Genomic DNA, 55621 nt, shown 5'->3' on the forward strand with positions numbered 1-55621 from the left:
GGCGGGGGGGGGGGGGGGGGGGCGCGGGGGGTCGCAGTGTGGCTCCGGGGGTCCCGGCCCCCCGGCCGGTGAGTTGGGGCGGGGGTGCGCTGCTGGCGGTGGCGTTTGGGGGCGGTGGGGGGGTTGGGGGGGGGGGGGGGGGGCCCCCCCCCGCCACGCGCTCACGACATGGCCGATTCGACGAAGGTGACGGTGTTGCCGTCCGGGTCGCACACCGGGGCGAACCGCACGTAATGGGTGGCCAGTTGCGGCGCAGGTACATCGATATGACGATCCTGCAGCGTGTGCAGGATCTCGTCGAGGTTATCGACCATGATGCCGACCGAGGTCGCGCCGGCACGGCACGACGACGCCGCCATCAGCTCATTTCTGGACAGCAACTGGATGCGCGTGCGCCGCGCGATCTGCCATTCGGCGCAAGACGCGTTCGGAGTGTTGTCGGGGTCCCGACCGAACAGGCGGGCATACCAGGCGCTGGATGCAGCGAAATCGCTCACGGCAACGGTGGCGAGAACCTGGTGGGCAGTCATGACATGTCTCCGCGAGTGATGGAGCTACATTTAGCGCCTTGCCCATGTCGACAACGTGAAGGGGCGCTTCATGCCCGTATACTCGCGGCCCGATTGAACGCGAGAGGATCGCCCCATGTCCGCCATTCCCGCCTGCCCGTCGTGCGCGATGGAGAACACCTACCCCGACGGCGGCCACTATATCTGCGCCGATTGCGGCCACGAATGGCCGATCGTCGCTGCGGAAGGCGATGGGGTCGAGGCGCTGCAGGTTCGCGACGTCAACGGCAACGTGCTGAACAGCGGCGACACGGTGACCGTGATCAAGGATCTCAAGGTGAGGGGCTCATCCATCCCGCTGAAGCAAGGCACGGTCATCCGCAACATTCGCCTGGTCGACGGTGACCACGAGCACATCGAAGGCAACTCGGACAAGATCAAGGAGTTGGTATTGAAGGCCTGCTTTCTGAAGAAGGCCTGAGGCCGGCAGCATGCGCGGGTCTGTACGCGCGGCACTCAGTATCAGGCCATGCCGGCGTTGAAGCGTTGCACGAACTCGCCGGCAGGCTCCGGCCTGCCCAGATGGTAGCCCTGGCCGAAGTCGCAACCCATGCCGGCCAGCAGGTCTTCGGTGGCCTGGCTCTCGATGCCTTCGGCGATCGTGGTGAGCTCCAGATGATGGGCCATGTTGATGATGGCGCTGACCAGTCGCGTCGTGTGCGGATCGTCGTGCATGCCGGCGACCAGCGACTGGTCGATCTTCAGCTCGGTGGCAGGGAAGCGGCGCAAGTAGGAGATCGAGGCATAGCCGGTACCGAAATCGTCGATGGCGATGCGTACACCCATGTCGCGCAGTCGGCGCAGGACCAGCACGCTCGACTCCAGATCGTTGGCCAGGGCGGTTTCGGTGACTTCCGCGATCACCGAGGTCGGCGCGACGCCCCAGATGTCGAGCGCACCCTTGAACTGTTCGACCATGCCGGGGTGCGAGAAAGCCTGCGGCGAAAGGTTGATGGCGAAGCTCAGTTCGCCGCTCGCGCAGAGCGGCGCGGCATGGCGCAGGGTGGCGTTGATGCTCCAGCGGGTCAACGCTGAAATCAAATCACTCTGTTCGGAAAACGGCACGAAACTGGCCGGCGATACCGCACCGTGGCGTGGACTGGTCCAGCGTGCCAGCGACTCGACCGCCACGATGCGCCTGGCCTGCAGGTCGCATACCGGCTGGAAGAACACCTGCAGCCGGTTTGCCTCGATCGCCTCGCGCAGTTCGTCGTAGAAAATCTCCACCTGGGTATCGTGCGGCTGATAGATATCGCACGGTTCGCTTCGGCGTTGTGCCTCGTCCAGCGCCATCGCGGCGCGTCGACACAACAGGTCGGCATCCACGCCGTGTTCCGGATACAGCGCAACGCCCATCACCGCGCGCAACTGCCACGGCGATTCCATCCCGTGCAGCGGCTGCTCGAACGCCTGGCCGAGCCGCGCGCTGGCCAGCAGCACATGATTGCGGCTGAGCATGTCGGGCAGCACCACGGCATAGCTGTCGTCGCCGGCGCGGAACACCTGGTCGACCGGGCGCAGCGATTGCCCGATCAGCGCATGAGCCTGTTCGCCAGCCTGTTCGCCTTGCGCGTAGCCGAAACGCAGCGCGATCTGGCGCAGCCCGCGGGCACGAAGCATCAATACGGCGAAACGGCCACCGCGGTCGGCACAGGCGGCGATCTGCTGATCGATCGCGGCGAACAGGGATTCTCGATTCAGCATGTCGGCATCGAGCCCGGGCAGGAAGGAGGCGTGCAGGTCAGGCGCATCATTTCAGGAACAGGTCGGCGGCGTCGATGCCGTAGTCGCCAGCCACCAGGCTGCGCACGATGTCCACCCCACCATCGTTGCCCTGTTGCAGCATCAGGTCGATCTGGCGGAATTCCTCCAGCGGCTGCTTGTTCGGCCGGGTCAGCACCACGACTTTCGGGCGCAGGCGACGCACCTGGTTCTGCGCCATCACCACGGCGACCTCGCCGCTGCTCAGTTCGACCAGCGATCCGGTCGGGTAGACGCCCAGGCAGACCTGGAAGCGCTCGATCATCTCGGCCTGGAACAGTGTGCCGCGGGCGGCGTAGATCTGCCGCAAGGCGTGGTGGCGCGAAATGGGGGGGCGATAGGGGCGCGGACTGATCATCGCGTCGTAGGTGTCGATGATGCCGAGCATGCGGCCGGTGATCGGAATCATGTTGCCAGCCAGGCCTGCGGGATAGCCGCTGCCATCGTGGCGCTCATGGTGGGTGCGCAGGATGTCCAGCACGTCCTGGTCGGTGATGTCCGATTCGCCGACGATCGCCAGTCCGGCGACGACGTGCGAGCGCACCACGTCCACCTCGGTGGGCGATAGTGAACCCGGATAGCGCAACAGGTTTTCCGGAACGCGGGTCTTGCCCACGTCCATCAGCAAACCGCCAGCGGCCAGGCTGAGGATGGTCTCCTCGGCGAAGCCCATGTGCCGGCCGAACGCGGCGGCCAGCGCGCTGCAGCCGATCGAGTGGCTGTAGGAATAATTGTCGTGCCGGCGCAGCCCCTCGACCAGGAAGAAGGCATCGGCGCTGCGCAGCACGCTGGCCACCAGCGGGCGTACCGCCTGTTCCACGCGCTCCACCGAGAGTTCGCGGCCGCTGGCGATGTCCTCGTAGATCCGGTCGACCATCTGGCCGGCGTTGTCCAGCGCCGCATGCGCGCGCGGTGCTTCCTCCTCGACCGGAATCTTGTCGGCGTAGTGGACGGTGTCCTTGAAGCGGGTTCCGGAGAGGCTGGTGCGGGTCAGCGCCGGCCGCGGCGTGATCGCCACCTGGCGACGGAGGTCGACGTACACATACCGGCAAATCGCGCGAATCGCCGCGAGGTCCTCGGGGCTGGCCAGCCCCACACCTTGCAGCGGATAGGAGGTTTCCTCCCACGGCCGATCGAGCCGGCACACGTACATGCCGAGCCGAAGATCGGTGACGTCCATGCGCTGTTCTTCGATCTCAAAAGCCACGCATTGTCCCGATGGGCCGGCTGGAACGGAGCGGGCCTTCCAGCTGGCGGCGGCCAGCTTCGCCTTGGTGGTCCGCAACAAGCAGCAGCCTATCAGCAGACTGCGTGCGCATGCCAATGAAGAATGCTGCTCACGGCGCCCGCTGGGCCTTGGCCCGACAACGCGCGCGCCCCGGCGGCAAACCGATGTCGACCTGTCGCTGGCGATTGGCATGATGGATGGCGCCGACTACAGTGCAGCACCGCTCAAGCACAAGGTTGCCCCGTGTCGCCCACTCATCGACTTCTGCGCATGCTCCGCTCGATCCATCTCCATCTCGGCGTATTCACCGCTCCGATGCTGCTGTTCTTCGCGGTCACCGGTGGGCTGCAGACGTTCGGCCTGCATGAGACCACGCGTGGCGGCAGTTACGCGCCGCCGGCGTGGCTGGCCAGCGCAGCGCAACTGCACAAGAAGCAGACACTGACGACGCCGCAGCGGCGGCGCCCGCCGCTGCAGGCAGCTGATGACAAATTGCCGCCGGCGCCGGAACGGCGTGCGCGCGAAGAGCCGGTGCGGGCCGCGCAACAGAACCTGCTGCCGATGAAGGCCTTCTTCGCGCTGGTGGCGCTGGGGTTGCTGGTGTCGGTGCTCAGCGGGCTGTACATGGCCTGGCGGTTTACCCGTCGGCCGGGCGTCTTCGGCGCGGTGTTCGGCGCCGGCATCCTGGTGCCGCTGTTGCTGTTGTTGTTCTGATCGCTCCATCGCACGCCCGGACACGACGCCAGTGCGTCCTGTCCGGGCGTGCTGCGCTCAGGCAACGGTCAGGGTGACGTCGATGTTGTTGCGGGTGGCGTTGGAGTAGGGGCACACGATATGCGCCTTCTGCACCAGCGCCTCGGCGTCGGCGCGGGGCAGGCCGGGGATCGAGATGGTCAGCTCGACCTCGATGCCGAAGCCGGTCGGAATCTGGCCGATGCCGACCTGTCCGGTGACCTGGGTGTCGGCCGGCAACTGCAGCTTCTGCTGGGCCGCGACGAACTTCATTGCACCGAGGAAGCACGCCGAATAGCCGGCAGCAAACAGCTGTTCCGGGTTGGTGCCGTCACCGCCGGCGCCGCCGAGTTCCTTCGGCGTGGTCAGCTTGATGTCGAGCACCTGGTCGGACGAGGTGGCGCGACCGTCACGACCGCCGGTGGCAGTGGCCTTGGAGCGATAAAGCACTTTTTCGATGGACATGATGTCTTTCCTGAGTGGTGGGTTCGAGTTGATAAAATGCGCTATTTGATAGCGCGCTATGCAATTGAGAAAACGAAAACCGGCGATCAACTGTCGGTGGACAACTTGCTGCGCAATTCCTGCAATTCCTGTTTCAGATGCATCAGGTACTCCGGTGCGCAGCGGGTGGCACAGAGCACGGATTCCTGTACCTGGCTCGCCCTGGTTTGCAGTGCCTTGCCCCGCGTGGTGAGGGAGATCACGACATGGCGTTCGTCGTCGCGGGAGCGCAGCCGCGTCACCAGCCCGGCCGCTTCCAGCCGCTTGAGCAGGGGAGTCAGGGTGGCGGAGTCGAGGAACAGGCGCTCGCCGATTTCCGAGACGCTGAGGCTCTCGTCCTCCCACAACACCATCATCACCAGGTACTGCGGGTAGGTGATGTCGAGCGCCTTGAGCAACTTGCGATAGACCTTGTTCATCGCCAGCCCGGCCGAATACAGCGCAAAGCACACCTGCGCATCGAGCCGGGGTGCGGCGTTGGCGACGGGCTTTGACATGGCACGGGCGGCGTTCATGGCTGCGCATATTACATAGCGTACTATTTATTTGCAAGCTATTTGCTTCATGCCTTCCGGCACGTGCCGGAAATCGGGTGGTGGCCTATGGTGGCGCGATCGACACGAGGAGGGCAGGTGATGCTGAAGACGGTCTGGGTGTTGCTCCTCATCGGCATCGGCTTGCCCGCGATGGCATCGGTGCCCGCGCCGTCCGTGCCGCCGGCCCGGGTGGCAGTCCTGGTGACCTTGCATCAATTGCACACCACCACGCCGGGCTACTCGTTCGATGCCCTCGGCCGCGCCATCGAGCAATTGCAGCCGGATGTCTTGTGTGTCGAACTCCAGCCCGACGATCTGAAGCGGCGCCCCACCGAGCCGACCAAGCAGGAATACCCTGCGGTGATCTATCCGCTGATCGATCGGCATCACTATCGGGTCTATGCGCTGGAGCCGGCCGAGCCGGTCTATGGCGAAATCCTCAAGCCGTATATCCAGGCCGGCCAGGACTTCAGCGTGGGCAAGCCTGAGCAGGCCGAAGCGTTCTCGCGCTACAGCGATGGCGTCTACGCCGGTTTGCAGAGCTACTGGACATCGCCGGCGCGGGTCAATGACGAGGTCACCGATGCGGTGCTGCGTGCCAAGCATGAGCTGCAGCAGGCCATGGTCGGCGAGGGCGAACGCGTCGGCTGGGAGCGTTGGAACCATCATTTCCTCGATGTCATTCTGACGGCGGCGAAGGAGAATCCCGGCAAGCGCATCGTGGTGACGGTGGGGGCCGAACATGGTTACTGGTTGCGCGGACAGCTCGCTCGCGCGGCGGGAGTCCGGCTGCTGGACGCATCGGTCTTGCTGGGGAGTGCAGCCCCGCAGCAAGCGCCACTCCGGAACTGAAGGCGAGGCAACGACAAAGGGGGTTTTGCATGGACTTTCGAATCACCCGCATGGCGGCGCTGGCCGTTGCTGCGTGCCTGGTGCTGAACAGCGCCAGCGCGCAAGCGAAAAGCGCGGATGACGCAGCCCGGCGTGAGGCGCTGGACACGGTGAACGCGTTGTTTGCCGCGATGGCCAGACATGATGTCGAAGCTTCGCGTCGGTTGATTCTGCCCGGCGCCAACTTCGTCGTGCTGCCGAGCGATGGCAAGGTGCGGATCGAGCCCGATGGCGGCTATCTCGACACCCTGGCCACACGCAAGGAAGCGTTTCTCGAGCGGATCTGGGACGCGCAGGTTACGGTGCAGGGCAACCTCGCCCAGGTCTGGGCGCCCTACGATTTCCACCTCGACGGAAAGTTGTCCCATTGCGGTATCGACAGCTTCAGCCTGATGCGCACGGTCGAAGGCTGGCGCGTGGCCGGAATCAGCTACACCGTGCAGAAAACCGGTTGCCCACCCAGTCCGCTCGGTGCCGTGAGCCCATCGGCCGCCGCCATCGTCATTCCAGCGGCGCGGTGATGATCAACTGGTCGACGTCGTAGCCGCGCTGGCGCGAGCGCTCTTTCAGAGTGTCGAACAGCACGCGTTCCATGCCGGGCTGGCGCGACAGAAACCACAGGTGCTTGCGGCCGGGACTGCCGATCACCGCCCACTGGTAATGGGTGTCCACTTCGATCACCCAGTAATCGGCCCAGGCGGCCGGCAGCCAGCTCAGCCAGCCGGGTGCGAAACGCACCTCCAGCGCGCCGCTGCGACCGTCCTTGATGCGTGCCACGCCGGTGATCGACATCCTGCCCTTGCGGGTCTGGCAGCTGTTTTCCACGCGTATGGTGCCGTCGGTGTTCGGCGAGTAGTTGGCGGTTACGCCATTCAGGCACTTGCGCTCGAAGTACATCGGCAGCCGCGCCACCTCGTGCCACTGGCCGGCATAGTGGTGCATGTCCAGCGATGTCACCGGTTCGTTGGGCAGGCTGGTTGCCGTCGCCGGTGCAGCGAAAAACAGCGCGGCAAGCAGCAGAAGAAGCAGTATTGGCATGCCTGGCACCTGTCTGGTTCGGTTACCCATGCTACGTCCCCGATGTCCGAATGGATGCAGGCCGGATGCTGCAGAGCGATGGTGCTCGACCATCCGCGAACCGGTCAGCCTGCGCGCTGAATCCGGTCGAACGAGAACAGCGAGGCCAGGCGATGGCTGCGCCGCTCAATCAGCGAGCGGACCAGGTCCGCTCCGAGCATGCTGTAGGTGATGCCGTTGCCGCCATAGGCCATCGCGAACTGGACGCGTGGTCCATATTGCGGATGCGCGCCGAAAAACGGCAGGCCGTCGTCGGTTTCGGCAAAGGTTCCGCCCCAGGCGAACGCGGGTGTCAGCTGCAGGCTCGGCATGGCCTTGGCCACTTTCGCGACCAGCTTGTGCGCCTTGCGGTCGACCCGCGCGTCGCGCAGGGCCGGCACGTCGATGGCGTCGTCTTCGCCGCCGACCAGCAGACGGTTGTCGCTGGTGGTGCGCATGTAGAGGTAGGGTCGCGCACTTTCCCACACCATGGTGTCGGCCAGGCCATGCAATGCTTCGCGGTCGAGCGGATCGGTGACGAAGGCGTAACTGCTGCGGTTCTTCGCTACTGGCTGTTCAAGCCATTGCTGGCTGGCGTATCCGGCGGCGACCACCACATGCCCCGCATGCAGAACCACGCCATCGGCGCTGCGCAGGGTGACGGCGCGGCTTGTCGGCGCGATCGAAGCGATCTGGGTGCGATCGAATACCGCGGTGCCCGAACGCTCCATGCGGATGAACAGGCGATTGGCCATCCGGTAGGGATCCAGGCTGGCGGCGAGCGGCGTGAAGATGGCGCCCGGTGCCTCGATGCCGAAGTCGGCACGAAGTTCTTCGCCGGACAGCCACGAGGCCGGCAAGCCATGTTTGCAGCGCAATGCGAGTTCGCCCCGCATTCCCGCGACATGACGGCGCCGGCTGGCGTAATACAGGCTGCGCTTCGGTGCGTAGCCCACGTCGCGCACCTCGCGCGCCAGTGCACCCAACCGCGGGATCGCCTCGGCGCAGGCGGTGTAGGCCAGCGCGGCATCGGCTTCGCCCAGGCGCCCGGCCAGTTCGGTCATCGGCGTGTCGATTTCGTATTGCAGCAGCGCGGTGCTTGCCGCTGAACTGCCCCAGCCGATATCGCGCTGTTCCACCACGATCACGTCATGTCCGCCACTGACCAGTTCATTGGCGATCAGCGCACCGGTGATGCCGCCGCCGATCACCACCACGTCGCAACGCATGTCCCGTGACAACGGCGGGAAGGCGTGCATCAAGCCGTTGCTGATCGCCCAGAACGGGTAGCCGCTTTTCAGGTCCATGGCTCCTGCACCATTGCTGTCGATTCGATAGGGTCAGCGTCGATGGTCGCGTGTCTGCGCGTCGTGAGGAGCCCGCCTGGAGAGCTTGTCGCGTGACTGGCCGGCGGGCGATGACAGGCTTACCATGCATGTCCCCCAATCGTTGCCAGGAAGTCCGCGTGCCGCCGATCATCGCCGTGCAACAACTCAGCAAGACCTACGCATCCGGTTTCAAGGCACTGAAGAACATCGACCTGGAGATTCGGCAAGGCGAGATTTTCGCCCTGCTCGGTCCGAACGGCGCCGGCAAGACCACCCTGATCAGCATCGTCTGCGGCATCGTCAACCCCGGCGAAGGCAGGGTGCTGGCCGATGGCCACGACGTGGTGCGCGACTATCGCGCCGCGCGCAGCAAGATCGGCCTGGTGCCGCAGGAGCTCACCACCGACGCCTTCGAAACGGTATGGAACACGGTCAGTTTCAGTCGGGGGTTGTTCGGTCGCGCGCCCGATCCGGCGCACATCGAGAAGGTACTGAGGGACCTCTCGCTGTGGGACAAGAAGGACAACAAGCTGATCACGCTGTCTGGCGGCATGAAGCGCCGGGTGATGATCGCCAAGGCGTTGTCGCACGAGCCGCGCATCCTGTTCCTGGACGAGCCCAGCGCGGGTGTCGACGTGGAACTGCGCCGCGACATGTGGGCGATGGTGCGCGCGCTGCGCGACACCGGCGTCACCATCATCCTGACCACCCATTACATCGAGGAAGCCGAGGAGATGGCCGACCGCATCGGGGTGATCAGCAAGGGTGAATTGATCCTGGTCGAGGAGAAGGTCGCCTTGATGAACAAGCTGGGGCGCAAACGGCTGACCCTGCAACTGCAGAATCCGCTCGAAAGCATTCCGTCGTCGCTGGCCGGCCATGCGCTTGAACTGTCTGCCGACGGCCAGCAACTGGTCTACACCTTTGACGCGCAGAGCGAGCACACCGGCATCGATGGCCTGCTGCGGCGACTGGCCGAGGCCGGCATCGACTTCAAGGACCTGAAGACCAGCCAGAGCTCGCTGGAAGACATCTTCGTAGATCTGGTGAGGGCGCGCGCATGAACATCCACGGCATTCGCGCGATCTATCGTTTCGAGATGGCGCGCACCTGGCGCACCCTGCTGCAGAGCATCATCTCGCCGGTGATCTCGACCTCGCTGTATTTCGTGGTGTTCGGCGCGGCGATCGGTTCGCACATGGCCGGCATCGACGGGGTCAGCTACGGCGCCTTCATCGTGCCCGGCCTGGTGATGCTGTCGCTGCTGACGCAGAGCATCTCCAATGCGTCGTTCGGCATCTACTTCCCGAAGTTCGTCGGCACCATCTACGAGATCCTGTCGGCACCGGTGTCGCCGTTCGAGATCGTGGCCGGCTATGTCGGCGCCGCGGCAAGCAAGTCGATCATCCTGGGCGCGATCATCCTGGTCACCGCGCGGCTGTTCGTCACCTTCGAGATCGAACATCCGCTGTGGATGCTGGCGTTTCTGCTGCTGACCGCGGTGACCTTCAGCCTGTTCGGTTTCATCATCGGCATCTGGGCGGACAATTTCGAGAAGCTGCAACTGGTGCCGCTGCTGATCGTGACGCCGCTGACTTTCCTCGGTGGCAGTTTCTATTCGATCCACATGCTGCCGCCGTTCTGGCAGAAGGTCACCTTGTTCAATCCGGTGGTCTACCTGATCAGCGGTTTCCGCTGGAGCTTCTACGGCGTGGCCGACGTCAGCATCGGCGTCAGCCTCGGCATGACCATGGTGTTCCTGGCGGTCTGCCTGGCGCTGGTGTGGTGGATCTTCCGCAGCGGCTATCGCCTGAAGGCCTGAGCGCATTCGCAGCCAGTGACATGAACGATTCAACGCCCGGTGAGTCCAAGGCGGGGTATTCGCCGACCGAACGGGAGCAGGCATGAGCAGACAGACTTCGACAGGCAACTGGATCGCGGCGGCCGTGCTGGTGGTGGCCATCGCGGCGGGCGGCGTGTATCTGGCGCGCAAGGCGACGCATGTGGGCGAGACGACGTCCGCCGTGCCAACGGTGTCCACCGCGACGCCGTCCGGCGGCGCGCCGGGCGAACCTGCCATCCAGCATCCCATCGAGCAGGCGCAGACGGCTCCGGCCAGCGCTTCGACCGCACCGCTGCCGGCGCTGGATGGCAGCGACGAAAGCGTGGCCGATGCGCTGGCCGGGCTCGCCGGCAGCAGCGACCTGTCCGCGCTGCTGGTTCGCCAGCGCGTCGTCGAGCGCATCGTCGCGACACTGGATGCGCTGCCACGTCACGAGGCGCTTGGTTCCTTCACCCTGCCGGCGCGTACGCCCAAGGGTGCGGTCGTCGTCGACGATGCCGCCGGCTCCATGCGACTGGCCGCGGGAAACAGCGGGCGCTACGCACCGTATCTGCGGGTCGTCGATGCCACCGATCCGACGGCGCTGGTGCGCTGGTACGTGCACGCCTATCCGCTGTTCCAGCAGGCCTACCGCCAACTGGGCTATCCCAAGGGCTATTTCAACGACCGCCTGATCGTGGTCATCGATGACCTGCTGGCGGCGCCGCAACCGGAACAGGCACCGCTGTTGCTGCGTTCGAAGTCGTACTACGTCTACGCCGATCCGGCTCTGGAATCGCTGTCGACCGGGCAGAAGCTGATGATCCGGGTCGGGCCCGACGGTGAGGCCAGGATCAAGGCGAAGCTGCGTGCGATCCGGGCGCAACTGGTCGGCCGGGACATGGGCAGCGCAGCGCCGAACGGCGCCGGCTGGCAGCCGGCGCCCAGCCCGCGTTCAACATGATGGCCGTTCGATGACCGCTTCCGATCACGTGCAGTCCGATCTTTTCGGTGCCACCGCAGGCCGCCCGGCCGCCGTGCATCGACTGTTCTTCGCGCTGCTGCCGGACGCCGCCACCCGCGCGTGGCTGGCGCAGGCTGCGCAGTCGGTCAGGGCGGCGCACCCCGCGCTGCGCGCGCGCTGGGTCGCGCCACAGCGCTATCACGCCACCCTGCATTTTCTGGGCGAGCATTCGTCGTTGCGGCAGGATGTGGTTGCTGCAGCCGTTGCAGCGGCAGATCGCCTTGCCGCCGAGCCGTTCGAGTGGGTATTGAACGAAGCGGCCAGTTTCCACGCCAGCCAGCCGCCGTGGATCCTGCGCAGTGCCGGGTTTCCCGCGCCATTGCAGGCCTTGTGGCAGGGTTTGCGCGGTGCCCTGATCCTGGCGGGGCAGGGGCGTCACCTGGAACGCCAGTTGACTCCCCATGTGACGATTGCCTATGGCGACGGCCACGCGCTGGCGCCGGCCGCGATCGAGCCGCTGGCATGGCGGGTGGAGCGGTTCGGGTTGTTGCACAGTGTGAGCGGCAGGGCGGACTACCACCGGCTTGCCGAATGGTCGCTGCAACCCGGTGGCGTGCAGCGGGTTCAGGCGTAGGGCGTGCCGTCCTTGTGCAAGTAGTGCTCCACGCCGGGCGCCAGATCCAGGTCGATGTCGGAGTAGTGGCAGGCATCGTCATCGCAGCGGCTGCCGATATCCAGATAGACGGCCGTTTCTCCACTGCGGTTGACCAGATGGTGGCCATCGTCCACGTTGCGGGGAAACGCGGCGGCGTCGCCGGCACGCAGCATTTGTTCGCCGGCGTTGCTGATCAGGGTGACTTCACCGGACAGCACATAGACGAATTCCTCCTCCCGCGTGTGCCAGTGGCGCTGGCTCGACCACGCGCCCGCCGGCAGCTGGACCAGATTGACGCCCAGATCCACCAGCCCGCCGGCGCGGCCCAGCGCCTTGCGCATGCGCTGGCTGACAGCTTGATCGTAGGGCGCGGGATAGTCCGAACCCTGGCGGGTCGTGACGCTGGCGATGTCGATCTTCGGCATGGACGGTTTCCCTCGGCAGTTGTCGGATGATGGCCGCATTGTGCCTGCCGCCGGCGTTTCCGCATCGCGCACGTGTGACCGTTTGTGAACAAGCGAGCGGGTACAGTGACGGCCTGGCCCTGGATCTCTGGCGGAGGTTGGCGTAATGAGACGTAGCTGGTGGCGGATGGGCATCATCGCGCTTGCTGCCATCCTGAGCTGCGCGACCTGGGCGGCGGACCCTTCCTCGGCCGGACCGGAACCCGCCCAGCAGCCCACGGGCAGGATGGTGGCGCAGATCACGCTGGACGGACCGATCGGTCCTGCGGCTGCCGAGTATTTCGAGGATGCCTCGCAGCGCGCCGAGCACGATGGCGCGCAAGCCATCGTGCTGCAGCTGGATACGCCCGGCGGTCTGTCCGAGTCGATGCGGCAGATCATCTCGCGCATGCTGGCCAGCGAGATCCCGGTGCTGGTCTATGTTGCGCCCGCTGGCGCCCGTGCCGCCTCGGCGGGCACCTATATCCTGTACGCCGGCCAGATCGCCGCGATGGCGCCAGCGACACACCTCGGTGCGGCGACGCCGGTAGCGCTGGGCGGCAGTACGCCGCTGCCGTCACCCACGGCGGATGACCAACCCGCGTCCACCGGTTCTGCGCCAGCCGATGCGGGCGAAAGGAACGGCGGCGAAGATGCCGAATCAAACAAGGTCAGCCATGACGCGATTGCCTACATCCGCTCGCTGGCGCAGCTGCGCGGGCGCAATGCCCAGTGGGCCGAGCAGGCAGTGCGCGGCGCCGCGACACTGACCGCCAGCGAGGCGGCGCAACAACACGTGATCGACTTCGTGGCCAGCGACGTGAGCGACTTGCTGGCCAGGTCAAACGGCCGCACCGTGACGCTGGGCCAGCGCACGGTCACGCTGGATCTGCGGGGCGCCACGGTGCGCGCCTATGCGCCGGGTGCGCGCACCCGCTTCCTGGCGATCATCACCCACCCGACCATCGCCTACCTGTTGTTGCTCGGCGGCATCTTCGGGCTCGGCCTGGAAGCGTTGCATCCGGGAGCCATGTTGCCCGGCATCGTGGGCGCGATCAGCCTGCTGGTCGGCATGTATGCGCTGCAGCTGTTGCCGGTGAATTACGCCGGCCTGGCGTTGATGGCGCTCGGCATCGGCCTGCTGGCAGCCGAGGCGGTGAACCCCGGCGTGGGTGCGTTCGGCGTGGGCGGGCTGGTGGCGTTCGTGACCGGTTCGGTGATGCTGATGAACAGCGATGTGCCCGGCTACGCGGTCAACCTCGGCGTGATTGCGGGCCTCGCCGTGGGCGCGGCCGGCCTGCTCGGCCTGATCGCGTGGCTGGTGCTCCGCTCGCGGCGAACCCGTCTGTTCAGTGGCGACGCGTTGATGCTGGGTGATACCGGCGAGCTGCTGCAGGCCGTTGCGGGTGACGGCGAAAGCTGGATGATGTTGCATGGCGAGCGCTGGCGCGTGCATTGCGCCAGCGCCTTGCCGGCCGGTGCGCGGGTGCGCGTGCTGGCGCGGCAAGGGTTGCTGTTGCAGGTTGAGCCGGCGCAAGCCGAACCGGAAATTTCATGAATGGCGGGAGATAGGCATGTTCGGATTTGTCGGTGTACTGATCATTCTCGGCGTGATGCTGCTGTTCGCCACGGTCAAGATCCTGCCGGAGTTCCAGCGTGGCGTGGTGTTGACCCTGGGCCGCTACACCGGCACCAAGGGCCCCGGCCTGGTGCTGCTGATTCCGCTGGTGCAGACGATGATCCGGGTCGACCTGCGCGTCACCGTGATGGACGTGCCGCCGCAGGACGTGATCTCGCGCGACAACGTGTCGGTGCGGGTCAACGCGGTGGTCTATTTCCGCGTGGTCGAGCCTGAAAAATCCGTGTTGCAGGTGGAGAACTTCCTGCAGGCCACCAGCCAGCTGGCGCAGACCCGCTTGCGCTCGGTGCTGGGTCAGCATGAGCTGGACGAGATCCTGTCCCAGCGCGACTCGATCAACCACACCTTGCAGGTGACCCTGGACGAAGCGACCGATCCGTGGGGCATCAAGATCATGAACGTCGAGATCAAGGACGTGGACCTCAACGAGACCATGGTGCGCGCGATTGCCCGCCAGGCCGAGGCCGAGCGCGAACGCCGGGCCAAGGTGATCCACGCCGAGGGCGAAATGCAGGCGGCGGAGAAACTGCGCGATGCCGCCGCGATGCTGTCGCAGCAGCCGCAGGCGCTGCAGTTGCGCTACCTGCAGACGCTGTCGGACATGTCCAACAACGGCAAATCCTCGACCATCGTGTTCCCGCTGCCGCTGGATCTGATCAAGCCGCTGCTGGAGGCGTTCCCGTCCAAGCGGGATTCGGGTACAACGGACTGATTCATTCCACTCGGGCAAGCAACATGGATGCACCATCCGCGGCCGGAAGCCTGGTCTGCGTCGGCCTGGGCATGACCCTGGGCGCCCACTTGGGTCCGCTGGCGCGCAGCCACATCGAACAGGCCGAGGTGGTGTTTGGCGCGCTGTCCGACGGCATCGTGGAATTGTGGCTGCAGCGCATGCATCCCGATGTGCGCAGCCTGCAGCCGTTCTACCAGGAAGGCAGCTCGCGCATGGACACCTACTGGCAGATGGTCGAGGCCATGCTGGTCGAGGTGCGCGCCGGCAAGCGGGTATGCGGGGTGTTCTACGGACACCCCGGCGTGTTCGCCTGGGTGCCGCACAAGGCGATCGAGCTGGCGCGGGAAGAAGGCTTCCGCGCGCACATGGAGCCGGGCATCTCGGCCGAGGACTGCCTGTATGCCGATCTCGGCATCGACCCCGGTGCTTACGGTTGCCAGCATTACGAAGCCAGCCAGCTGCTGTTCTACCAGCGCCGCGTCGATCCCACCGCGTATCTGATCCTGTGGCAGGTCGGCGTGGTCGGCGACCAGTCGATGGCGCGCTTTTCCACCAACGCGGCCTATCGCCAGGTGCTGGTCGACGTGCTGGCCCGCGACTATCCACTGGATCACGAGGTGATCATCTATCGCGCCGCGACCTTGCCGATCCAGTCGCCGCGCATCGAACGGCGATGGCTGGGCACACTGGCGCAGGCAACGGTGGAAATGGCCGACACCGTGGTCCTGCCGCCGGCACGTCCGCTGCAGCCCGATCGGGAAATCCTGGCGCGCTTCGATGCGCTGGACCAGGCGCTCTCCGCCGCATCCTGAGCGCGGGGGAGTGCGCTGGCGGTGCGGCAGCGGGGGCGCTATGCTGCCGAGCGCGTCCACGGGGAGGTATGCGGACGCGCTGCGGCAGGGGAGCAGGTGATTTTTTCGATGGGCCGGCTGGACACAGAGGCAGCGCGCATGGTCGTTATCGACAGCGTCCGGCCGCAGGTCTGAACGCCTGTCATGGCATTGCGATCGGGTTCAAGGGGGAATCTTGTCAGACATTATCGATTTCATGGAAAGGATGGGCGGCGACGCGCAGTTGTCGCAGGCTTCGGTGGAGGAGTTAGGTGCGTCCTTGTCGGCTACCGACATGGCACCTGAGCTGCGGTCGGCGATACTCGCGAAAGATGCGCAGCGTCTGGGAATGTTGTTGGGAACCGCCCCAGAGTGCCTTTTGCTTGCGCCACCGGGTCCCCCGGGTACCGGGCCTAGTCCCATGCAGCCGGCGGTACCGCCGCCGCCGCCGGATGAAGCCGAGGAAGTCGAAGAAACCAAAGATCTCTCCCGGCATGACGAGGTCGCCGTAAGCCCTGAACACCGGCGCGAATCGCCGCGGGCCTAGCTGATGCCCAGCCTCGGCGCTTGGTGTCGACCGATGCTGATCAGCATGATCAGCATCGCCGCCCTGCTTGCCGGCGTGGTCCACGCGACCGCGCCTGCGAGTAGCGATGAAGGGGCTTCTCTGCTGCAGCAGGCTGAAACGGAAGTCTGCGTCACCTCGCTTTCCGAGCAATGCGTAAGACTGTTGCACCGGGTGGAACAGGTGGCCAGTCAGTTGACGGTGGAACAGCTGCAGCACCTGCATTACCTGCAGGCGTGGCAGGCCGCCTTTGGCGGTGATTATCAGAAATCGGACGCGCTGATCGATGACGTTCTGGATAAATCGCGGGATGTGAATCTGCGCCTCAAGGCGGCGATATTCCGGGTGGACTCGCTGTCGGAGCAGTCTCGCTTCGAAGAAGCCTTTCGCGAGCTGAGCCAGTTGGTTGTTTCATTGCAGGATGGCACGGGTATTACTCCGCGCATGCGGGAACACGGCTTTGTGGTGGCATCCTCTCTGTACGCGGGAGCCGGGCAGTACGAGCTGGCTTCCTATTACGCCAGCGAGATCTTCAAGCAGGGTCTGGCTAGCGACGGCTACACCTGTGTAGACGACCACGCGCGCATCGCGGCGCAGTACGGCGGCGGCAACTGGCAGGGCATGGACCCGCTGATCGCGCAGGGCATCGAGGTCTGCATCAAGGAGCGCAACAGCCTCTACGCCAATGGCATCCGCTATTTTGCGGCCAAACTCGATATCAGTCGTGGCCATCCGGAACGCGCCATCGCCCTGTTGTGGAAGAATTACCCTGCGGCGGAACGCGACGGTTATGCGCCGCAGCTCGCGCAGTTCAATGCCTTGCTGGCCACGGCCTACAGCGAAACCGGACAACTGCAACTGGCGCGCGAGTCGGCGCTGGCGGCGATCACGCATGGCACGCACAACCATTACGCCGAAGCCATCAGTACCGCCTACCGGATCCTGTACGTGGGTGCGAAGCAGCAGGGTGATATCCCTGCTGCACTGGCTTACCACGAAAAATACATGATCGCCGACAAGGGCTATCTGGACGAACTCAGCGCCAAGGCGCTCGCGTTCCAGACGGTGCAGCAGCAAGTGGTGGCGAAGAAGCTGCAGATCGACACGCTGAACAAGCAGAACAAGATCCTGCAGTTGCAGCAGTCGCTCGACCAGAGCGCGTCGCAAACCAATCGCCTGTACCTGATCCTGTTGCTGACGGTGCTGGCCTTCATCGGGTTCTGGACCTACCGCATCAAGCGCTCGCAACTGCGCTTCATGAAGCTGGCCCGGCGCGATGGGCTCACCGGCATCTTCAACCGCCAGCACTTCGTCAGCTCGGCCGAGCAGCAGCTGCAGTATTGTCGGAAGTCGTCGCGCGAGGCGTGCCTGGTGCTGATCGACCTTGATCATTTCAAGGTCGTCAACGACACCCACGGGCATGCGGTCGGCGACCGCGTGCTGAAGCGTGCCGTGTCTGCCTGCCAGCAGCATCTGCGGTCCACCGACATTTTTGGTCGGCTTGGCGGTGAGGAATTCGGCATCGTGCTGCCCGAATGCACGCTGGAACAGGCGCTCGGCCGTGCCGAGCAGATCCGCGTGGCGATCGCCACCGCGGCCAGCGGCGAAGAGGCCACCGGCGTGCCGATCTCGGCCAGCTTCGGCGTGGCGACGATCAGGCGCTCGGGTTACGACTTGCGCAAGCTGCTGATCGATGCGGACGATGGCCTGTATCGCGCCAAGCGCGAAGGTCGCAACCGGGTCAGGGTTTGCGACGACGCGCAGCCGCGCGAGCGCGTCGCCGGCGTGGCCACCGAAAACGCGTAGATCGATTGCAGGAGCGCACCCTGTGCGCGATGCTCTTCGGCAGGCCACACACACCACGCAAGAGCCATCGCGCACAGGGTGCGCTCCTACAACAACATCAGGGTTGTCCGGTGCGGCTCAAGGTGACGCCGCGTCCTGCGGTTTTGTCGACGGCGCATCCAGCTTGTCGAAATTGACGATGGCGTTGAATACCAGCGGGTAGCTGCCGATGGTTTCGCCGCGCCAGATCGGGTTGCTGGCAAACAGCAGCACGTGGCCCTTGCCGTAGCGCGCATCAACCACGGCGGCGCGTTCGGCCATCTCGTCGCCGCCGTCGAGCAGGCCGGAAATCAGCAGGTTCTTCGCCTCGGCATAGCGCAGGATCACCTGCGGACGCTGGCCGGCCGGAATCACCCACGGGTTGTTGCGTAGCTGCTCGGCATTCAGCGGCATCGGCTGCCACGGCTTGACGTCGGGCAGGGCCGGCGCGGCGGTGGCGACGCGACCTTCCGGCGTGTCGGTGTCGTGCGGACCGCCGCGACCGGTCGGGCGCTGGAAGGTCTTCGCGCTGGGCAGGCCGTGGTCGCCGGTGAGCAGGTTGGACACGCTGAACGACTGGCCGGCCGCGCTGTACAGCGCCAGCTCGTCGCGGCGGTAGCTGGCGGCGATCGGGCTGCGGCGGTCGATGAATTTCGCCTGCAGCACGCTGCCGACAACTTTCAGCTTGTTGCCCGGGGTGACGAACACCCCGGGCGCCAGGCCGCTGTCGATCGCGAACCTGGCGGTGTCCTCGGCGGTGACCAGCAGGCCGCCGTCATGCACGAACTGCTTGAGCCTGGCCAGGCCAGCCTGACCAAGGCCGGGCCGGATGTCGTCGGTGGCGTCGATGTGGCCGATGTTCGGCGTCAGCGCGGTGGTCTTCCACGGCAGCGGGTTGCCCCACATCGGCATGCCGTCGATGATCTGCTGCGTGCTGGCGTCGCCGATCGGCGCGAACAGGATGACGTCGTACTTCGCGCGCAGGTTGCCGCCCTTCGCCACGTCCTGGGTGTTGATGTAGTCGTACGGAATGTGCAGGTTGTCCAGCGCGATGCGCCACCAGCCTTCGGTCTGGGTGCCCAGCCAGCTGTGCATCAGCGCGATGCGTGGCAGCTTGCTGTTCGGAACATCGATCGCTGCCAGTCCCGCTGGCACGCTGACCGCCTGGCCGATCGCGCTCATCGGCGCCTGCAGGATCGCCGGGTCGGTGACCCGTGCCAGCTGCACGTCGAACAAATCGCCCATCGACCAGCCGGTGTCGTCGTAGGGATGTTGCTGCGGGTCCTTCGGCGACCAGTACTGGCGGTCCAGCAGGGTATCGGCGATGCGCGAGTAGGGCTGGTCCATGCGCACCACGTAGCTGCCGGCGGGGAAGGTCTGCGTCGACGGCTTCTTCTGCCCATCGCCCGACGCGGCCAGTGTCACGCTGACCGGCGCGCTGGTGCGGTTGATCTCCACATGCTGGCGTTGCAGCACGCGCAGCAACTGGGCGCGCGAGCCGGGGCGTGGATCGCTGGCAGGAAACACGTAGGCGGCCGGGCCGGCCTGCTGCGGCTTCTCGATCGAGCGCCTGGCCTTCAGGTAGAAATTCTTCAGGAACTGCTGGCCGTTGGCGGAGAAGTAATTCAGCGCGGTGAGCAGGCCGGTCTGCTGGTAGTTGTTGTTGTTGCGCTGCGACCACAGCACGGTCGGCAGCGGCGGATTGGGCCGGTACCAGGTGCGTTCGTATTCGGACGGCTCGAGGATCCGCTGCACGGTGTCGGCGCCGCCGTTGCCGAAGGTTTCGTAGAGCCGGCTGATGCCGTTGTGCATGGCGGCGATGAACATCAGATAGCCCGGGCTCCAGGTGTCGAAGTCGCCGTGGGTGAACACGCCGGGCATGCCCAGCCTGGTCATCTGCTGCACGTTGTCCCAGCCCAGCTGCTGCCACTCGCCGGTGAGGATCGGGTCGATCCACGCGTTGTACGGGCCGTCGCCCACCGTGTTGTCGTACAGGAACGGCACCGACTCGTGCAGGTCGTGCAGCACCTGCGCGTGCCAGCCGACGAAGGTGTCGGCGACATGGCGGGTGAGCGCCAGCGACATGCCCATCGCGTCGCGGTTGTTGTCGTGCGCCACGTAGTGGCCCCAGTACATCAGCTGCGGATAGTCCTGACCGGGATGCGCGAGATGCCAGTTGTACACATCGACCATGCGGTCGCGGCCGTCGACCTCGACCACCGGGGTGATCAGGGTGATCACATGCGAGCGGATGTGGCGGATGTACGGCGCCTCGTCCACCGCCAGGCGATAGGCCAGCTCCATCAGGGCGGTGGGCGAGCCCGTCTCGGTGGCGTGGATGGCGCCGGTGATGTAATAGACCGGCGTCGATTGCGCGACCAGCTGGTCGGCCTTCGCATCGTCCATGCCGATCGTGCGCGGGTCGGCCAACTGCGCCAGTCGCGCCTGGTTTGCGTCGAGGTCGGCCAGCAGGCTTTCGTCGGCAATCGCCACCGCGATCATCTCGCGGCCTTCCTCGCTCTTGCCGATGCTGAACACCTTGACTCGCGGACTGGCGGCGGCCAGCGCGCGGAAATAGCGATGCACGTCGGCGGTGTATGGCAGGTAGTCCGGTGCGCCGGCGATGTGGCCCAGCACTTTCTCCGGCGTGGGCACGCTGGACGAGGCGGGCAGGTAGTCGGTCAACGGCGTGTTGAACGACGGGTCGGTGGTGAACTTCCGGATTTGCGCGGTGTAAGCCTGGTCGACCGGCTGCCCGGGCGCGCGGGCGTAGTCGGTGGCCACGCCGGTGCTGGCGGCCTGGGCGGCGAACACGCCCAGCGTGAGCAGCATTCCGCATGAGAACCGGAAGGTCGTGTGCATGATCAGCTTCCCCGTGGCCATGGCCGGCCGATCCCGTCACTTTGCCAGAGCATGCCCGAGTGCGGATAGGCCATCAGTCAGGCAGGGATCTGGCCCGCTCGTACCGTGCCGGTCGGCACAGGTTCGCATCAACATTCCGGCGCACAATCGCCGGCACCCCTTGCCGTGGAGAAGCGCCATGCGACCGACCGTGCTTGCAACCCTGCTTTGTCTTGCCCTTCCCGCCGCTGTCGCGGCGCATGCCCCGAACGCTCATTCGGTCGCGCAAAAGGCTGCCGTGCAGAAGGCGCTGAACGATCCGGCGCGTGCCAGCGACAAGGCTGACGACAACCGCCGCAAGATCGAGCAGGTGATGGAATTCGCCCAGGTCAAGCCGGGCCAGAGCGTGCTCGAACTGGTGCCCGGCAGTGGCTACTGGACCCGCGTGTTCAGCGCCATCGTGGGACCGCAAGGCCATGTCTACACCGTGTGGCCGAACGAGATGGGCAAGTTCGATACCGAAAGCCTGGCCAACTGGCAGAAGCTGGTGGCCACGCCGCACTACGCCAACGTCAGCATCCTGCAGCAGCCGGCGGCGAAGCTGCAGGCGCCGGCGCCGGTGGACCTGGTGTTCACCGCGCAGAACTACCACGATTTCCACGACCCGTTCATGGGCCCGATGGACATCGCCGCGTTCAACCACCAGGTGTTCGATGCACTCAAGCCCGGCGGCCTGTTCGTGGTGATCGACCATGTTGCGCCCGCCAGTTCCGGGCTGGCCGACACCAATACCCTGCATCGCATCGACCCGGCTTCGGTCAAGCAGGAGGTGGAAGCGGCCGGCTTCGTCTTCGACGGCGAGAGCAAGGTGCTGCACAACGCTGCCGATCCGCACGACATCAAGGTGTTCGACAAGTCGATACGCGGTCACACCGACCAGTTCATCTACCGCTTCCGCAAGCCGGCAAAGTGATCGACGCCACGCGACCTGCTTGAGTTGCGGTGCTGCTTCGCGGCACCATCGGAACACACCTTTCCGATGATGCCGGCAGGAGCGCCGTGAATTCCGATGATCGCACGGTACCGGCGGCTGATCCCGACGATCCGCCACCGGTACGTCCGTCCGAACCCGATGCTGCCGATTGCTGCGGCGAAGGTTGCGTGCGCTGCGTCTACGATGTGTACGAGGAAGCGCTCGAGCGCTACGAGACGGCTTCGGCGGCATGGCGCCTACGCCATCCGCCACACGGCAGGGAAGAACAGGCATGTGGGTAGCCATCACGCGTGAAGTCAGCCCGGCACTGGGCGACTGCGAGCTGTCGTTCGTCGAGCGCGCCGCGATCGATGTGGCGCAGGCCAGCGCGCAGCATCACGCCTACCAGCGTGCGCTGGAAACGCTGGGTTGCCGGGTGATCGCGCTGCCGGCCGAGGCTGAGCTGGCCGACTCGGTCTTCGTCGAGGACACCGCGATCGTGCTGGACGAGGTGGCCGTGCTGACCCGCCCCGGTGCGCCTTCCCGTCGCGGCGAGGTGGCCAGCATCGCTGCTGCGCTGCGCGACTGGCGCCCGCTGCTGGCGATCGATGCGCCGGGCACCATTGACGGCGGCGACGTGCTGCGCCTGGGCCGCACGCTGTACGTCGGCGAGTCCGCGCGCAGCAACGCCGCAGGCATCGCGCAGCTGCGCGAATTGCTGGCCGGCCACGGCTACGCCGTCGAAGGCGTGCCGACCCAGGGCTGCCTGCACCTGAAATCCGCCGTGACCCAGCTCGACGATCACACGGTGTTGTTGCAACCGGCCTGGGTGGAGCGCGCGCGCTTCGCCGGTTTTGAGGTGATCGAGGTCGACCCGGCCGAGCCGCACGCCGCCAACGTGGTGCGCATCGGCGACGCCTTGCTGATGCCGGCCAGCTTCCCGCGCACGCAGCAACGTTTGCTCGATGCCGGTTTCGCCGTGACCGCCGTCGATGTCTCCGAATTGCAGAAGGCCGAAGGCGCCGTCACCTGCTGCAGCCTGGTCTTTCGCGCAGCGGGCTGAACCATGGTCATTCGTTACCGGCTTGCCCGTCCGCAGGATGCCCGTGCGATCGGCGTGCTGGCACGCCGGGTGACGCGGCGCTGGATTCTGCCGGAGCAACCGGCCAGTGCCGCCGCGGCGTTGCTCTACGGCATGGGTGCGCGCGTGATCCGGCGCAAGATCCTCGCCGGCCAGCGCTTTCAGCTGGCCTGGCTGGATGGCGAACGGCTGGTCGGCGTGGCGGCGATGCGCGAAGACTCGCACCTGTTCCAGTTCTTCGTCAGCACGCGCATGCACGGCCACGGCATTGCCCGCCGGCTGTGGCAACGCGCCATGGATGACGCATTTAGCCGCGCCGGCACGCGCCGCTTCACCTTGAATTCGTCGGCGATGGCCGTGCCGGTGTATCGACGTCTTGGTTTCGTGTGCAGCGGTCCACTGCAGATCAGCGACAACGGCCTGGTGACCCAGCCGATGCATCTGGACCGGCCCTGAGCCAAACGGGGCGTGCGGGATATCCGACGAGCACCCTCCCTTCGTGCTTTTGCGATTGCCGTCATGGCAACTACGAATTTTGGTCATACCACGGCAAGCGCCGGTCGCTTATAAATCGCGCCGGGGGAATCCTTGCCAACGCGTAGGGATTTGACAATGTCATGGAAAAACAAGATCGCCCGCAGCCTGGTGCTGGCGGGATGCGTGGCCTGTTGGCCGACGCTGGCGGCTCCGCTGCTGCCGGACCATCAGGAGTTCGATGCCGCACTGCAGGTGCCGTTCCAGGCGGCAGCAGGACGGGACATCGTGATGCACTTCGAGTACCCCGGGGCCCATCCGGGCACGCCGGTGGCGTGGCAGATCGCGCTGCTCGATCGCGACGGCCGGCTGCTGCGCGAATGGGACGGCGGTTCCGTGCTGCATACGCGGCAGGCGCAGGCCGGCATCCACTGGGATGGCCTGGATGCACGCCACAAGCCATTGCCGGCCGGTTACTACAACCTGCGCCTGCGCGCGATCGCGCTGGACGATGACAATGCACACCGGATCGGCAGCGGCCTGGCCAATCACGCGCTGGTGCTGGCAGAACGCCTCGCGCCCCAGGCGATCACCGAGCAGCGCCAGGAAATCCAGGTAGGCCAGGTGCCGGCGGCAGTCATGCCGCACTTCACCGCGCTGGCGCGACACGCCGGCCAGCGTTCGCTCGCGAGCACCACGGGCGGGCTTCCCTACACCATCTGGTATGGCGACCTGCACAGCCAGACCAACCACAGCGACGGTGGCGGCGCACTGGCCACCTGCCATGGCGAACAGAGTCCGCAGAGCAGCGCCTACGGCCCGGCCGACGCCTACCAGTACGCGATGGACCACGGCCTGGACATGCTGATGACGTCCGAGCACAACCACATGTACGACGGTTCCACCGGCACCAATACCTCGGCCAATCCGGCCACCGCGCACAACCTGTTCGCGTCGGGCCTGCAGGCCGCCGCCGCGTTCCGTGCCGCGCATCCGAATTTCCTGGCGATCTACGGCCAGGAATGGGGCGTGATCAGCAACGGTGGGCACATGAACATCTTCAACGCCGACGGCCTGATCGAGTGGGAGAAGAACAGCGCCGGCCAGCTGATCGGCGATTACGAGATCGCCAAGGGCGATTACGCGTCGCTGTACACGCTGATGCGCAGCAAGGGCTGGATCGGCCAGTTCAATCACCCGGCGCAGAGCGGCCAGTTCAAGGTCAACGGCAGCGACTTCGGCTACACCGCCGATGGCGACCAGGTGATGGTGCTGGCCGAAGTGTTGAACAGCTCGGCGTTCTCGGTGAACACCACCGAATCGGAAACCGTGCGCCCCAACTACGAGATCGCCTTCAACACCATCCTCGAACGCGGCTTCCATGTGGCGCCGGGTTCGGATCAGGACAACCATTGCGCGAACTGGGGCGCCAGCTTCCGCAACCGCACCGGCGTGCTGATACCGACCGGTACCGCGCTGAGCCTGCAAAGCTTCCTCGATGCGCTGCGCGCGCGCCGCGTGTTCGCCACCGAGGACAAGACCGCGCAGATCGTGCTGACCGCGAACGGCCACGTGATGGGCGAGCGTTTCGACAACAGCGGGCCGCTGACGCTCGGCGTCAACTACGCCAGTTCTTCCGGCCAGAGCGCCCAGCGCGTGGAGGTGTTCGAGGGCGTGCCGGGCAGCAATGGCAGCGTCACCAGCCTGTCCGAAACGGCCACGACCACGTTCACCCCGGCCACCGGCGAGCATTTCTACTACGCCAGGATCACCCAGGCCAACGGCCTGCGTCTGTGGTCGGCGCCGGTGTGGGTCAGCGAGGGCAGTGGCGGTGGTGACACCACGGCACCGACGGCCAGTGCCAGCGAGAGCGGCAGCAGCGGCAGCATCACCTTCGATGCCACCGCCAGCGACAACGTCGGTGTGACGCGGGTGGAGTTCTACGTGGACGGTGCGTTGACGGCGACCGACGCCAGTTCGCCATACAGCGCCACGCTGGACTCGACCACGCTGGCCGACGGCGCGCATGTGCTGGTCGCCAGGGCGTACGATGCGGCCGGCAACGTCGGCAGCAGCAGTTCGGTCAGCTTCAGCGTGTCCAACGGCAGCGGTGGTGGCGACACCACGGCACCCACGGTGAGCGCCTCTGCAAGCGGCAGCAGCGGCAGCATCGCGTTCAATGCCACGGCCAGCGACAACGTCGGCGTGACGCGGGTGGAGTTCTACGTGGACGGTGTGCTGAAGGCCACCGACGCCAGCGCGCCATACAGCGCCTCGCTGGATTCGACCACGCTGACTGACGGCACGCATGCGCTGGTCGCCAAGGCGTATGACGCGGCCGGCAATGTCGGTACCAGCGGAGCGGCCAGCTTCAGCGTCTCCAATGGCGGTGGCACGACCCAGCTGATCAGCAATGGCAACTTCGAGAGCGGTTCGGCGAGCTGGACGCAAACCAGCGGGGTGATCACCAGCGACAGCAGCGAGCCGGCGCATGCGGGCAACTGGAAGGCGTGGCTGGACGGGTATGGTACGAAGCATGTCGACTACGTGCGGCAGAAGATCAGCATTCCGGCGGGCGTGGCCAGCGCGACCCTGGACTTCTTCATGCACGTGGACACGGCCGAGCCGACGACCACCGCTTACGACAACCTGCAGGTACAGGTGATCACGTCCACCGGCAAGGTGCTTACCCTGGCCACCTTTTCCAACAAGGACGCGGCCGCCGGGTATCAGGAAAACACGCTTAGCCTGAATGCCTACAAGGGCCAGACCCTGCAGATCAATTTCCACGGTGTGGAAGACAGCACCGGGCAGACCTCGTTCGTGATCGACGACGTCTGCGTCAAGACGCAATTGACCGGCGGGCGGGCGGCGTGTCGACGCCGCCCGCCGCGCTGCATGCAAGGCGATCCATGCAACACCGGGATCGTGCGGCCCGGGTCACCGGGCCCGGGGAAGGGCGGGCTACACTGCGTCGACCATTGACTGCCAGAGAACCACCCGTGACCGATGCCATGTACGCCAGTTCCATTCCCGTATTCAAGCAGATGCTCGGCGGCCTCGCCGCCATCCTGGCCAAGGCCGAAGCGCATGTGGTGGAGAAGCATATCGAGCCGACCGCGTTGACCCAGGCGCGGCTGTTTCCGGACATGTTCCCGCTGGGCCGGCAGGTGCAGATCGCCTGCGACTTCGCGCGCGGCGTGTCGGCGCGGCTGGCCGGCGCCGACGTGCCGAAGTACGACGACAACGAGCAGAGCTTTGCGCAACTGCGCGACCTGATTACGCGCACCCTCGGCTTCATCGACGGCTTTGCGCCAGCGCAGTTCGACGGCAGTGCGCAGCGCGAGATCGTCATCCGGCCGGGCACGCCAAAGGAGCGCCGGTTCGACGGTCAGGCGTATTTGCTGAGCTATGGCCTGCCGCAATTCTTCTTCCACGTCACCACCGCGTACGCGCTGCTGCGCCACAACGGCATCGAGATCGGCAAGCGCGATTACATGGGGCAGTACTGACAGCCGTCGGCGAAGGAACCCGCGCATGAGCAACAACAGCGATGCGTCAGTCACGGTCGCGATGATCCGCTTTACTCACTTGCGCTGGCTGGTGCGCATCATGCGACACCCTTCGGCGGTGCTGCTGATCGTGCAGCTGGCCGGGTTGCTGCTGTATCCGTTCATCGAACAGACGCGTCCGGCGCGTGCGCTGCTGGGCGCCTTCGGCATCCTGGTGCTGGGGTTGGCGATCTCGATGGTACGGCGCACGCCCGGGCGGGCCTGGATCAGCTTCGGCATCGCGGTGCCGGCGGTCGTCTTCAACGTGCTCGACCTGACCATGGACATGCCGCAACTGCGTCCCTGGTGGGCGGCACTGGAAGCGGTGTTCTACTTTTATGCGGCGGGTTGCCTGATCGCCTACATGCTGGCGGATCGGCGCGCGACCCGGGATGAATTGTTCGCCGCCGGCGCCACCTTCACCCTGCTGGTCTGGGCGTTCACCTTCGTCTACGTGGTGTGCCAGACGCTGCAGCCGGGCTGCTTCTCCGCGGCGGTGAACCCGCAGGCGCCGCGAACCTGGACCGAGCTGCTGTTCCTCAGTTTTGCCTTGCTGTCCAGCACCGGCATCGGCGACGTCATTCCGATCACCGTGCATGCCCGCGCGGTGGCCAGCCTGGAGATGTTCGTCGGGGTGATGTACATCGCGCTGGTGGTGTCGCGACTTATCGGCCTGACCCTGCTGCGCAAGGGCGAGTAGTTCCCGCGTGGGTTGCCCGCACCGCGGGAAACGGCAAGGCTCGCTGCCTCGCCGTTTCGCCGGGTTGCCGATGCACTTACTTGTTCTTCTTCTTTTCCTGCTTGGCGGCCTTTTTCTCCTTCATGGTCTTGGCCGGTTTCTTCTTCTCGTCCTTCTTTGAATCCATGCCCTTGCTCATATGTTGCTCTCCGCGATGTGGATGAATGGCTGTGACGCATGGACAAGTCTAAGCGGTTCTGCCGGTCTGGGGCAGGGTGCTCAGATGCGGTCGGTGGGTGCCAGGTAGCGCCACTGCCCGGGCGGCAGTTTCGCCAGCGGGATGCGCCCCACGCGCAGGCATTTCATCGCCAGCACCTCAAGGCCGACGGCTTTGCACATCGGCTCGATCTGGCTCGACGACATCCGCTTGAACGCGAAGCGCAGGCGCTGTTCGCTCTGCCAGCTGACCTTGATCGGCGGCATCGCGTAGTTGTTGAAGCTCAGCCCGTGGTTGAGCAGGGCCAGCCCGTTGGGGATCAGCTCGCCGCGGACCTCGACCACGAACTCCTGCTCGATGCGGTCGATGTCTTCGCCGAGCTTGCGGCTGACCCGCCAGTCCTGGGTAAAAAGCAGCAGTCCGCTGGCGCTGGTCGGCAAGGCCAGCGGCGCGGTCAGGCCGTGCATGTGCCGGTGCAGTGGTCGCACGCCGGACGCGTCGTCGGGCGATCGCGTGGCGGGCGTGACCAGCGCACTGGCCGGGTTCGGACCGTTGCCGGCGTCGTAGCCGGCCGGTTTGTGCAGCACCAGGGTGACTGCCTCCAGCGGTGCCAGCCGCGCGGCGGGGTCAATCTCGATGAGCTGGTCCCCGACCATGAACTGGGGCTCTTCCACCACCGCGCCGTCGACGCGGACCCAGCCGCCCTCGATGTATTGCTCGGCCTCGCGGCGTGAACACTGGGCCAGCGCGACAATGCGTTTGGCAAGGCGGACGGGTTCGGTCATGGGGGTGCCACAGAGTAAGGGTGGGCCATTGTAGGTGCTGCAGACGGTGGCAATTGCCCGGTGCGGCCCCACATCGTGGGCTCAACCTTTCTGGCAAGGGCGCGACATGATTCCGTTTTCCATTCTCGATCTGGCCCCGGTGACCGAGGGCAGCGATCCGACCGAAGCCTTCCGCAACACGCTGGACCTGGCCCGATGGGGTGAGCGGCTGGGCTACCGGCGCTACTGGCTGGCCGAACACCACAACATGCCGGGCATCGCCAGCGCGGCCACGGCGGTGCTGATCGGCCATGTGGCCGGCGGCACGTCGAGCATCCGCGTGGGCGCCGGCGGCATCATGCTGCCGAACCATTCGCCGCTGCAGGTGGCCGAGGCATTCGGCACGCTGGCCTCGTTGTATCCAGGCCGGATCGACCTGGGGCTGGGCCGTGCGCCGGGCACCGACCAGGCCACCGCGCGTGCCTTGCGCCGCTATTTCGACGGCGCCGACAGCTTCCCGCAGGATGTGCTGGAACTGCTCGGCTACTTCGAGCCGGCGCGGCCCGGCCAGCCGGTGCGTGCGGTGCCGGGTGCCGGCGTCGAGGTGCCGGTGTGGCTGCTCGGCTCCAGCCTGTTCAGCGCGCAACTGTCGGCGCAGCTCGGCCTGCCGTTCGCCTTTGCCTCGCACTTCGCACCGGATGCGATGGACGAGGCGCTGGCGCTGTACCGGCGCGATTTCATCCCGTCGGCGCGGCTGCAGCAGCCGTACGCGATGCTCGGCCTCAACGTGGTCGCCGCCGACAGCGATGCCGCGGCGCGGCGGCTGTTCACCACCCAGCAGCAGAGCTTCATCAATCTGCGTCGCGGTCGCCCGGGCCTGATCCCGCCGCCGATCGACGATATCGAGGCGTACTGGACCCCGCCGGAGAAGCTCATGGTGGAGCGGGCGCTGGCCTGCGCCGTGGTCGGTGACGTCGGCACGGTGACCGCAGGCGTGGCTGCCTTCATGGCGCGACATCGGCCGGACGAACTGCTGATTACCGCCAACGTGTTCGAGCACGCCGCGCGCCGGCATTCCTTCGAAATCGCCGCCGCGGCACGGGATCGCCTGCAGGCGGCATGAGTCACCACCACTGCTTCGGGCCGCCAATCGGCCATAATGGGCGTTGTTCTCCCATCTCGAAGCTCGCTGACGCATGAAAACCCCCAAGGGCCTGCAGGACCTGATCGACGAAGGCGTGATCGATCAGGTGCTGCGACCGCTGAAAAGCGGCAAGGAAGCCTCCGTCTACGTCGTCCGTTCGGGCGAGGATATCCGCTGTGCCAAGGTCTACAAGGACATGGCGCAACGCAGTTTCCAGGCGCGCGTGCAATACCAGGAAGGCCGCAAGGTGCGCGGCAGCCGGCAGGCGCGCGCGATGGGCAAGGCGACCAAGTTCGGCCGCAAGGAAGCCGAGGCGGCGTGGAAGAATGCCGAGGTCGACGCGCTGTACCAGCTGACCGCCGCCGGCGTGCGCGTGCCGAAACCGTACGGCTATTTCAGCGGCGTGCTGGTGATGGAGCTGGTCACCGATGCGAACGGCTACTCCGCGCCGCGGCTGGGCGAGGTGGAACTTTCCGCCGACACCGCCCGCGCATACCACCGCTTCCTGATGCAGCAGGTGGCACGGATGCTGTGCGTGGGGCTGATCCATGGCGACCTGTCCGAGTACAACGTGCTGGTCGGGCCGGACGGTCCGGTGATCATCGACCTGCCGCAGGCGGTCAGCGCCTCGGGCAACAACAACGCGCGGATGATGCTGCGGCGTGACGTGGGCAACATCAGCATCAGCCTGTCGCGCTTCGCGCCGGAGCTGCTGGACACCCATTACGGCGAGGAGATGTGGGCGCTGTACGAACTGGGCGAACTGCACCCGGACAGCGAGCTCACCGGCCAGTTCGAGTTCGACGAAACGATTGCCGACGTGGACAGCGTGATGCAGTCGATCATCGACGCGCGCGAGGAGGCGATCATCCGCCAGCAGGGGCGTGAAGCCGCGGCGCAGGAAGACTGATCCCCGATCTGTAGGAGCGCACAGGGTGCGCTCCTACAGGTCTTGCCGAGGCCGGTGGAAAGGGTCTTCAGTGCGTGCTGACGTCGACCAGTTCCACGTCGAACACCAGCGAGGCGTTCGGCGGGATATCGCCGCCGGCACCTTTCGCGCCATAGCCCAGCTCGGCAGGAATCAGCAGGGTGCGCTTGCCGCCCACCTTCATGCCGGCCACGCCCTGGTCCCAGCCGTCGATCACGCGACCGGCGCCCAGCGGGAAGTTGAACGGCGCGCCGTGGTCGTACGAGCTGTCGAACTTGGCGCCGTGCTTGTCCTTGGCGCTGTCGTCGTAGAGCCATCCGGTGTATTGCACCAGCACGTCCATGCCGGGCTTCGCTTCGGCGCCGGTGCCGACCCTGGTGTCGATGATGGTGAGCTTGTCGACCTTGCCGCTGGCGTGTGCCGCGGGCGGGGTACTGCAGGCGGCGAGGGCGAATACGGTGAGCAGGGGCAGCAACCAGCGCATGGGTGACTCCGTGGAAACATGGGCGAAGCGGCGATTATCCGGCAAACGGCGCGCGCCGTCCCGGTCGAGCCGACTCAGGCATGCGGATTGGCGATAGCCCGATGCTCACTGCGCGCCGTCTGCCAGACCTCGCGCGCCGCATCGGCATTCATCAACATGATGCCCGCGCCGACGATCATGTCGGGCCAGACCGCATGCGTCATCGCGGTGGTCGCGCCGGCGATCACGATGGCGATATTCGCGAAGACGTCATTGCGCGCCGACAGGAACGCGGCGCGAGTCAGGCTGCCACCGTGATGGCGGTAGCGCATCAACAGCATCGCGCAGCCAAAATTGACCAGCATCGCGCCTAAGCCGGTGACCGTCAGCGGCAGTGGTGCTGGCGGCGCGGGCAGCTGGAACTTGCCCCACAGCGCCCACAGCGTGGCGAGCGCCGGCACCAGCAGGATGCCGGCCAACGCCATGCCCACGCGTGCCCGCGCCTTCAGGCTCCAGCCGAGCGCGAGCAGGATCAGCAGGTTCACCGAAGCGTCTTCCAGAAAATCGACGCTGTCGGCGAACAGAGAGACCGAACCGATCGCCAGTGCCACCGCGAACTCGACGCCAAAGTAGCCCAGGTTGAGCAACGCCACGATACCCACGATGCGACGCAGCGCGGTGTCATGCGTGGTCATCGGTGCACTCAACTCAGTTCACCGTTTCGGCGGGCGCCATGCGTTTGGCCGGCTCGACGGCCACTGCATCCACATCGTTCATCAGCTGCAACTGGCCGTCCTGGATCAGCGCCTGCAGGCGCATGCCACGCTGCAGCAGCGCGACCAGCCCGGCCACGGTATCCAACGGGATGTCGAGCACGGTGAGGTTCTTGTTGCGCGCCAGCGCGCTGGCGTTCTTGTTCCACCAGATCTCCGCCGCGTTGCCGCCGTAGTTGATCACCACCACCTGGCGCGAGCGGCCGCAGGCCTTGCGAATGCGGGTCTCGTCCGGCTGGCCCACCTCGATCCACAACTCGATCTCGTCGGTATAGGCCTTGCGCCACAGCGCCGGTTCGTCCTCATCGCTGATGCCCTTGCCGAATTCCAGCCGATCCTCGGCGTACAGCGCGAACGCCAGCAGGCGCACCATCAGCCGTTCTTCGGTTTCCGACGGATGCCGCGCCAGAGTCAGTGCATGGGTGGCGTAGTAATGCCGATCCATGTCGCTGATCTGCAGTTCGACCTTGTAGATGGTGGAGTTGAGTGCCATGGGTATGCCTTGAGACAACAAGCCGACCATTCTACGCGCCGGGCAGCACTTACACTGGCCTGACATGAGCCCGCCGACGCCATCCTTCATCCGCGATGCCCGCGCCAGCACTGTGCACCTGCCGGCCGGCAACTGGGCGACGGTGCTCGATGGCCTGTGCGCGCACTTCGCCGCGATCAGTCGCGCGCAATGGCTGGACCGCATCGAACGCGGTCGCGTGCTGGATGGACACGGCGGCCCGATCACGCCGCACACGCCGTATCGGGCGGGCCTGCGCATCCATTACTACCGCGAGGTGGCGGACGAGCCGGTGATCCCGTTCACCGAGACCGTGCTGCATGTCGACGAGCATCTGCTGGTGGTCGACAAGCCGCACTTCCTGCCGGTGACCCCGGCCGGCGGTTTCGTCGAACAGACCCTGCTGCGGCGGCTGATCCGGCGACGGGGCAACCCGCAGCTGGTACCGCTGCACCGGATCGACCGGCTCACCGCGGGGCTGGTGCTGTTCTCGGTCAATCCGGCCAGCCGTGCTGCGTATCAGGCACTGTTCCGCGAGCGACGGATCGACAAGCGCTACGAGGCGCTGGCCCCGGCACTGCCGCAGCTGACCTTTCCGCTGGTGCGTCATTCGCGCATCGTGGCGGGCGAGCCGTTCTTCCGCATGCGGGAAGTGGCTGGCGAGCCGAACAGCCAGACGCGGATCGAGCTGCTGGAAGACGCCGACAACGTCTGGCGCTACGCGCTGTTCCCGGTCACCGGCCGCAAGCACCAGCTGCGCGTGCAGATGGCCGCGATGGGCGCGCCGATCATCAACGACACGCTGTATCCGGCGCTGACCGGGAAGGCCGACGACGATCATCAGCGGCCGCTGAAACTGCTGGCGCACAGCCTGGCGTTCATCGATCCGCTGACCGGCCAGTCGCGGCGATTCACGAGTCGGTTGAGGCTGTGAGGCGCGGCCGGGCGGCATTCAGCGGCCCGGGTCAACGGCGTCGAAATACCCCTCGACAGCCATTCCACGCTATCTTCCACTGCAGCATCCATCCGGGGGAGAGCCACAAGTGAGTGCACAACCAGTTTCCATCAGTTCGCCACGTACCGAGTTGACCGTACGCGGCCTGATCATCGGCATCGTGATCACCCTGGTGTTCACCGCAGCCAACGTGTTCTTCGGCCTCAAGGCCGGGCTGACCTTCGCCACCTCGATTCCGGCGGCGGTGATCTCGATGGCGATCCTGCGCAACTTCAGGAACTCGACCATCCAGGAAAACAACATCGTGCAGACGATCGCCTCGTCGGCGGGCACGCTGTCGGCGATCATCTTCGTGCTGCCCGGCCTGGTGATGGTCGGCTGGTGGACCGGCTTTCCGTTCTGGATCACCTTCGGCATCTGCGCCACCGGCGGCATTCTCGGGGTGATGTACACGATCCCGTTGCGCCGCGCACTGGTCACCGATTCGGACCTGCCTTATCCCGAGGGCGTGGCCTGCGCCGAGGTGCTGAAGGTCGGCGGTGGCGACGATTCGGAATCCACCGCCGAGGAAGGCAGCCGCGCCGGCTTGCTCGCGGTGCTGGGCGGCTCGGTGGTGTCGGCATTGTTCGCCATCGTGGTGGCCACCCGCGTTTTCGGCAGTGACGTGGCGCAGTATTTCCGCCTGGGCGAGCGCGGCTCGGCGACCGGTTACGACTTCAATCTCTCCTTCGCGCTGCTGGCGGTCGGTCACCTGGTGGGCTTGTGGGTGGGCCTGGCCATGCTGTTCGGGGCGGTGATCGCCTGGGGCTGGGCCGTGCCGCACTACACCGCACTGGTTGGCGCAGCCGGTGCCGCTGCCGACATGGCGCAGGCAGCGTGGAGCACCAAGGTGCGCTTCATCGGCGCCGGCACCATCGGTGTGGCGGCGATCTGGACGCTGGCCAAGCTGGTCAAGCCGGTGATCGGCGGACTGTCCGCCGCGATGGCCTCGTCGCGCGCGCGCAAATCCGGCCAGGGTGCCAGCCTGCCGCGTACCGAGCTGGACATGCCGATCGGCATCGTCGGCCTGATCAGCCTGTTGTGCCTGGTGCCGATCGCCTGGTTGCTCGGCGACTTCGCGCGCAGCACGGGGCTGGGCGAGCACATGGGCCTGCTGCTGGTCGGCGGCCTGGTGTTCGTGGTGGTGATGGGTTTCCTGGTGTCGGCGGTGTGCGGCTACATGGCCGGCCTGATCGGCTCGTCCAACAGCCCGTTGTCGGGCGTGGGCATCCTGGTGGTGATCGTTGCCGCCTTGCTGCTGGTTGCCGGCGTGCAGTCGCAGTTGCCGGTCAGTGCGGGCAAGGGACTGGTCGCGTTCGCGCTGTTCGCCACCTCGATCGTGTTTTCGGTGGCGACCATCGCCAACAACAACCTGCAGGACCTGAAGACCGGCCAGCTGGTCGATGCCACGCCGTGGAAGCAGCAGGTGGCCCTGGTCGCCGGCGTGCTGGTGGGCGCGGCGGTGATTCCGCCGGTGCTGGATCTGGTCAATCAGGCGTATGGCTTTGCCGGCATGCCAGGTGCCACCGCGCGCGCGCTGGCGGCGCCGCAGGCCGGACTGATCTCCGCGCTGGCGCAGGGGGTGATCCAGGGCAATATCGACTGGAACCTGATCATCATCGGCGGCGCGATCGGCGTGGTGCTGATCATCCTCGACGTGATCCTTCGTGGCAGCAGCAAGTCCGCCTCGCTGCCGCCGCTGGCCGTGGGTCTGGGCATCTACCTGCCGACCTCGACCACGCTGATGGTGGTGGTGGGCGCGATCGTCGGCTGGTACTTCGACAAGCGTGCCGAGCATGCGCACGATCCGGAAGCCACCAAGCAGCTGGGCGTGCTGCTGGCCTCGGGCATGATCGTGGGAGAGAGCATCATCGGCGTGGTGATCGCGGCGATCGTGGTGTTCTCGGGCAAGGATTCGCCGCTGGCCCTGGTCGGACCCGGCTTCGGCACCGCCGCGATCTGGCTGGGCGGCATCGCCTTCGTGCTGGTCAACGCCGGCCTGTACCTGTGGGTGGCGCGCCTGGGTCGTCGCCCGGTCAACGCCTGAGCCAACCGGCGGCAGCAGCCACGTACAATATCGCCTTCGTTGATTGACTGAAGACATGACGTGACTGCTGCCGGCGTATTCGCGGCCGCGCCCGATGCGGCGCTGGCCGCCCTGTTTGTTCCTTTCCAGACCCACGAACTGATCCTGCCGGCCGATGGCAGCGTGCTGTTCCTGCGCGCCCGCGCAGGCGTCAGCCTGCGCGAGATGGCGCAAGCGGGCTGGCTGTGCGAGCAGAGTTTCCTGCCGTTCGCCGACGAGCTGGGTCGCAACGGCCTGCGCGTGGGCGAGCCGGCCATCGATGAAAAATTTTCGCTGGTGCTGCTGTTGCCGCCGCGCCAGCGCGACGAGGCGCGCGCCTTGTTTGCCCGCGCACTGATGCACCTGAAGCCCGGCGGCTGCGTGCTGGCGGCGATGCCGAATGCCGAGGGTGCGAAGTCCGGCGAGGCGGATCTGGCCAAGCTGGCCGAGCCCGTGCAGCACCTGTCCAAGCACAAGTGCCGGGTGTTCTGGAGCACGCCGCAGGCGGGCGGCATCGATCAGGGCCTGCTCGCACAGTGGCGGGCGCTGGATGCGCCACGGCAGATTGTCGACGGCTACGTCAGCCGACCGGGCCTGTTTGCCTGGGACCGCATCGATCGCGCCTCGGCCTTGCTGGCGCAGCATCTGCCAGCGGACTTGCATGGCAGCGTGGCCGATCTCGGCGCCGGCTACGGTTATCTGGCCTGCCAGGTCGCGGCGCGCTGCCCGCGCGTGCAAGCGCTGGATCTTTATGAAGCCGAGGCGCGTGCACTGGAGCCGGCGCGAATCAACCTGGCGCGGGCGAAGCGCGAGTCAGGACGCGAGCTGGCGGTGACGGTGTATTGGTGCGACGTCAGCCGCGGCCTGGCGCAACGCTACGACGCCATCGTCAGCAACCCGCCGTTCCACCAGGGGCGCGCCGACCTGCCCGAACTGGGCCGGGCATTCATCGTCAGTGCGGCGGAGGCTTTGCAGCCAGGCGGCCGGCTGTTGCTGGTGGCCAATCGGCATCTGCCCTACGAAGCGGTGCTCGCCGCGCGTTTTCATGAAGTACGCACGCTGGTCGTGCAGGAAGGATTCAAGGTGATCGAAGCCATCGGAGTGCGTGGATGAAACTGGTCAAGATGATCGCGAACCTGGGTTACGGCAGTCGCAAGGACGTCACCCAGCTGTTCCGCTCCGGACGCATCACCGATGTCGATGGCGAGGTGCTGTACGCCGACGACGAGGTGGCCTACGAGACGATCCGGGTCGACGACGAGCCGCTGGATCCGCCGCCAGGCCTGGTGCTGATGATGAACAAGCCGCTCGGCGTCACCTGCTCGCGCAAGGACCCGGGCCGGGTCGTCTACGACTTGCTGCCACCGCGCTACAGCGTGCGTTCCCCCGCGCTTTCCACCGTGGGTCGGCTCGACCGCGATACCTCGGGCATGTTGCTGTTTACCGACGACGGCGCCTTGCTGCACCGGATCATCTCGCCGAAAGCGCAGGTGACCAAGGTCTACGAGACAACCCTGGCGCAGGACCTGCGCGGCGACGAGGGCGAGCTGTTCGCCAGCGGCACGATGATGCTGGAATCGGAAAAGGAGCCGCTGGCACCGGCGACGCTTGAGGTGCTTGGCCCACGGCAAGCGCGGGTCAGCGTCACCGAAGGCCGCTATCACCAGGTGCGCCGGATGTTTGCCGCCAGCGGCAACCATGTCGAGACCCTGCAGCGGATTGCGGTCGGCGGGCTGGTGCTGGGTGAGTTGCCGCTGGGCGAATGGCGTGCGCTCGAGGCCGATGAAGTGGCGCTGATCTTCGCCTGACGTCGTCGGCGCGCCTACAGCATGTGCACGGCGGTGGGAATGCTCGCGCCAAACCATCGGTGCCGCTCGTCACGGCAGCTTGGGCTGCCCATCGCGAACTTGCGGCAGATGACCGGACGGTCTTCGTAGATGGTGCAGCCGGAGGTGTTCGGGTCCACCGCGGCGCACCAGCCGTCCTCACCCTTGGCCAGCGTTTCCATGCCGCCCTCGTCGCGGGCAATCAGCCAGGTGGGGACGTGGTCTTCGGGCATCAGCACCACGGTGAGGCGGCAGCAGACGGCCTCGCAGGTGTTGCAATGCACGCCGGGGTCGACGCTTTCGGCGTACAGGTCGCTGTCGTCAAGGCTGGGCTGATTCATGCGTCAGCATGTCACCGCAGCGATGAACGGGATGTTGAGGTGCGGATCAGTCCGCCTGCTCGTCCCACAACGCCTGCCAGCCATCCCGGCCCAGCCGGCGCAGGGTTTCGACGTTGCGCCGGTAGATCGCGTCGGTGTCGCTCATCTGCTCCATCGCGCGCTCCACGCTCGCCTCGCGCAGCAGATGCAGGGTCGGGTAGGGCGAGCGGTTGCTGAAATTCTCGACGTCGTCCGGCGCGCTGTCGGCAAACTGATAGTGCGGGTGGAAGCTGGCCACCTGCCATTCGCCTTCCAGCCCCAGTGTCTGCACGGCGGCGTCGGCCACGTCGAGGAAGTCGTTGTAGTCGAGGAAGTCGCCGAGCACGAACGGGTGGATCAGCAGGCCGGTTTCGCATTCGTCCGGGGTCAGCGCATGGAGCGACTGCAGTTCGCCGCACAGGTCGTCCAGCAACGCATCGGTGTCGCGCGCGTGGCTCACCCGCATGCGCAACTTGCCCTGCACGTGGGGCGCGCGGGCGAACGGGCACAGGTTCAGCCCGATCACCGCCCGCTCCAGCCAGCGGGTGGTGGCAGCCAGGTAGGGCGCATCCTCGGCCAGGGCGTCGGCGTTGAGATCGTTGGCGGAGGACGTGGTCATGCAGGTTCCGGAGCGATGGCGACGCCGACTATACCGGTTGCGCGGCGGCGGAACGGCGGTGGCGTGCGATCATGGCCGGCCGCGTTGCCAACCCCGGGCATGGAGTTTGCTTGAGCAGGGGTTCCCGCGGCTGGCTGCACCCGCGTGTCGCGGCATGGGCACCGGGCGCGCCACGCGGATCGCATAGTGAGGATGGATTGGTGGATGGTTCGAGCGGCCAGACCCGAGGTGCCAGGCACCCCGGGTCGGCAGACAAACGGGAAGTTTCCCGCCCCGCCGTGGCACAGGCCGCGGCGTCGGCTGTGCCTGCGCCGGCGCCTGCGGCCAGTCGATTCCGCGGACCCCAGCGTCGTCCGAATCCCCATGCCTTGCCGTCGCTGTTGGGGTCGTGCAGCCCGCCGGGTGGCGGAGCTGCGGCCAAGCTCATCGGTTACGGCGGCAGAGCGCGCGTTGTCGCGCGCCCGACTGCGGTCGCAGCAGGCCCGGATGCCGGGCCCCGCGCGCGGGCGAACTCGAACCGGCGCGATGTCGTCCGCCCGGCGCGCGCGCCCTCGCGGGTCTGTCTGCCAGCGCCCGCCCGCTGGAAAACCAGCGTGCTGGCGAAACCGGTTGGCGTCGTCGACTGGTCGGCGTTGACGCCCGCCCCCGCTGGCTGGAGCTCGCGACTCGCGCAGCCGCAACGCGCGCCGGCGGCCATACGGGACGACCTGCGCGGACGGTGGGCGGCAACCAGTGCCGCCTGGCGTCACTTGACGGTTGCGCCAGTCGCTCTCATCCAGGTCATCGCGCCACGGGTGCGGCCACATCTTGCGGCGGTGGTTCTGCTGCTGGTGATGGTCGCTGCGGCGATCGGCGTGGGCGGCACCAGTCGGCATGCCGAGCCATTGAACGCGGCCCCGGTGCGCGTGGCGAAGGTGGCTGCGACGCTGCCGGTCGCCACGCCGCGGTTGGTCGAGCCAGCTCCCCCCACGGCCGCAGTGGAAGCATCGGTTGTCGTGGGTGAGCGCCTGCCGCCCGCGCCGTCCGCGGATCGCCTGCTGAGCGAAGTCAGCACGATGGACCTGATGATGCCGATCGCCGAGCCCGATCTGGACATCACCTCGCGGCACAGCCTGTGGGCGCAGATCGGCAAGGCGTATGGCCTGGATCCGCTGCTGCTGTACAGCGTGGCGCTGGTCGAATCGAAGTCGCTGTACCCGGATGGCAGGGTGGCCCCCACGCCGTGGCTGTTCCGGGTCGACGACCATCTGGTGCGCGGTGATCGCCAGCATGTGCAACTGCAGATGGCCGCGGCCAGCCAGTTCGGCTCGGCGGTGCAGGATGTGGGCATCATGCAGGTCTATTACCCGATGCACCGCGATGCCGTGCGTGATCCGCTGACCCTGCTGGATCCGCGCACCAATATCACCGTGGCGGCGAAGATCCTGCGCGACGGCATGCATCGCACCCGCGACCGCGTAATGGGCGTCGGCTATTACCACAGCCGCACACCCAGCCTGGCGCGGGGCTATGGCACCGCCGTGCTTACCGTCTACGATCGCCTGAAGACGGCGCATCGCAAGGCGCGGAAAGCCGGCCCGATGACGCGTTAGGTTTCCCCGTCGCTGGCGGTCGGCGGCAATGGCGACTGCCTTGCATCGCGCCGTTGTCGCCCGGATATAGGCTGCAACCTTCGGCGATGGCTTCGACATGTTCCCCTTGCGCTTCGACAACGCCTTCGTCCGTGACTTGCCCGGTGATCCGCAACAGGGCATCGGCCTGCGCCAGGTCGAGGGCGCGCTGTATTCGCGGGTGGACCCGACTCCGGTAGCGGCGCCGCGCTTGCTGGCACATTCGGCGGAGATGGCGGCCACGCTGGGTTTCAGCGAGGCCGAGGTCGCCGCACCGGAATTTGCGCAGTTGTTCGGCGGCAACACGCTGCTGGATGGCATGCAGCCCTACGCGGCAAATTACGGTGGCCACCAGTTCGGCAACTGGGCCGGCCAGCTGGGCGACGGTCGGGCGATTGCGCTGGGTGAAGTGATCAACGCGGCCGGCGAGCGCTGGGAACTGCAGCTGAAAGGCGCCGGGTTGACGCCGTATTCGCGCGGTGCGGACGGTCGCGCGGTATTGCGCTCGTCGGTGCGCGAATTCCTGTGCAGCGAGGCAATGCATCACCTGGGCGTGCCGACCACGCGGGCCTTGAGCCTGGTCGACACCGGCGAGCCGGTGTGGCGCGACATGTTCTATGACGGCCACGCGGCCGCCGAGCCCGGGGCGATCGTCTGCCGTGTCGCACCGTCGTTCATTCGCTTCGGCAACTTCGAACTGCCGGCCTCGCGCGGCGATGCGTCGCTGCTGCGGCAGTTGGTGGACTTCACCATCCGCCGCGATTTTTCCGAGCTGCAGGGGCAGGGCGAGGCGCTGTACGCCGCATGGTTTGCGCAGGTGTGCGAACGCACCGCCACCATGCTCGCGCAGTGGATGCGGGTGGGTTTCGTGCATGGCGTGATGAACACCGACAACATGTCGATCCTCGGCCTCACCATCGACTACGGCCCTTACGGCTGGGTCGACAACTACGATCCGGAGTGGACGCCGAACACCACCGATGCGCAGCACCGTCGCTACCGTTTCGGCCAGCAGCCGAATGTGGCGTGGTGGAACCTGAGCCGGCTGGCCGGTGCGCTGGCGCCGCTGTTTGGCGACATGGCACCGTTGCAGGCGGGGCTGGATCGCTATGCCGCCGCTTACGCCGCCGCTGATCGCGCCAACACCGCGGCCAAACTCGGCCTGGCCGAATGTCGCGACGACGACCTGGCCTTGATGCAGTCGCTGCAAGCACTGATGCAACAGGCGGAGATCGACATGACGCTGTGGTTCCGCGCACTGGCCGATGTCGATCCGTCGGCACCGACGCTGGCGCCGATGGATGACGCGTTCTACGACGAGACGAAGCGACGCGAGGCCGAGCCGGCGCTCAATGACTGGCTGGCCCGCTATGTGGCGCGGCTGGCTGACGATCCGCTGTCGCCGGAACAGCGCCGCCAACGGATGTGCAAGGTCAATCCGCGTTACGTGCTGCGCAACTACCTCGCGCAGCAGGCGATCGACCAGGCCGAACAAGGCGACCCCAAAGGCATCACCGAGCTGCTTGAAGTGATGCGCCATCCCTACGACGACCAGCCTGGTCGCGAGGCGTTCGCTTCGAGGCGCCCGGAGTGGGCGCGGCACAAGGCGGGTTGCTCGATGCTGTCGTGCAGTTCCTGAGCTGGAAGGCCGGCACGGAGCCAGCCTTCGTCAGCAACGGATGGTGCCCTCGAGACGATTCGAACGTCCGACCTGCCCCTTAGGAGGGGGCCGCTCTATCCAACTGAGCTACGAGGGCGCGGCGGGATTTTCGCATGGATCGCGCGATGGTGCGATTGCGTTGCTCCTCCCCCTGCTTGCAGGAGGAGGTCAGGAGGGGGTTGCGCAGGGTCGCCGGAAATCGGGATCAAGAGCGACCCCACCCCAACCCTCCCCTGCACGCAGGGGAGGGAGCCAGGCGCAGGGGAGGGAGTCACTCTCGTCGCCCCTGCTAGAATGGGCAATTACCCGCTTTCAATTCACGGCGCCTCAAGGTGCCGCACGTCCAGGAGACATCCATGTCCCATGCAATCCTCAGCGCGCTTGGCCTCGACGGCGAGCAGTCCGGCAGCTACCTCGGCCAGGGCGAATGGTCGAAGACCACCGATGCCGGCGCGTTGCAGCCGGTGAACCCGGCCAGCGGCGAAGTGCTCGGCACCGTGCACGCGTCCAGCGCGGCCGACTACGAAGTGATCGTCCAGCGCGCGCAGGCGGCCTTCAAGGTGTGGAAGACCACCCCGGCGCCGCTGCGTGGCGAAGCGGTGCGCCTGTGCGGTGAGGCATTGCGCAAGCACAAGGATGCGCTCGGTTCGCTGGTCGCGCTGGAGATGGGCAAGATCAAGCCCGAGGGCGACGGCGAAGTGCAGGAGATGATCGACATCGCCGACTTCGCGGTGGGCCAGAGCCGCATGATGTATGGCTCGACCATGCATTCGGAGCGCCCGGGCCACCGCATGTACGACCAGTACCATCCCCTGGGCCTGGTCGGCATCATCAGCGCGTTCAACTTCCCGGTGGCGGTGTGGGCATGGAACGCCATGCTGGCGACCATCGCCGGCGACATCTGCATCTGGAAGCCGTCGCCGAAGACGCCGCTGTCGGCCATCGCGACGATGAAGATCTGCAACGAGGCCTTGAAGGACGCCGGCTTCCCCGACCTGTTCTTCCTGTTCAATGACGCCGGCAGCGATTTGGCGCAGGCGTTCGTCGACGACAAGCGCATCCCGCTGATCAGCTTCACCGGCTCGACCAAGGTCGGCCGCATGGTCGGCGAGCGCGTGGCCCGGCGCATGGGTCGTTCGCTGCTGGAACTGGGCGGCAACAACGCGATCATCCTGGATGACACCGCCGACCTGAAACTGGCGATCCCGGGCATCGTGTTCGGCGCCGTCGGCACCGCCGGCCAGCGCTGCACCACCACGCGCCGCCTGTTCGTGCAGGAGTCGATCTTCGACGGCGTGGTCGACACCCTGGTCAAGGCCTACCAGCAGGTCGAGGGCAAGATCGGCGATCCGACCCTGGCCACCACGCTGATGGGTCCGCTGAACAGCCAGGAAGCCGTGCAGGGTTACCTGCATGCGGTGGAGAAGGCCAAGGCCGCCGGCGGCACCGTGCGCACCGGCGGCAAGGCGCTGACCGACCGCAAGGGCAACTTCGTGCTGCCGACCATCGTCACCGGCGTGAACAACGCCGACGAGGTGGTGCAGACCGAAACCTTCGCGCCGATCCTCTACGTGATGCCGTTCAAGACACTCGACGAAGCGATCGACATGCAGAACGACGTGCCGCAGGGCCTGTCCTCGTCGATCTTCACCAACAACCTGCGTGCGGCCGAGCAGTTCCTGTCGGCGGCCGGTTCGGACTGCGGCATCGCCAACGTCAACATCGGCACCTCCGGTGCGGAGATCGGCGGCGCGTTCGGTGGCGAGAAGGAGACCGGTGGCGGTCGCGAGTCCGGTTCGGACGCGTGGAAGGTCTACATGCGCCGGCAGACCAACACCATCAACTACTCCGACGCGCTGCCGCTGGCGCAGGGCATCAAGTTCACGGTGTAATCGCCAGAACCGGTCGCGGACGGCTCACCGTCCGTGGCCGGTCGTGGCATGACGGCGCTGTTCCACCTCCCTGACGAGTGAGCGAACCGATGAGCTATCAACCGTCCTACCGTCCGCCAACCACCACCAGTTCGCTGGCCGTGGTGAGCCTGGTCTTCGGCATTCTTGGCTGGTGCGTGCTGCCGTTCATCGGCGCGATCGTGGCGATCATCTGCGGCCATCTGGCGCGGGGCGAAATTCGCCGCAGCCCGGTCGATACCCGCATCGAGGGTGACGGCATGGCGGTGGCGGGGCTGGTGCTCGGCTACGCGCAACTGGCGCTGTGCATACTCGGCATTTTCCTGCTGATCGCGGTACTGGTCTTCGGTTTCGCGTTTGCGGGCTGGCATTGATCGGCGCATGAACGACGCCGCTTCGCCCCCCTTTGACTTCGGTGGCTATCGCGTCGTGGTGGCCGGCGGCAGTCGCGGCATCGGTCGCAGCATTGCGCTGGCCTTTGCCCAGGCCGGTGCTGACGTGTCGATCTGCGCACGCGGCGCGGCGGCGCTGGAGGAAACCCGCCAGGCCCTCGCCGCGCAAGGCGTCACCGCGCATGCGCGACGTTGCGACCTCGCCGATGCAGCGGCCATCAGCGCGTATGTGGCGAACGCCGCTGATGCGCTGGGCGGCATCGACGTGCTGGTCAACAACGCCAGTGGTTACGGTTTCGATGAAGGCGACGAGAGCTGGCTGGCCGGTTTCCAGGTCGACCTGATGGCGGCCGTGCGTGCCTCGCGCGCGGCCCTGCCGCATCTGCAGGCATCCGCGCACGGCTGCATCCTGCACACCAGTTCGATCGCCGCATTCCGCCCGCGCGCCAACGGCGCGGCGTATGCCGCGGTGAAGGCGGCGCTCAGCCAGTACACCACTTCGCAAGCGCTGGCACTGGCCACGCATCGCATCCGCGTCAATGCAATCGCGCCTGGTTCGATCGCGTTTGCCGACGGCCTGTGGGAACGCCGCCGACTGGAACAGCCCGAGCTGTATCGCGCCACCCTGGCGAAGATTCCGTTCGGCCGTTTCGGCAAGCCCGAAGAGATTGCCCACGCCGCGCTGTTCCTGGCCTCGCCGTGGGCCGGCTGGATCACCGGTCACACGCTGGTGGTCGACGGCGGGCAGATGCTCAGTGGCTGACCTGAAATCCACCGCCCGCTTCAGTGATCGCGTGGATGACTACGTGCGTTACCGGCCGGACTATCCGGCAGCGCTGCTGGCGTGGCTGCAACGCGAACAGCGCGTGGACAGCGGCTGGCGGGTCGCCGACGTGGGTGCCGGCACCGGCATTTCCTCGAAGATGTTGCTCGACGCCGGCTATCGGGTGACTGCGGTAGAGCCGAATGCACCGATGCGCGCCGCGGCCGAACACTGGCTGCGCAGCTACCCGGCCTTCGATGCCGTCGACGGTCGTGCCGACGCGACGAACCTGGCCGATGCCAGCGTGGATCTGGTCACCGTGGCGCAGGCGTTCCACTGGTTCGACGAGCAAGCCGCGCGTCGTGAATTTGCGCGCATCCTGCGCCAGGGCGGTCTGGTCGCGATCTGGTGGAATTCGCGCCGGCTTGCCGGCACACCGTTCCTGGAAGGCTACGAGGCGCTGCTGCAGACCTTCGGCACCGACTACACCAGCGTGGCCGAACGCTATGCCGACGACGCGCGCATGCGCACCTGGTTCGGCAGCGGTTTCCGCGGCAGCGCCCGTTTCGAGCATGCCCAGCGACTGGATTTCGAATCGCTGCGCGGACGGCTGATGTCGTCTTCGTATGCGCCACCGGCCGGGCACCCGCAACACCAGCCCATGCTGCATGCACTGCGCGAACTGTTCGACAGCTGTGCCGAAAACGGCACGGTAAGCTTTGATTACGACACCCGCATCTTCGCGGGCCAACCGGTCTGATTCATGTACGACATCCTGCGCCCGCTGCTGTTCAAGCTTGATCCCGAGAGAGCGCACCACCTCACCCTCTACGCGCTGGGTGTGGCGCAGCGCAGCGGTTTCTCCCACTGGATTGCCAGGCCGCCGGCCGACCTGCCCACCACGGTGTTCGGCATCACCTTTCCCAACCCGGTCGGCCTTGCCGCCGGGCTGGACAAGAACGCCGAACACCTTGATGCACTGGACGCGCTTGGCTTCGGCTTCATCGAAGTCGGCACGGTCACGCCGTTGCCGCAGCCGGGCAACGACAAGCCACGCATGTTCCGTCTGTCGCAGCACGAGGCGATCATCAACCGGCTCGGCTTCAACAACGAAGGTGTCGATGCGCTGGTGCGCAACGTGCAGCAGTCCAGCTACCACGGCGTGCTCGGCATCAACATCGGCAAGAACAAGGACACGCCGAACGAGAAGGCGGTCAACGACTACCTGACCTGCCTGCACAAGGTCTACGACCACGCCAGCTACATCACGGTGAACATCTCCTCGCCGAACACGCAAGGCCTGCGTGACCTGCAGCAGGAGGCCACGCTTTACAAGTTCATCTCGGTATTGCGCGCGGCGCAGGAGCGGCTGGGTTCGCAGCAGGGCCGGCGCAAGCCGATGCTGCTGAAGATCGCGCCGGATCTCACCGAAGCCGAACTCGACGCGATCGCCGAGGTGCTGCTGCGCACCGGCATCGACGGCGTGATCTGCAGCAACACCACGATCGACCACGCATCGGTGGCCGACGACCCACACGGCGGCGAAGCCGGGGGCCTGTCCGGGAAGCCGCTGTTCGAGCGTTCCACCGCCGTGCTCGCCGGCATGCACAAGCGCCTGCAGGGGCGCATCCCGCTGATTGGCGTGGGCGGCATTCTGGAGGGCAGCGACGCCGCCGAGAAGCTCGATGCCGGTGCTTCGCTGGTGCAGCTCTACTCAGGCCTGATCTATCGCGGGCCGCACCTGGTCGGCGAATGCGTCAATGAAATCCGTCGCCAGCGCGAGGCTGTCCATGCAGCCTGAACGCACCGACATGGGCGGCTACACGCTCATCGAAAACGCCTCGCTGGCGAACCGCAACACGCTGCGCGTGGACGCACGCGCGACGCTGCTCGCCGAAATCCGTGACGCCAGCAAGCTGCCCGAGCTGCTCGACTTCCCCGCCGTGCGCAACGGCCGCCTGCTGGTACTGGGCGAGGGTAGCAACGTGTTGTTCAACGGCAATTTCGATGGCACCGTGCTGGCGATGGAAACCCGCGGCGTGCAGGTGGAAAGCGATGGCGACAGCGCGCGCATCGCGGTGGCCGCCGGCGAACGCTGGGACGACTTCGTGCGCTGGACCCTGGGCCAGGGCTACGCCGGCCTGGAAAACCTGATCCTGATCCCCGGCACGGTCGGCGCCGCACCGATCCAGAACATCGGTGCGTATGGCTGCGAAGTGGCCGAGTTCGTCGAGAGTGTGGAGGCGTGGGATACCCGCGAGCGCTGCGTGGTGACGCTGGACCACGCGACGTGCGCGTTCGGTTACCGCGATTCGCTGTTCAAGCACGAGCCCGGCCGCTACATCGTCACTGCCGTGCGCTTCGTGCTGCCGCGCAGTCGTCCGCTGCGCACCGACTACGCCGGCATCAACGAGCAGCTGGCGCGGATGGGCGTCGACAAGCCGGCGCCGTTCCACGTGGCCGAAGCGGTCGTGCACGTGCGCACGAAGAAACTGCCCGACCCGTCGGTGATCGGCAATGCCGGCAGTTTCTTCAAGAACCCGATCGTGGAGGCTGCGCTGGCTGATGCACTGAAGCGCGAACATCCCGATCTGGCTGTCTGGCCGCAGCCGGATGGACGCTGCAAGATTTCTGCGGCCTGGCTGATCGAGGCGGCTGGTTTCAAAGGCAAGCGCGAAGGCGATGCCGGCATTTCCAATCGGCATGCGCTGGTGCTGGTGAATCACGGCAAGGCGACCGGGCCGCAATTGTGGGCGCTGGCGCAGCAGGTGATGCTTGGTGTGCGCGAGAAGTTCGGCGTGGCGCTGGAGCCGGAGCCGGTCGTGATCGGCGCGCGCTGAGTTTCTTTTGTAGGAGCGCACCCTGTGCGCGATGCTCTTGCTCTTTCGTTTGATTGTTTGAAGCAACGAGCTTTCGTCCTCCTACGGAGGGCGAGTCACTTTCTCTTTGCGTGGCCAAAGAGAAAGTAACCAAAGAGAAAGGCCACCCCGCTTGGCGCTTGTTGGGCTTCCTGCCCAACAAGTCCGTGAGCCGGGGCCGGGCTTTTCGACAGGACTCCTGTCCTGGCGAAAAGGCATCGGCATCCATGCCGATGCCCCTGCGGGCCTGTCGACCCCGTCTCACCGCCGCACAGGGGCCCCGGTTAGAGCAGCGTGCCATCCTGGCCCGCACTCGGTACGCAACCGCTGCGCGGTTGCAAAAGCTGAAAAGCTGAGAGACCGAACGCTGGAGTTAAGTGGCGGCGGAGCCGTCTGCTTGGATGACTGTTTATGGCCTGCCCAAGGACCCTGTGGCTACAAGTATCTCGTGATAGCGCTGATTGTCTATGCCCGTGGCCTGTTCTGCTGCCAGAGGGTGACTGCTGGTTGCTGGAATGAGGACAGCAGGCCGGCTCGTGCTGTTTTGGAATTGCACCATTACCGCCAGCCCGAGAGTTGATGGATAGCCCGGGATTGCGTTGGCCATGGTGCCCGGGATGGGTCGCTCATGACTTCCGTCTTTGTCGTAGAGCTCAAAGTAACGATTGAAATCGTGCTCGTGAATCTCAACCCAGACGCCCCAGCCGTAGTAGTCAGATTGCTCGTTGAAAGAGAGCTTGAGCAGGCAGCGAATAAAAAAGCGACCGCCGAGTTGACAGAGATCGCTGTTGAACTTTGCCTGATGAGATCGTTCATTCGCGGGAATGGCCCAGACCACATCGGGAAGCTTCCAGCCATGATCGATGGGTAGGCCCTCGTGAGTGTCACCGCAGGTTGGACAAACGAAAGACTTCATGCGGGCCCTGACGCCGAGTAGACCCCATAGGTAGGGTGCTGTGCCGAGTATGCAGCTCGATTCTTGGCCGTGCCAGCGGCGAATTTCTACGGCAGATCATGCACTGGCACAACAATGTCGTCGGGGCGTGGCCGCATGGAACTCGTGATGGTTGATACCGGTCTATTCGAGCGAGGGTGACTGTCTTCCGGTGACGCCCGAGGCAATGACTGTCTTCGTTCGCGCTAGGAGTGTGGTGCGCCGCTGGCCGAGCCTCGGATACGGCTCAAATCTTTCAGCCGTTGCCGTGGTTCTGCTTTGCCTCAGCTCTGCTTTGCTCTGGCTCTTCTGAAAAGTGCGGGCCACGATGGCCCGCTGCTCTACCGGGGCCCCTCTGAAGCGGCGGGCGGGTGGAGGAACAGCCCGCAGGGTGGCTGGCATGGATGCCGGCCAGTTTGGCGTCAGTCCACGGATGGACTGTCGACAAACCGCGCAACCCGACCGCGGACTTCCCGGGCAGGAAGCCCGGAAAGCGCGCAAGCGGGGTGTCGTTTTCTCTTGGGTACTTCTCTTTTGGACAAGCAAAAGAGAAGTACCTCGCCCTCCGCAGGAGGGTGAAAGCCCTTCGCTTCACGACAACAAATCAAGCAAGAGCATCGCGCACAGGGTGCGCTCCTACAAAAGCATCAAGCGCGAACCCGCTTCTCGATATTCGGCAGAAACACCGTGATCAACCCCATCAGCGGCAGGTACGCGCATAGCTGATAGACGTATTCGATGCCACGGTTGTCGGCCAAGCCGCCAAGCACGGCGGTGTCGATGCGCCGGGATGCTGATCAGCTGTTATCTGCTTGCCAGCCACAGCGCGCCTGCGGTGCAGGCGGCGAATATCATCAATCCATATCGCACCTGCTTGAGCAGCGCAGCGGCAATGTCCTCCACGGGCTTCGTCGAGAGCAGGAACGGTCGGCCATCCTTGGGGCAGGAGAGGATCGGCTCAGGCCTCATCACGTCGGGAGCATCGGCGCCAAGCAGGGCCTGTTTTCTTGCCGATTCACGCGCGTTGTCCCATTCCTCCATATCGATCTGCCCGTTGTTGTCGGCATCGAACCGGGCCAGCAGGGCGGCGTGATCGCTCTTCCACGATGTCAGGATGGCGGACACGGCGTCGTCGGTGCCCTTCGGGACCTCGTGGACAGAATGACTGCCAAACTGGCCGACCGCATACAAGGAGTCGCCCTCCGACATGCGCATTTCCGTGTACCGGTAATCGCCGTCCATCGAGTTCATGACAGATGTCTTCGTTGGCCACTCGGAGTAGCCGCGCCAGCGGTCCATGCTGCTGAATGTCACCTTGGCCCCCTCCGGGACGATCATCACCCGAGCGGTGCCGTCGTCGATGATGAACGGCAGGGAGCAGGTTGCCTGACTGATCGTGACCCACTTCTTGTGCTTGTCGTCACCGCGCAATTCCTCGACGGTATAGCTCCACCAGGTGCATGGCTGGCCGGTCATCGGCCCCACCCGGGGATGATCGGTAACCGTCGATTGGGTGCCGGACAATGCGACATAACCGTGTGCAGCGGCACGACAGCGTGACACCGGGGTGCCCTGGATCAACCGCAACTGCTGCAGCTTGCGCCCCCAGTAGTACAGACTGCCAAGCGCGCCTGCGCCGAGGATGAAGGCGATGAAACCTGGAGGAACCGTCGAGACACCAGTCATCACGGGCGGGCCATCAGTTGAACAGTGCCTTCAGGTCGGGCTGCTTGAGCTCGCTCTGGCTGAAGCGGATCGGGGTGGCAGAACCGAACGCAAACAAGCTGGCGATGAAGCGGTCGGGGAACTGTTCAATGCGCACGTTCAACTCGGTTACCGTGTCGTTGTAGAACTCGCGCCGGTCGGCAATGGCTGACTCCAAGCCGCTGATGCGGCTCTGCAGATTGCGGAAAGTCTCGTTGGCCTTGAGGTCAGGATACTTTTCGGCCACCGCGAACAGTTGGCCCAGGCCGCTACGCAACTGATCCTCCGCAGGCCCCAAGGCAGCAGCGTCGGCGTGCTGGCGGGCGACGGAGATCGCGCTGCGTGCCTCGGCAACCTTCACCAGCGTCTGCTGCTCATACACCATGTATTGCTTGCAGGTCTCCACCAGGTTGGGTAGTTCATCGTGACGCTGTTTCAGCAGCACATCGATGTTGGACCAGGCTTTGGCAACGTTGTTCTTCAACCGCACCAGATTGTTGTAGATCACCACGACGTAAATCGCGATGACGGCGAAGAACGCCAGAAAGCCGAATCCCTTGATGCCCACTTGATCCCTCCCCCGTTGAATGGTCCCCAAAAGCATAGCCGAGGCGCCTTCGGCATGGCACCCTGGTGAAGCGCTGGCCGCTCTTGTGGCGTCGCCCTCCGCAGGAGGACGAAGCTCTGCACTTGATCAACCGAAAGAGCAGGAGCATCGCGCACAGGGTGCGCTCCTGCAAAAGCATCAAGCGCGAACCCGCTTCTCGATATTCGGCAGAAACACCGTGATCAACCCCATCAGCGGCAGGTACGCGCATAGCTGGTAGACGTACTCGATGCCATGCGTATCGGCCAGCCCGCCGAGCACGGCGGCGCCAATGCCGCCCATGCCGAAGGCGAAGCCGAAGAACAGGCCGGAGACCATGCCGACGTGGCCGGGGATCAATTCTTGCGCGTAGACCAGGATCGCCGAGAACGCCGAGGCCAGGATCAGGCCGATCACCACGGTCAGCACCCCGGTCCACATCAGGTTCGCGTGCGGCAGCAGCAGGGTGAACGGGGCCACGCCCAGGATCGATACCCAGATCACCCACTTGCGCCCGATGCGGTCGCCGACCGGGCCGCCGACCAGCGAACCGGCGGCCACCGCGAACAGGAACACGAACAGGTGCACCTGTGCGCTCTGCACCGACAGGCCGAACTTGTGGATAAGGTAGAAGGTGTAATAGCTGCTGAGGCTGGCCAGGTAGAAATATTTGGAGAAGATCAGCAGGCCAAGGATGGCCAGCGCACCGATGATCCGGTTGCGCGACAGCGAAATCACGTCGAGATGGCGCGCCGAGGACTTGCCGCGCGTCAGGTGATGGCGCCCGTACCAGCGCCCGACCTGCAGCAGCACCACGATCGCCAGCAGTGCGGCCAGCGAGAACCACGCCACGCTGCCACGGCCGTGCGGCACGATGATCCACGCTGCCAGCAGCGGCCCCAGCGAGGAGCCGGTGTTGCCGCCGACCTGGAACAGCGACTGGGCCAGTCCGTGCCGTCCGCCGGAAGCCATTCGCGCCACCCGCGAGGATTCCGGATGGAATACCGACGAGCCGGTTCCCACCAGGGCCACGGCCAGCAGCAGCAAGGGGAAGTTCGGTGCCACTGCCAGCAGCAGCAAGCCGCACAGGGTGAAGCCCATGCCGATCGGCAGCGAGTAAGGCATCGGTCGCCTGTCGGTGACCATGCCTACCAGCGGCTGCAGCAGCGAGGCGGTGAGCTGGAAGGTCAGCGTGATCAGGCCTACCTGGGCGAAACTCAGGTGGAAGCTGCCTTTCAACAGCGGATAGATCGCCAGGATCAGCGACTGGATCATGTCGTTGAGCATGTGCGCGAAGCTGATCCCGCCGAGCACCGCGAACTGGGTGGGTTCGCCGGTGGGGAGGCTGTCGGCGGAGGCGGGGATGGCCGAGGGGGAGAGCGGGGCGCTTTCGACGCGGGTCTGCATGGGGGGCGATGACTGTGTGGGGTGCGCTGCGGGGGCGCCAACGATAAGGCAAGCGGCGAGGTTCACGCATGTGCCAGACAGCTCGCCGTCATCCGGCCGTCATCAACGCCCTGCACACTGGGCGGAAGCCGATCCGTCAGCGCTATCGGGCGGGTCTTGCCGGCGGCAAGCTACCATGGAGGAAGCCGCCCACTTCATGCTGCATGGTGTACCGATGAACAGCCGCATCATTCGCGAGACTTCACCGCCCGGCGCCCTGGCGCCCGCCGCCAACGATGCTGCAGGCATGGCCGTCAGTCCGGATCTCACCGATCCCCGGCTGTACATCCACCGCGAAATGTCACAGCTGCAATTCAACATTCGCGTGCTCGACCAGGCGCTGGACGAGCGCACGCCGCTGCTGGAACGGCTGAAGTTCCTGCTGATCTTCTCGCGCAACATGGACGAATTCTTCGAGATCCGGGTGGCCGGGTTGAAGGGCCAGGTGGCGCTGGACCACGAGCTGATCGGCCCGGACGGCATCGGGCCGAAGCGCGCGCTGGCGATGATCAGCGAGATCGCGCACCGGCAGATCGAGCGGCAGTACGCGATCCTCAATGAGCGCATACTGCCGGAGCTGGCCAGCCAGGGCATCCGCATCGTGCGTCGCCAGCAATGGACGCACAAGCAGAAGCTGTGGGTGCGGCGTTATTTCCGACAGGAACTGGCCCCGCTGGTGACCCCGATCGGGCTGGACCCCACCCATCCGTTCCCGCTGCTGGTCAACAAGAGCCTCAACTTCATCGTGCGGCTGGAGGGCGTCGATGCGTTCGGTCGCGATTCGGGCCTGGCGGTGGTGCCGGCGCCGCGCGTGCTGCCGCGGCTGATCCAGATGCCGGCCGAAGTCTGCGACGACGGCGACAACTACGTGCTGCTGTCGTCGATCATCCATGCCCATGTGGAAGAACTGTTCCCCGGCATGGACGTGCTCGGTTGCTACCAGTTCCGGCTGACCCGCAATGCCGACCTCACGCTGGATCCGGAGGATGTCGAAGACCTCGCGCTGGCCTTGCGTGGCGAGCTGTACTCGCGCCGTTTCGGCGACGCGGTGCGCCTGGAAGTGGCCGACAACTGCCCGAGGGACCTGGCTGACCATCTGCTCAGGCAGTTCGGGCTGGCCGAGTCGGAGCTGTACGAGGTGAACGGTCCGGTCAACCTGGCCCGGCTGTTCAGCATCGCCAGCCACGCCAGCTATCCGCGGCTGCAATATCCGCCGTTCATGCCTGCGTTGCCGAAGGAGCTGCGGCACACGGAGGATCTGTTCCAGGTGATCGCCAGGCAGGATGTGCTGCTGCTGCATCCCTACGAGTCGTTCGCGCCGGTGGTGGATCTGTTGCGCCAGGCTTCCGTCGATCCGCAGGTGCTGGCGATCAAGCAGACGCTTTACCGCACGAATGCGAAGTCGGAAATTGTCGATGCGCTGGTCGAGGCTGCCCGCGCAGGCAAGGAAGTGACCGCGGTGGTCGAGTTGCGTGCGCGCTTCGACGAAGAGTCGAATCTCAGCCTCGCCTCGCGCCTGCAGCAGGCCGGCGCGATGGTGATCTACGGCGTGGTCGGCATCAAGACGCACGCCAAGATGATGTTGATCCAGCGCCGCGAGGGCCGCGAGCTGGTGCGTTATGCGCACCTTGGTACCGGCAATTACCACAGCGGCAACGCGCGGCTGTATACCGACTACAGCCTGCTCACCTCCGATGAGGCCTTGTCCGGGGACGTGCACAAATTGTTCAGCGAGCTCATCGGCATGGGCACCGTGCTGCAAATGAAGCGGCTGCTGCATGCGCCGTTCACGCTGAAGAGCCGGCTGCTGGAGATGATCGCCGACGAGGCGGCACATGCCGCGGCGGGCAGGCCGGCGCAGATCATCCTCAAGCTAAATGCGCTGACCGAGCCGACCATCATTCGCGCGCTCTACCAGGCCAGTATCGCCGGCGTGCAGGTCGACCTGATCGTGCGCGGCATCTGCTGCCTGCGCCCGGGCGTCGAGGGCGTGTCGGAGAATATCCGGGTACGTTCGATCATCGGGCGCTTCCTCGAGCACAGCCGCGTTTACTGGTTTGCCAACGACGGCGAGCCACGGCTGTATCTGTCCAGCGCCGACCTGATGGAACGCAACCTCGATCGCCGCGTGGAAGCTGCGTTCCCGATCGAGGGCAAGAAGATGCAGCAGCGTATCCGGCATGTGCTGGAACTGTGCCTGGCCGACAACGTCGGCGCCTCGCTGCTGCAGGCCGATGGCGAGTACCTGCATCCCGCGCCTGTCGCGGGGCAGCCGGTTCTCGACGTGCAGGCTGAGTTGATGGCGAAGCTGTGCGTTCCGGGCGGTGCTGGCTAAGGACGCGGCGCGGGTGGGCCTGTCCACCGTTCGCGCTGGTTTGCGTTGGGGAAGGGTGTCCTGTCCCATCCTGCCGTGGAGCGCGCGATGTCCCTTTCCTCATCATTGCCAGGAAGCTGTGCACGGGCTGCGCTGCTGCTGATGCTGGCCGTCGCCTGGCCGGATGCCTCCGCTGGTGCCCTGCGCGACGCCCTGATGCACCCTCGCACAAGCGCCGGCCAGGCCGACCTGGCGCTTCCAGTCGGTACGCGGGTGTTCCGCGATGTGGCTTACGGCGCAGATCCGCGCCAGCGCTTCGACGTTTACGCGCCGCCGGGGATACATCACGCCCCGGTGATCTTTCTGGTCCACGGCGGTGGCTGGCGTCGTGGCGACAAGGCGATGACCAACGTGGTAACCAACAAGATCGCGCGCTGGTTGCCGCGCGGCTTCATCATCATCTCCAGCAATTACCGCATGCGTCCGGACACCGCACCATTGCAGCAGGCACGCGATGTGGCACGGGCACTGGCGATGGCGCAACGCCAGGCCGTGCAGTGGGGCGGCGATGCGCAGCACTTCATCCTGATCGGGCATTCCGCCGGCGCGCATCTGGTGGCCTTGCTCAGCGCCGAGCCGGCGCTGGCGAAGGCGCAGGGCGCCCAGCCATGGCTGGGCACGATCTCGCTGGACAGCGGCAGCCTGGACGTGGTTCAGACCATGCAGGCGCGTCATTTCCCGTTGTTCGACCAGGCGTTCGGTGCCGATCCGGCGCAGTGGCGAGCGGCCTCGCCACAACAACAGATGGATGGCGCGATCGTGCCGTTTCTGGCGGTGTGCTCCAGCCGCCGCGCGGATTCGTGTGCGCAGGCGCAGGCCTTCGTGCGCAAGGCCGTATCCTTCCGCAGTCGCGCCAGCGTGCTGCAGGAGGATCTGTCGCACGGCGAGATCAACCGGCAACTCGGGCTGTCTTCGGAATACACTCGGGCGGTGGAGCGCTTCATGAGTTCGCTTGATCCAGCCGTGGCCCGTCGACTCGACGATCAGGTGGCGCGTATCGCTGCGTTGCCGGTGGTCATCAGTCGCTGATGCGGTTCGCCGC

General features: G+C 65.9%; 54 protein-coding genes and 1 tRNA gene. 35 read left to right on the top strand and 20 right to left on the bottom strand.

Annotated features, from left to right (window positions below; all coding sequences use genetic code 11):
- Positions 1-161: 161 nt before the first annotated feature.
- Positions 162-530, bottom strand: coding sequence for a VOC family protein (locus ACQGNJ_RS12785; protein ID WP_426689636.1), 369 nt, complete (start codon positions 528-530; stop codon positions 162-164).
- Positions 531-645: 115 nt separating this feature from the next.
- Here ACQGNJ_RS12785 and ACQGNJ_RS12790 point away from each other — a divergent pair, with 115 nt between their 5' ends.
- Positions 646-990, top strand: coding sequence for a zinc ribbon domain-containing protein YjdM (locus ACQGNJ_RS12790; RefSeq protein ID WP_426689637.1), 345 nt, complete (start codon positions 646-648; stop codon positions 988-990).
- A 41-nt stretch (positions 991-1031) separates the two neighbouring features.
- Here the strand turns inward: ACQGNJ_RS12790 and ACQGNJ_RS12795 are convergent, their stop codons facing one another.
- Positions 1032-2273: a putative bifunctional diguanylate cyclase/phosphodiesterase gene (locus ACQGNJ_RS12795; RefSeq protein WP_426689638.1), complete on the bottom strand. Its 1242-nt coding sequence runs from the start codon at positions 2271-2273 to the stop codon at positions 1032-1034.
- 46 nt (positions 2274-2319) lie between these two features.
- A complete protein-coding gene (locus ACQGNJ_RS12800; protein ID WP_426689639.1) occupies positions 2320-3537 on the bottom strand; it encodes an HD-GYP domain-containing protein in 1218 nt (405 codons plus the stop codon).
- A gap of 291 nt (positions 3538-3828) precedes the next feature.
- Here ACQGNJ_RS12800 and ACQGNJ_RS12805 point away from each other — a divergent pair, with 291 nt between their 5' ends.
- Entirely contained in the window at positions 3829-4272 is a 444-nt protein-coding gene (locus ACQGNJ_RS12805; protein ID WP_426689640.1) for a PepSY domain-containing protein, read from the top strand.
- Positions 4273-4329: 57 nt separating this feature from the next.
- Here ACQGNJ_RS12805 and ACQGNJ_RS12810 read toward each other — a convergent pair whose 3' ends face one another.
- On the bottom strand, positions 4330-4755 hold the full coding sequence (locus tag ACQGNJ_RS12810; RefSeq protein ID WP_426689641.1) for an organic hydroperoxide resistance protein: 426 nt from the start codon (positions 4753-4755) through the stop codon (positions 4330-4332).
- 86 nt (positions 4756-4841) lie between these two features.
- Positions 4842-5291 carry a MarR family winged helix-turn-helix transcriptional regulator gene (locus ACQGNJ_RS12815; protein WP_426689642.1) on the bottom strand — a complete coding sequence of 150 codons (450 nt, stop codon included), beginning with the start codon at positions 5289-5291 and terminating at the stop codon, positions 4842-4844.
- Positions 5292-5429: 138 nt separating this feature from the next.
- Between ACQGNJ_RS12815 and ACQGNJ_RS12820 the strand changes: the two genes are divergently transcribed.
- Both ACQGNJ_RS12820 and ACQGNJ_RS12825 read left to right on the top strand, forming a co-directional pair.
- Complete coding sequence (locus ACQGNJ_RS12820) at positions 5430-6182, top strand: hypothetical protein (protein ID WP_426689643.1); 753 nt, start codon at positions 5430-5432, stop codon at positions 6180-6182.
- Positions 6183-6232: 50 nt separating this feature from the next.
- Positions 6233-6742, top strand: a complete 510-nt coding sequence (locus ACQGNJ_RS12825; protein ID WP_426689644.1) for a nuclear transport factor 2 family protein — start codon at positions 6233-6235, stop codon at positions 6740-6742.
- Here the strand turns inward: ACQGNJ_RS12825 and ACQGNJ_RS12830 are convergent.
- Positions 6723-7259 (bottom strand): lipocalin family protein, encoded by a 537-nt coding sequence (locus tag ACQGNJ_RS12830; protein ID WP_426689645.1) that lies wholly within the window; start codon positions 7257-7259, stop codon positions 6723-6725. The two genes, ACQGNJ_RS12825 and ACQGNJ_RS12830, sit on opposite strands and share 20 nt — an antisense overlap.
- Before the next feature lie 104 nt (positions 7260-7363).
- Positions 7364-8584 (bottom strand): NAD(P)/FAD-dependent oxidoreductase, encoded by a 1221-nt coding sequence (locus tag ACQGNJ_RS12835; protein ID WP_426689646.1) that lies wholly within the window; start codon positions 8582-8584, stop codon positions 7364-7366.
- A 128-nt stretch (positions 8585-8712) separates the two neighbouring features.
- Here ACQGNJ_RS12835 and ACQGNJ_RS12840 point away from each other — a divergent pair, with 128 nt between their 5' ends.
- From ACQGNJ_RS12840 to ACQGNJ_RS12855, 4 genes are all read left to right on the top strand, one after another.
- Positions 8713-9669, top strand: coding sequence for an ABC transporter ATP-binding protein (locus ACQGNJ_RS12840; protein WP_426689647.1), 957 nt, complete (start codon positions 8713-8715; stop codon positions 9667-9669).
- Positions 9666-10427: an ABC transporter permease gene (locus ACQGNJ_RS12845; protein ID WP_426689648.1), complete on the top strand. Its 762-nt coding sequence runs from the start codon at positions 9666-9668 to the stop codon at positions 10425-10427. Before ACQGNJ_RS12840 ends, ACQGNJ_RS12845 begins: the two co-directional genes overlap by 4 nt.
- A gap of 82 nt (positions 10428-10509) precedes the next feature.
- Positions 10510-11391, top strand: a complete 882-nt coding sequence (locus ACQGNJ_RS12850) for a DUF3014 domain-containing protein (RefSeq protein WP_426689649.1) — start codon at positions 10510-10512, stop codon at positions 11389-11391.
- Between the two features lie 10 nt (positions 11392-11401).
- Positions 11402-12025 (top strand): 2'-5' RNA ligase family protein, encoded by a 624-nt coding sequence (locus ACQGNJ_RS12855; protein WP_426689650.1) that lies wholly within the window; start codon positions 11402-11404, stop codon positions 12023-12025.
- Here ACQGNJ_RS12855 and ACQGNJ_RS12860 read toward each other — a convergent pair.
- Positions 12016-12471 carry a cupin domain-containing protein gene (locus ACQGNJ_RS12860; protein ID WP_426689651.1) on the bottom strand — a complete coding sequence of 152 codons (456 nt, stop codon included), beginning with the start codon at positions 12469-12471 and terminating at the stop codon, positions 12016-12018. The genes ACQGNJ_RS12855 and ACQGNJ_RS12860 overlap by 10 nt on opposite strands.
- Before the next feature lie 145 nt (positions 12472-12616).
- Here ACQGNJ_RS12860 and ACQGNJ_RS12865 point away from each other — a divergent pair, with 145 nt between their 5' ends.
- The 4 genes from ACQGNJ_RS12865 to ACQGNJ_RS12880 all read left to right on the top strand — a co-directional run bounded on the left by ACQGNJ_RS12865 (position 12617) and on the right by ACQGNJ_RS12880 (position 18062).
- Positions 12617-14047: an NfeD family protein gene (locus tag ACQGNJ_RS12865; protein ID WP_426689652.1), complete on the top strand. Its 1431-nt coding sequence runs from the start codon at positions 12617-12619 to the stop codon at positions 14045-14047.
- A 16-nt stretch (positions 14048-14063) separates the two neighbouring features.
- Positions 14064-14840, top strand: coding sequence for a slipin family protein (locus tag ACQGNJ_RS12870; RefSeq protein ID WP_426689653.1), 777 nt, complete (start codon positions 14064-14066; stop codon positions 14838-14840).
- Positions 14841-14863: 23 nt separating this feature from the next.
- Positions 14864-15673 carry an SAM-dependent methyltransferase gene (locus tag ACQGNJ_RS12875; RefSeq protein ID WP_426689654.1) on the top strand — a complete coding sequence of 270 codons (810 nt, stop codon included), beginning with the start codon at positions 14864-14866 and terminating at the stop codon, positions 15671-15673.
- 610 nt (positions 15674-16283) lie between these two features.
- Positions 16284-18062 carry a GGDEF domain-containing protein gene (locus ACQGNJ_RS12880; RefSeq protein WP_426689655.1) on the top strand — a complete coding sequence of 593 codons (1779 nt, stop codon included), beginning with the start codon at positions 16284-16286 and terminating at the stop codon, positions 18060-18062.
- Between the two features lie 117 nt (positions 18063-18179).
- On the opposite strand, the gene ACQGNJ_RS12885 is transcribed toward ACQGNJ_RS12880, so the two are convergent.
- Positions 18180-20942, bottom strand: a complete 2763-nt coding sequence (locus ACQGNJ_RS12885) for a M14 family zinc carboxypeptidase (RefSeq protein WP_426689656.1) — start codon at positions 20940-20942, stop codon at positions 18180-18182.
- Between the two features lie 178 nt (positions 20943-21120).
- On the opposite strand from ACQGNJ_RS12885, the gene ACQGNJ_RS12890 reads away from it, so the two are divergent.
- The 7 genes from ACQGNJ_RS12890 to ACQGNJ_RS12920 all read left to right on the top strand — a co-directional run bounded on the left by ACQGNJ_RS12890 (position 21121) and on the right by ACQGNJ_RS12920 (position 27700).
- A complete protein-coding gene (locus tag ACQGNJ_RS12890; RefSeq protein WP_426689657.1) occupies positions 21121-21894 on the top strand; it encodes a class I SAM-dependent methyltransferase in 774 nt (257 codons plus the stop codon).
- An 86-nt stretch (positions 21895-21980) separates the two neighbouring features.
- Positions 21981-22196: an oxidoreductase-like domain-containing protein gene (locus tag ACQGNJ_RS12895; RefSeq protein WP_426689658.1), complete on the top strand. Its 216-nt coding sequence runs from the start codon at positions 21981-21983 to the stop codon at positions 22194-22196.
- A complete protein-coding gene (locus ACQGNJ_RS12900) occupies positions 22187-22957 on the top strand; it encodes a dimethylarginine dimethylaminohydrolase family protein (RefSeq protein WP_426689659.1) in 771 nt (256 codons plus the stop codon). The genes ACQGNJ_RS12895 and ACQGNJ_RS12900 overlap by 10 nt, the downstream gene beginning before the upstream one ends.
- Before the next feature lie 3 nt (positions 22958-22960).
- A complete protein-coding gene (locus tag ACQGNJ_RS12905) occupies positions 22961-23431 on the top strand; it encodes a GNAT family N-acetyltransferase (protein ID WP_426689660.1) in 471 nt (156 codons plus the stop codon).
- Between the two features lie 156 nt (positions 23432-23587).
- Entirely contained in the window at positions 23588-26434 is a 2847-nt protein-coding gene (locus ACQGNJ_RS12910) for an Ig-like domain-containing protein (protein WP_426689661.1), read from the top strand.
- A 17-nt stretch (positions 26435-26451) separates the two neighbouring features.
- Positions 26452-26961 (top strand): DUF1993 domain-containing protein, encoded by a 510-nt coding sequence (locus tag ACQGNJ_RS12915; protein ID WP_426689662.1) that lies wholly within the window; start codon positions 26452-26454, stop codon positions 26959-26961.
- Positions 26962-26986: 25 nt separating this feature from the next.
- A complete protein-coding gene (locus tag ACQGNJ_RS12920; protein WP_426689663.1) occupies positions 26987-27700 on the top strand; it encodes an ion channel in 714 nt (237 codons plus the stop codon).
- Positions 27701-27958: 258 nt separating this feature from the next.
- Here ACQGNJ_RS12920 and ACQGNJ_RS12925 read toward each other — a convergent pair whose 3' ends face one another.
- Positions 27959-28681 (bottom strand): rRNA pseudouridine synthase, encoded by a 723-nt coding sequence (locus ACQGNJ_RS12925; RefSeq protein WP_426689664.1) that lies wholly within the window; start codon positions 28679-28681, stop codon positions 27959-27961.
- Positions 28682-28787: 106 nt separating this feature from the next.
- Between ACQGNJ_RS12925 and ACQGNJ_RS12930 the strand changes: the two genes are divergently transcribed.
- Both ACQGNJ_RS12930 and ACQGNJ_RS12935 read left to right on the top strand, forming a co-directional pair.
- Entirely contained in the window at positions 28788-29783 is a 996-nt protein-coding gene (locus tag ACQGNJ_RS12930) for an LLM class flavin-dependent oxidoreductase (RefSeq protein WP_426689665.1), read from the top strand.
- A 73-nt stretch (positions 29784-29856) separates the two neighbouring features.
- Complete coding sequence (locus ACQGNJ_RS12935) at positions 29857-30714, top strand: PA4780 family RIO1-like protein kinase (RefSeq protein WP_426689666.1); 858 nt, start codon at positions 29857-29859, stop codon at positions 30712-30714.
- 67 nt (positions 30715-30781) lie between these two features.
- On the opposite strand, the gene ACQGNJ_RS12940 is transcribed toward ACQGNJ_RS12935, so the two are convergent.
- The 3 genes from ACQGNJ_RS12940 to ACQGNJ_RS12950 all read right to left on the bottom strand — a co-directional run bounded on the left by ACQGNJ_RS12940 (position 30782) and on the right by ACQGNJ_RS12950 (position 32461).
- Entirely contained in the window at positions 30782-31216 is a 435-nt protein-coding gene (locus tag ACQGNJ_RS12940) for an FKBP-type peptidyl-prolyl cis-trans isomerase (protein WP_426689667.1), read from the bottom strand.
- 74 nt (positions 31217-31290) lie between these two features.
- Positions 31291-31890 carry a cation efflux transmembrane domain-containing protein gene (locus ACQGNJ_RS12945; RefSeq protein WP_426689668.1) on the bottom strand — a complete coding sequence of 200 codons (600 nt, stop codon included), beginning with the start codon at positions 31888-31890 and terminating at the stop codon, positions 31291-31293.
- Between the two features lie 13 nt (positions 31891-31903).
- Positions 31904-32461 carry a YaeQ family protein gene (locus ACQGNJ_RS12950; protein ID WP_426689669.1) on the bottom strand — a complete coding sequence of 186 codons (558 nt, stop codon included), beginning with the start codon at positions 32459-32461 and terminating at the stop codon, positions 31904-31906.
- Positions 32462-32525: 64 nt separating this feature from the next.
- Here ACQGNJ_RS12950 and ACQGNJ_RS12955 point away from each other — a divergent pair, with 64 nt between their 5' ends.
- The 4 genes from ACQGNJ_RS12955 (at position 32526) to ACQGNJ_RS12970 (ending at position 37346) form a co-directional block, all read left to right on the top strand.
- Positions 32526-33413 (top strand): pseudouridine synthase, encoded by an 888-nt coding sequence (locus tag ACQGNJ_RS12955; protein ID WP_426689670.1) that lies wholly within the window; start codon positions 32526-32528, stop codon positions 33411-33413.
- A 109-nt stretch (positions 33414-33522) separates the two neighbouring features.
- Positions 33523-35520, top strand: a complete 1998-nt coding sequence (locus ACQGNJ_RS12960; RefSeq protein WP_426689671.1) for an OPT family oligopeptide transporter — start codon at positions 33523-33525, stop codon at positions 35518-35520.
- Positions 35521-35580: 60 nt separating this feature from the next.
- On the top strand, positions 35581-36651 hold the full coding sequence (locus ACQGNJ_RS12965; RefSeq protein WP_426689672.1) for a class I SAM-dependent methyltransferase: 1071 nt from the start codon (positions 35581-35583) through the stop codon (positions 36649-36651).
- Entirely contained in the window at positions 36648-37346 is a 699-nt protein-coding gene (locus ACQGNJ_RS12970) for a pseudouridine synthase (protein WP_426689673.1), read from the top strand. Before ACQGNJ_RS12965 ends, ACQGNJ_RS12970 begins: the two co-directional genes overlap by 4 nt.
- Before the next feature lie 14 nt (positions 37347-37360).
- Here ACQGNJ_RS12970 and ACQGNJ_RS12975 read toward each other — a convergent pair whose 3' ends face one another.
- Entirely contained in the window at positions 37361-37705 is a 345-nt protein-coding gene (locus tag ACQGNJ_RS12975; protein WP_426689674.1) for a YkgJ family cysteine cluster protein, read from the bottom strand.
- A 46-nt stretch (positions 37706-37751) separates the two neighbouring features.
- Positions 37752-38342: a DUF1415 domain-containing protein gene (locus ACQGNJ_RS12980; RefSeq protein WP_426689675.1), complete on the bottom strand. Its 591-nt coding sequence runs from the start codon at positions 38340-38342 to the stop codon at positions 37752-37754.
- Between the two features lie 593 nt (positions 38343-38935).
- On the opposite strand from ACQGNJ_RS12980, the gene ACQGNJ_RS12985 reads away from it, so the two are divergent.
- A complete protein-coding gene (locus tag ACQGNJ_RS12985) occupies positions 38936-39934 on the top strand; it encodes a lysozyme family protein (RefSeq protein ID WP_426689676.1) in 999 nt (332 codons plus the stop codon).
- Between the two features lie 97 nt (positions 39935-40031).
- Positions 40032-41591 (top strand): protein adenylyltransferase SelO, encoded by a 1560-nt coding sequence (locus ACQGNJ_RS12990; RefSeq protein WP_426689677.1) that lies wholly within the window; start codon positions 40032-40034, stop codon positions 41589-41591.
- A 41-nt stretch (positions 41592-41632) separates the two neighbouring features.
- On the opposite strand, the gene ACQGNJ_RS12995 is transcribed toward ACQGNJ_RS12990, so the two are convergent.
- A tRNA-Arg gene (locus tag ACQGNJ_RS12995) sits at positions 41633-41709 on the bottom strand.
- 259 nt (positions 41710-41968) lie between these two features.
- Between ACQGNJ_RS12995 and amaB the strand changes: the two genes are divergently transcribed.
- From amaB to murB, 6 genes are all read left to right on the top strand, one after another.
- Positions 41969-43504, top strand: coding sequence for an L-piperidine-6-carboxylate dehydrogenase (gene amaB, locus ACQGNJ_RS13000; RefSeq protein WP_426689678.1), 1536 nt, complete (start codon positions 41969-41971; stop codon positions 43502-43504).
- 89 nt (positions 43505-43593) lie between these two features.
- Positions 43594-43896 carry a DUF4190 domain-containing protein gene (locus ACQGNJ_RS13005; RefSeq protein WP_426689679.1) on the top strand — a complete coding sequence of 101 codons (303 nt, stop codon included), beginning with the start codon at positions 43594-43596 and terminating at the stop codon, positions 43894-43896.
- Between the two features lie 7 nt (positions 43897-43903).
- A complete protein-coding gene (locus ACQGNJ_RS13010; RefSeq protein ID WP_426689680.1) occupies positions 43904-44677 on the top strand; it encodes an SDR family NAD(P)-dependent oxidoreductase in 774 nt (257 codons plus the stop codon).
- The gene (locus ACQGNJ_RS13015; protein WP_426689681.1) at positions 44670-45437 is read left to right on the top strand and encodes a class I SAM-dependent methyltransferase; all 768 of its coding nucleotides are present in this window, start codon (positions 44670-44672) and stop codon (positions 45435-45437) included. Before ACQGNJ_RS13010 ends, ACQGNJ_RS13015 begins: the two co-directional genes overlap by 8 nt.
- Positions 45438-45440: 3 nt before the next feature.
- Complete coding sequence (locus tag ACQGNJ_RS13020) at positions 45441-46478, top strand: quinone-dependent dihydroorotate dehydrogenase (protein ID WP_426689682.1); 1038 nt, start codon at positions 45441-45443, stop codon at positions 46476-46478.
- Positions 46479-46488: 10 nt separating this feature from the next.
- The gene (murB, locus tag ACQGNJ_RS13025) at positions 46489-47517 is read left to right on the top strand and encodes a UDP-N-acetylmuramate dehydrogenase (protein WP_426690050.1); all 1029 of its coding nucleotides are present in this window, start codon (positions 46489-46491) and stop codon (positions 47515-47517) included.
- 427 nt (positions 47518-47944) lie between these two features.
- Here the strand turns inward: murB and ACQGNJ_RS13030 are convergent, their stop codons facing one another.
- From ACQGNJ_RS13030 to ACQGNJ_RS13045, 4 genes are all read right to left on the bottom strand, one after another.
- A complete protein-coding gene (locus tag ACQGNJ_RS13030; RefSeq protein WP_426689683.1) occupies positions 47945-48451 on the bottom strand; it encodes a DUF2199 domain-containing protein in 507 nt (168 codons plus the stop codon).
- Between the two features lie 822 nt (positions 48452-49273).
- A complete protein-coding gene (locus ACQGNJ_RS13035) occupies positions 49274-50155 on the bottom strand; it encodes a GIDE domain-containing protein (RefSeq protein WP_426690051.1) in 882 nt (293 codons plus the stop codon).
- Positions 50156-50168: 13 nt separating this feature from the next.
- Positions 50169-50741 (bottom strand): LemA family protein, encoded by a 573-nt coding sequence (locus ACQGNJ_RS13040; RefSeq protein ID WP_426689684.1) that lies wholly within the window; start codon positions 50739-50741, stop codon positions 50169-50171.
- 177 nt (positions 50742-50918) lie between these two features.
- Entirely contained in the window at positions 50919-52166 is a 1248-nt protein-coding gene (locus ACQGNJ_RS13045) for an MFS transporter (protein ID WP_426689685.1), read from the bottom strand.
- 214 nt (positions 52167-52380) lie between these two features.
- On the opposite strand from ACQGNJ_RS13045, the gene ppk1 reads away from it, so the two are divergent.
- Positions 52381-54540: a polyphosphate kinase 1 gene (ppk1, locus tag ACQGNJ_RS13050; protein ID WP_426690052.1), complete on the top strand. Its 2160-nt coding sequence runs from the start codon at positions 52381-52383 to the stop codon at positions 54538-54540.
- 87 nt (positions 54541-54627) lie between these two features.
- Complete coding sequence (locus ACQGNJ_RS13055; protein ID WP_426689686.1) at positions 54628-55608, top strand: alpha/beta hydrolase; 981 nt, start codon at positions 54628-54630, stop codon at positions 55606-55608.
- The last annotated feature ends 13 nt before the right edge of the window (positions 55609-55621 follow it).

Source organism: Rhodanobacter ginsengiterrae (assembly GCF_050026815.1).
Taxonomy (GTDB): domain Bacteria; phylum Pseudomonadota; class Gammaproteobacteria; order Xanthomonadales; family Rhodanobacteraceae; genus Rhodanobacter; species Rhodanobacter ginsengiterrae.

Coding starts and splice junctions, on each gene's coding strand:
- ACQGNJ_RS12855 (WP_426689650.1), top strand. CDS start 11,402: ATGACCGCTTCCGATCACGTGCAGTCCGATCTTTTCGGTGCCACCGCA.
- ACQGNJ_RS12865 (WP_426689652.1), top strand. CDS start 12,617: ATGAGACGTAGCTGGTGGCGGATGGGCATCATCGCGCTTGCTGCCATC.
- ACQGNJ_RS13010 (WP_426689680.1), top strand. CDS start 43,904: ATGAACGACGCCGCTTCGCCCCCCTTTGACTTCGGTGGCTATCGCGTC.
- ACQGNJ_RS12790 (WP_426689637.1), top strand. CDS start 646: ATGTCCGCCATTCCCGCCTGCCCGTCGTGCGCGATGGAGAACACCTAC.
- ACQGNJ_RS12955 (WP_426689670.1), top strand. CDS start 32,526: ATGAGCCCGCCGACGCCATCCTTCATCCGCGATGCCCGCGCCAGCACT.
- ACQGNJ_RS12880 (WP_426689655.1), top strand. CDS start 16,284: ATGATCAGCATCGCCGCCCTGCTTGCCGGCGTGGTCCACGCGACCGCG.
- ACQGNJ_RS12840 (WP_426689647.1), top strand. CDS start 8,713: ATGTCCCCCAATCGTTGCCAGGAAGTCCGCGTGCCGCCGATCATCGCC.
- ACQGNJ_RS12940 (WP_426689667.1), bottom strand. CDS start 31,216: ATGCGCTGGTTGCTGCCCCTGCTCACCGTATTCGCCCTCGCCGCCTGC.
- ACQGNJ_RS12850 (WP_426689649.1), top strand. CDS start 10,510: ATGAGCAGACAGACTTCGACAGGCAACTGGATCGCGGCGGCCGTGCTG.
- ACQGNJ_RS12885 (WP_426689656.1), bottom strand. CDS start 20,942: ATGCACACGACCTTCCGGTTCTCATGCGGAATGCTGCTCACGCTGGGC.
- ACQGNJ_RS12805 (WP_426689640.1), top strand. CDS start 3,829: ATGCTCCGCTCGATCCATCTCCATCTCGGCGTATTCACCGCTCCGATG.
- ACQGNJ_RS12910 (WP_426689661.1), top strand. CDS start 23,588: ATGTCATGGAAAAACAAGATCGCCCGCAGCCTGGTGCTGGCGGGATGC.
- ACQGNJ_RS12860 (WP_426689651.1), bottom strand. CDS start 12,471: ATGCCGAAGATCGACATCGCCAGCGTCACGACCCGCCAGGGTTCGGAC.
- ACQGNJ_RS12810 (WP_426689641.1), bottom strand. CDS start 4,755: ATGTCCATCGAAAAAGTGCTTTATCGCTCCAAGGCCACTGCCACCGGC.
- amaB (WP_426689678.1), top strand. CDS start 41,969: ATGTCCCATGCAATCCTCAGCGCGCTTGGCCTCGACGGCGAGCAGTCC.
- ACQGNJ_RS12890 (WP_426689657.1), top strand. CDS start 21,121: ATGCGACCGACCGTGCTTGCAACCCTGCTTTGTCTTGCCCTTCCCGCC.
- ACQGNJ_RS12795 (WP_426689638.1), bottom strand. CDS start 2,273: ATGCTGAATCGAGAATCCCTGTTCGCCGCGATCGATCAGCAGATCGCC.
- ACQGNJ_RS12815 (WP_426689642.1), bottom strand. CDS start 5,291: ATGTCAAAGCCCGTCGCCAACGCCGCACCCCGGCTCGATGCGCAGGTG.
- ACQGNJ_RS12830 (WP_426689645.1), bottom strand. CDS start 7,259: ATGCCAATACTGCTTCTTCTGCTGCTTGCCGCGCTGTTTTTCGCTGCA.
- ACQGNJ_RS12845 (WP_426689648.1), top strand. CDS start 9,666: ATGAACATCCACGGCATTCGCGCGATCTATCGTTTCGAGATGGCGCGC.
- murB (WP_426690050.1), top strand. CDS start 46,489: ATGGGCGGCTACACGCTCATCGAAAACGCCTCGCTGGCGAACCGCAAC.
- ACQGNJ_RS12975 (WP_426689674.1), bottom strand. CDS start 37,705: ATGAATCAGCCCAGCCTTGACGACAGCGACCTGTACGCCGAAAGCGTC.
- ACQGNJ_RS13055 (WP_426689686.1), top strand. CDS start 54,628: ATGTCCCTTTCCTCATCATTGCCAGGAAGCTGTGCACGGGCTGCGCTG.
- ACQGNJ_RS12970 (WP_426689673.1), top strand. CDS start 36,648: ATGAAACTGGTCAAGATGATCGCGAACCTGGGTTACGGCAGTCGCAAG.
- ACQGNJ_RS13005 (WP_426689679.1), top strand. CDS start 43,594: ATGAGCTATCAACCGTCCTACCGTCCGCCAACCACCACCAGTTCGCTG.
- ACQGNJ_RS12905 (WP_426689660.1), top strand. CDS start 22,961: ATGGTCATTCGTTACCGGCTTGCCCGTCCGCAGGATGCCCGTGCGATC.
- ACQGNJ_RS13020 (WP_426689682.1), top strand. CDS start 45,441: ATGTACGACATCCTGCGCCCGCTGCTGTTCAAGCTTGATCCCGAGAGA.
- ACQGNJ_RS12980 (WP_426689675.1), bottom strand. CDS start 38,342: ATGACCACGTCCTCCGCCAACGATCTCAACGCCGACGCCCTGGCCGAG.
- ACQGNJ_RS12835 (WP_426689646.1), bottom strand. CDS start 8,584: ATGGACCTGAAAAGCGGCTACCCGTTCTGGGCGATCAGCAACGGCTTG.
- ACQGNJ_RS12900 (WP_426689659.1), top strand. CDS start 22,187: ATGTGGGTAGCCATCACGCGTGAAGTCAGCCCGGCACTGGGCGACTGC.
- ppk1 (WP_426690052.1), top strand. CDS start 52,381: ATGAACAGCCGCATCATTCGCGAGACTTCACCGCCCGGCGCCCTGGCG.
- ACQGNJ_RS12875 (WP_426689654.1), top strand. CDS start 14,864: ATGGATGCACCATCCGCGGCCGGAAGCCTGGTCTGCGTCGGCCTGGGC.
- ACQGNJ_RS12950 (WP_426689669.1), bottom strand. CDS start 32,461: ATGGCACTCAACTCCACCATCTACAAGGTCGAACTGCAGATCAGCGAC.
- ACQGNJ_RS12820 (WP_426689643.1), top strand. CDS start 5,430: ATGCTGAAGACGGTCTGGGTGTTGCTCCTCATCGGCATCGGCTTGCCC.
- ACQGNJ_RS12920 (WP_426689663.1), top strand. CDS start 26,987: ATGAGCAACAACAGCGATGCGTCAGTCACGGTCGCGATGATCCGCTTT.
- ACQGNJ_RS12825 (WP_426689644.1), top strand. CDS start 6,233: ATGGCGGCGCTGGCCGTTGCTGCGTGCCTGGTGCTGAACAGCGCCAGC.
- ACQGNJ_RS13030 (WP_426689683.1), bottom strand. CDS start 48,451: ATGAAGTCTTTCGTTTGTCCAACCTGCGGTGACACTCACGAGGGCCTA.
- ACQGNJ_RS12925 (WP_426689664.1), bottom strand. CDS start 28,681: ATGACCGAACCCGTCCGCCTTGCCAAACGCATTGTCGCGCTGGCCCAG.
- ACQGNJ_RS12930 (WP_426689665.1), top strand. CDS start 28,788: ATGATTCCGTTTTCCATTCTCGATCTGGCCCCGGTGACCGAGGGCAGC.
- ACQGNJ_RS13045 (WP_426689685.1), bottom strand. CDS start 52,166: ATGCAGACCCGCGTCGAAAGCGCCCCGCTCTCCCCCTCGGCCATCCCC.
- ACQGNJ_RS12785 (WP_426689636.1), bottom strand. CDS start 530: ATGACTGCCCACCAGGTTCTCGCCACCGTTGCCGTGAGCGATTTCGCT.
- ACQGNJ_RS12935 (WP_426689666.1), top strand. CDS start 29,857: ATGAAAACCCCCAAGGGCCTGCAGGACCTGATCGACGAAGGCGTGATC.
- ACQGNJ_RS12945 (WP_426689668.1), bottom strand. CDS start 31,890: ATGACCACGCATGACACCGCGCTGCGTCGCATCGTGGGTATCGTGGCG.
- ACQGNJ_RS12870 (WP_426689653.1), top strand. CDS start 14,064: ATGTTCGGATTTGTCGGTGTACTGATCATTCTCGGCGTGATGCTGCTG.
- ACQGNJ_RS13035 (WP_426690051.1), bottom strand. CDS start 50,155: ATGACTGGTGTCTCGACGGTTCCTCCAGGTTTCATCGCCTTCATCCTC.
- ACQGNJ_RS12990 (WP_426689677.1), top strand. CDS start 40,032: ATGTTCCCCTTGCGCTTCGACAACGCCTTCGTCCGTGACTTGCCCGGT.